The organism is Flavobacterium sp. 38 (assembly GCF_057799715.1).
The window spans coordinates 230687-288357 of the sequence record NZ_JBYNWZ010000006.1 but is presented as its reverse complement, the minus strand read 5'-3'; the positions used below and the strand labels follow the sequence as shown (position 1 = coordinate 288357).

Sequence of the window (57671 nt, the reverse complement as noted above, 5' to 3'; positions counted from 1 at the left end):
ATGACAGGCATTTGCAGACTTTTTACGCGGGAGTTACCTATGTGAATTACGGTACATTTGAAGGTTACGACGAAAACGGACAGGCAACTTCTAACTTTACTGGAAGTGAAGGCGCATTATCACTCGGGTATGCATATAATGTTCCTTATACTGATTTCTACATTGGGGCGAATGCTAAACTAATTACATCATCTTTAGAAACGTATAATTCTATAGGCGGCGCAGCAGATTTAGGTTTTCTGTATGTAGACGTAAGAAACGATCTCAATTTTGCTCTTGTTTTTAGAAACATGGGGACACAATTCACAACATATTCAGGAATTAAAGAAAATCTGCCATTTGAAATCGTTGCGGGTATTTCGCAAGAGTTAGAACACGTTCCCATTCGCTGGCATCTTACGCTTGAGAATCTGCAGCAGTGGAATATTTCTTTTTCGAATCCTGTTCGCGGAGAAACCAACATCGACGGATCTACAAGCGACGAGAAAGTGTCTTTTGTAAACAATGCTTTGCGACACGTGACTTTTGGCGTGGAACTTTTTCCTAAAAAAGCATTTAATTTTCGAATTGGATATAATTTTAGAAGAGGTGAGGAATTGAGGGTAGAAGAACAGCGTAATTTCTCTGGAGTTTCATTAGGTTTTGGTTTAAAAATGAATAAATTAAGATTTAACTATTCGTATTCTAGATATACTTTGGCGGCTAATACAAGTCTTTTTGGTTTAACATTAAATTTTCAATAACTGCATGAAACTGTTTTATTTGGTTTTGTTTATGACAGTAAGCTTTTTTACGGGATCTAAACTTTCTTTTAAAGAAGAAGAAGCTATTTCTACTGTAGAATTGGAAAGAATTAACAGCAGAATCACAAGCATCAAAAGTATGATTGGTACTGACCCTAAATACAATCAAAAAATTGCTTTTCTGATTGATATGAAAGTTCCTTCGGGAAAGAATCGCTTTTTTGTTTACGATTTGCAGAAAAATGAAGTAATCGATCAAGGACTTGTAGCGCACGGTTCTGGCTCAGAAACAGGAGTAAGGGGAGTATTAAAATTTAGTAATGCTCCAAATTCTAACTGCACTTCTCTAGGCAGATATGCTGTTGGAAAAACATATAAAGGTATTTTTGGAAAAGCGTATCGATTGGCTGGCTTAGAAGAAACGAATAATAATGCTTTGAAAAGAGCAATTGTACTGCATCATTATTCTGCAGTTCCTTATGAAGAGCAAGATTACTACATAAGTAACAGTCATGGATGTCCAATGATAAATGAACAGTTTTTTAAAAGAATAGAAAAGATTATAGATAATTCTAAATCTAATATTCTTATGGATATTTACTATTAATTAGTTTTTTTGAGTCTTAAACCAATGAAAAAAGTAATAATTGTATTTCTTTTTATTCTGGCGCTTTCTGCTGCATATTTATTGTTATATGATGTTAAAGAAATTGGTTCACTATCTTCTGATAATAAACGAATTGAATCTCAAATTAGAGCAGTAAAAAAACTGATAAATAAAAATCCTGGCTATAATAACCAAATCGCCTTCTTTGTCGACATGAAGATTCCTTCAGGAAAGAATAGATTTTTTGTCTATGATTTAAAAACAAATAAAATTATTGATAAAGGTTTGGTGGCTCATGGATCTGGTTCTGAAACTGGTGTTAAAGGGAAACTTCGTTTTAGCAATGTCCCAAATTCTTTAAGCACTTCATTAGGAAAATATTCTGTTGGGAAATCCTATTATGGCAAATTCGGAAAAGCTTATAGGTTGTATGGATTAGACGAAACCAATAATAATGCTTTTAAGCGCGATATCGTTTTTCATTACTATTATGATGTTCCATATAAGGAGAAAGATGGCTACATTTGCAATAGTTTTGGCTGCCCGATGGTAAATAAAAAATACTTTGATAGAATATCACGACTAATTGATAGTTCTGAATCGGATATTTTAATGAGTATTTATTACTAAAACAGTCTTTAAAAAGAATAAAAATTAAAAAATTAAAAATTAAAAATTGAAAAAAATTACCATTGCTATCGACGGATTTTCATCTACAGGAAAAAGTACTCTTGCTAAACAATTAGCAAAAGAGTTAGAATATGTATACGTAGATACTGGAGCGATGTATCGTGCTGTGGCTTATTTTGCGATGCAACATGATTTGATAAATGCGGAATTCTTTAAAAAAGAAGCTTTAATTGAAGCATTGGCAGATATAAAATTAGAGTTTAGATTTAATACTGATCTAGGTTTTGCTGAAATGTATTTAAATGGTGAGAATGTCGAAAAACAAATTAGAACTATTGAAGTTTCTAATTTTGTGAGCACAGTAGCTGCCGTTTCAGAGGTTCGTGCGAAGTTGGTAGAACAACAGCAGGAAATGGGAACGAATAAAGCTATTGTAATGGATGGAAGAGATATTGGAACCGTAGTTTTCCCTAACGCTGAATTGAAAATCTTCATGACGGCAAGTGCAGAAACCCGCGCACAACGACGTTTTGATGAATTGCAGCAAAAAGGCGATAAGGTGTCTTATGAAGAAGTTTTAAAAAATGTAGTTGATAGAGATTACATGGATACGCATCGTGAAGATTCTCCTCTAATAATCGCCGACGACGCAATTGAGATTGATAATTCTTACTTAAATAAAGAAGAACAATTTACAGCTGTTTTAGAATTAGTGAATGATGTTGTTAAAACGATATAATTTTTTGCAGATATTATTTTTAATGGTAGTTTTACCGCTTCATTTTACTTTAAAGACAATTTCATTATATGGGAATTAAAAACAGGTTAATTTTTATGAGCTTTCTTCAATTTTTTGTTTGGGGAGCTTGGCTTATCACAATTGGAAATTATTGGTTTGGAACCAAAAATTGGGAAGGAACACAATTTGGTTTAGTATTTGGAACCATGGGAATTGCTTCTTTATTTATGCCTACATTAACCGGAATTATTGCCGACAGATGGGTAAACGCTGAAAAATTATATGGAGTTCTTCATATTTTATATGCAGTAGTTTTATTTGGAATTGCACAAGTTACAACACCAGATACTTTTATCATTGTAATGCTTTTGGCAATGTGCTGTTATATGCCAACAATCGCTTTAAGTAATTCTATTTCTTATACTTCACTTAAATTAAACAATAAAAACATCGTAAAAGATTTCCCGCCTATTCGCGTTTGGGGAACAATCGGTTTTATTGTGGCTATGTGGATTACGAATTTAAGTGGAAGTAAAGCGACAGAGTACCAGTTTTATATTGCTGGAATTGGAGCTTTAATTCTTGGAGTTTATGCTTTTACTTTGCCAAAATGTGAACCGCAGCGTTTGATTAAAGAAAATGCTACTTGGATTGAAACTTTTGGTTTGGAGTCTTTCAAATTGTTTGCAAACTACAAAATGGCTTTGTTTTTTGTGTTTTCTATGTTTTTAGGAGGTGCATTGCAATTGACAAACGCGTACGGAGATGTGTTTTTGGATGAATTTAAACATTTTCCAAAATATGCAGATTCATTTGTAATTCAGTATTCAACTATTATTATGTCAATTTCTCAAGTTTCTGAGACATTGTTTATTTTGGCGATTCCGTTTTTCTTAAGACGTTTCGGAATCAAACAAGTGATGTTGATTAGTATGCTGGCTTGGGTTCTTCGTTTCGGATTATTTGCGTTTGGAGATCCTGTAAATGGTTTATGGATGATTATTTTATCTTGTATTGTATACGGAATGGCATTTGATTTCTTCAATATCTCTGGATCTTTATTCGTAGAAAGCAATACCGATTCTAAAATTCGTTCGTCTGCACAAGGATTATTTATGATGATGACCAATGGAGTAGGAGCAGTTTTAGGAAGTTTGACTTCTGGATGGGCAATTGACCGATTCTTTACAAAATCATTTACTACCACTACAGAATTAGCTGGATTTTTACAAACAGATGCTTCTAACGAAAAAATGGCAGAGTTTGTCAAAAGTCAAGGAAATACAATTACTGACGGAGTCTTTACAAATCCAGTTCTAATGAAAGACTGGCATACCATTTGGCTTTCATTTGCGATTTATGCTTTAGTAATTGCAATTGCTTTTGCTGTTTTGTTTAAACATAAACATGATCCGAAGGAGATTGAGAATTTGAGTCATTAATAGATTCTTTTAAAATATTTAATCCTATTTTCAAATTGAAAATAGGATTTTTTTATAGTTATTGTTGATAATTGGTTTTAGAGCACAGATGTTCTTTATTAAAAAAAAGGTTTATTTAGATATTTATGAATATTAATAAAATAGCATTTTTTATTCTTTTGTTCTTTATGCTCAGTTGCAATAAGAAAGAAGATTTTAAGCCAACAGTTAAACTTGATTTAATTTTAAAAAACGAGAAGTTAAAGAAAGATTATACTGAGTTTAGGAATGATAATGTTTATTTGTTGTCAGGGATAGAGAAAAAACAAAGTTTTATCAATTTTTCTAAAGAGATAAATATTGATGAACTTGTTTTGATGACAGAATGCGAAAAACCAATCGTAAGATGTTTTGCATTTAAAGTATTAGTAGAAAAAGATTATTCTAGAATTCGTGAGGTATTATTTAAACATCTAAATGATAATGAATATGTTGATATTTATCATCCTCCATGTATTAGAATGAATGAAATGGTTAAAGTTTATATGTTGCAGCAATTGGATCCATTTTCAAATAGTAAAATGAAATTTAGCAGGACTGAGTACGATCACATCTATGCTGAGTTATTTAAATAATTTAAACAAAGACTATTGGTATTATATAGTGTTGCAACCCGAAAGGTTTTTAGAACCCGGTTTGTTGTTTAAAACGTTATCCTGCAAGGTTTCCGAAACCTTGTAGGTATATCGAAAACCTAATTAGGTCTTTAAGTCTAACGGTTTTAAAAAGTTTTTACTAAACGGTGATAAATTACAATAAATACGAAAAATAAATACCTACAAGGTTTTGGAAACCTTACAGGAAATTCGAAATTCATGGATTAAGATTTAAACCCGACAGGTTTTAAAACCTGTCGGGTTTGTCGTCTGGTGTGCTTGTGTATTAAATAAAATAATAACTTAGTATCTCATTATTAATAACATAAAAAAATGCTAAAACTTAAGTTTTATATTTTGCTTTTGATCGGTACTTTTGGGTTTGCTCAAAACAAAGCTTTGTATGATAAAAGTATAGAAGCATATAAAAGTAAAGATTATGCTTTGTTTTTGCGGCTGGCAAAACAATTGGACAGTATTCGGCCAATGCATCCTTCTTTTACTTATAATTTAGCGTCGGCTTATGCTTTAAATGGTAAAAAGGAAGAAGCTTTATCTGTTTTGAAAAATATGGTGCAGGCAAATAATACTATTTCTTTTGAAGAGGATGCGGATTTTGCTTCTATCAAAAACGATAAGGCTTTTAAGGATTTGGAATCACTCAAAATTTTGCAGTCAAAAAAAGTTGAAAATTCAGTTGAAAAACTTCGTCTTTCTGAGAAAGAATTGCATCCAGAAGGATTGTTTTATCTGACTAAACAAAAGCTTTGGTTGTCGTCGAGCATTAGAGATAAAAAGATTGTTTCTTTTGATGCGTCTGGAAAATGTTCTGATTGGTTTACAGATTGTTTGTATTCGGTTTTTGCTTTAAAGGCAGATCGTGATGAAAAATATTTGTTTGTCGCTTGTTCTGCAATTCCTGAAATGAAAGGTTTTAAAAAAGAATTGGATGGAAAAAGTGAGATCTTAAAAATTGAAATTGCTTCGAAAAAAGTGGTGAAAAGATATTCTATTGAAGGAAATCATGTTTTTGGTGATCTTGTAATAAGTACATCTAACGAAGTTTATATTTCAGATAGTACTGAGCCAATAATTTATAAAATTGAAAAAGAGAATTTAGTTTTATGGAAAGATTTGAGAAATCAAGCTTTTAATTTACAAGGTATTACATTTAATGAAGACGAATCAAAATTGTTTGTTGCAGATTATTTAAAAGGAATTGCAGTAATCGATATAAAGAATAAAAAGGAATCTTGGTTGGTATTTCCCAATGATGCTTCCAGAAAAGGAATTGACGGATTGGTTTTTTATAAAAAATCATTGATTGCCATTCAGAATGGAGTAGTACCGATTAGGATTGCAGTGTTTAAACTGAATGTAACTGAAACAAAAATAGTTGACTTTAAGGTTTTGGATAATAATAGAGAAGCCTTTAATGAGCCAGCTTTGGCGACTTTGGTTAAAAATAAAATGTATTTTTTTGCCAATTCACCTTGGAAGTTTTATGATAAAAACTTTCAGCTCGACGAGAGTAAATTTGATAACCCAAAATTGTTTGAACTTGATTTGGAGAAATCTTTATCAAAGTTTTAAAATTGATATAGATAGTTACAAGTCGTAAACCCGACAGGTTCTCAAAAACTGTCGGGTTTCGTTTATTAAGTTGTTATGAAAACTAAATTTTCTAAACTAGCCCCGATAGAGCCGATATCCTTTTTCTGGCTTCTTTAGACAGAAAAAGATAAAGGCGATAGCGGGACTAAACGTCTTGAAAACCCGAATTCTCGTGCTTCTAATCAATCTACTGATAATCATATCGGTTTTGTTTTGTTAATTCAGAAAAATGTAGTAATTTTGCAGTCCTTTTGGCAGAGAAGAGTTTCCATTAGGAATCAACCATTTATGTAAAACAACTTCTGTATTTTCTATCGCATAGAGAAACTCGAGAAAAGCAGAATACAAATTTTTTTATCAGCATGTCTGAACAATTAAAATCACAAGAAGAGTTTTTAGCAAATTTTAACTGGCATAACTTCCAAGAAGGAATTGATGCAGTAGATGAGAAAAACTTACAAGAGTTTGAAGAACTAGTATCAAAAACTTTCATCGCTACAGATCAAGAAGAAGTAGTTGAAGGTGTTGTTGTTAGAATTACAGATAGAGACGTTATCGTTGATATCAATGCTAAATCTGAAGGTGTTATTTCTTTAAACGAATTCCGTTACAACCCTAACTTAAAAGTTGGTGACAAAGTAGAAGTATTAATCGACATCCGTGAGGACAAAACAGGTCAATTAGTATTATCTCACAGAAAAGCACGTACTATTAAGTCTTGGGATAGAGTTATTGCAGCTAATGAAACTGGAGAAATCGTTAACGGTTTTGTTAAATGTAGAACTAAAGGAGGTATGATCGTTGACGTATTCGGTATCGAGGCGTTCTTACCAGGATCTCAAATTGACGTTAAGCCAATTAGAGACTACGATGTATATGTAAACAAAATGATGGAATTCAAAGTGGTAAAAATCAACCACGAATTCAAAAACGTTGTTGTATCTCACAAAGCTCTTATCGAAGCTGACATTGAAGTACAGAAAAAAGAGATCATCGGTCAATTACAAAAAGGACAAGTATTAGAAGGTGTTGTTAAAAACATTACTTCTTATGGTGTGTTCATTGACTTAGGTGGTGTTGACGGATTAATTCACATTACTGACCTTTCTTGGAGTAGAATCAACCACCCAAGTGAAGTTCTTGAATTAGACCAAAAATTAAACGTTGTAATCCTTGATTTCGATGATGAGAAAACAAGAATTCAATTAGGATTGAAACAATTAAACGCTCACCCATGGGATGCTTTAGATGCTAACTTAACTGTTGGTGACAAAGTAAAAGGTAAAGTAGTTGTAATCGCTGATTACGGTGCATTTATCGAAGTTGCTGAAGGTGTTGAAGGTTTAATCCACGTTTCAGAAATGTCATGGTCAACTCACTTACGTTCTGCTCAAGATTTCGTAAAAGTTGGAGATGTTGTTGAGGCAGTTATCTTAACTCTTGACAGAGACGATCGTAAGATGTCATTAGGTATCAAACAATTGACTCAAGATCCATGGACTGACATTACTTCTAAATACCCAGTAGGTTCTAAACATACAGGTATCGTTAGAAACTTTACAAACTTTGGTATTTTCGTAGAATTAGAAGAAGGAATTGATGGATTAATCTACATCTCTGACTTATCTTGGACTAAGAAAATTAAACACCCATCTGAGTTTGTAAACGTTGGTGAAAAACTTGATGTTGTAGTATTAGAATTAGATGTTGAAGGACGTAAATTATCTTTAGGTCACAAACAAACTACTGCTAATCCTTGGGATCAGTACGAAGATTCTTTCGCTGTAGGAACTATCCACAACGGTGAGATTTCTGAAATCGTTGACAAAGGAGCTACTGTAGAATTCGGAGATGATATCGTTGCTTTCATTCCAACTCGTCACCTTGAAAAAGAAGACGGAAAGAAATTGAAAAAAGGCGATACGGCTGATTTCAAAGTAATTGAATTCAACAAAGAATTCAAAAGAGTAGTTGCTTCTCACACTGCTATCTTCAGAGAAGAAGAAGAGAAAAACGTGAAAGCTGCTGCTGAAAATACTTCATCTAACTCTACTACTAATGCACCAGCTGCAACTTTAGGAGATAACAATGATGTATTAGCTGCATTAAAAGCTAAAATGGAAAAAACTGAGAAAAAATAATTCTTAGCTTTTTTATAAATAGAAAGTCCCACAGAAATGTGGGACTTTTTTTTGTTATTGCCGCGAAGACACAAAGACGCGAATTTTTTATTTTAAAGCCAATAGTTTCATTTCCTCTGGAGTAAATTCTGGAACAATTGCATACGTATCTATCTTAGCAATTGCCATTTCATCTAAAATATCAACTAGATTTTTGAAGTTAGATTTTTTGCTTGGTTTTATAATTACAATTGCACCACGATTTGGTTTTCCATATTGAGCATATCTTTCGTGAATATTGGTGTTTTTTGAATATAATTCTCTACGAATACCATCTTTACTATAATCTACTTTTTTAGGTTCTTCTAAAGGGCGAAATAAAAGACCAAAATAGATAATTATTTCATTATTTTCATCTAATAAAACGGTTACAATTCGATCACTTATTCCTGCTCCGCAACTAATAACACCATCCCATTCATCCGATGGTCGATTTGGAAGGCTTAAATCAACAGCTTTTGGTTTAGACAATTCAATCGTAACCATAAAAAATATAATCAGCAGAAAAGAAACGCTGACCATGGCAGTTAAATCAACTCTTGAATTTAACTTTCTACTTCTAACTTTTTGAGGAAGATTTTTCATAAGATTAAGGTTTAATTGGAAGCTAATAATTTTTCTTCTTCTGGACTAAAATCATTTACAATAGCATATGTTCCAATTTGTGCGATTGCCATTTCATCTAAGATGTCAACTAGATTTTTGAAGTTAGATTTTTTACTTGGTTTTATAATAACAACTACACCTCGATTGTATTTTCCTAATTTAGCAGAATTCGCAAGAGCTATTTTGTTTTTTAATGATAGTTCTTTTCGAATACCATTTTTACCATAATCAATTATTTTAGGATTTTCTTCTGTAAAATACAGTAGTCCAGAATAAGTTATTATTTTATTGTTTTTATCTAATAAAATAGTAATTACGCGCTCTTCTAATCCAGATCCGCAATGTGTAACATTTTGCCATTTAGGATCGTAATAGGGCAGACTTAAATCCATAGCCTTGGATTTTCTCAATTCAATCGTAACCATAAAAAATATAATCAGCAAAAAAGAAACGCTGACCATTGCTGTTAAATCAACTCTCGAACTTAACTTTTTACTTCTAACTTTTTGAGGCAGGTTTTTCATATTGAATGAATTTTTACTAAAGTTAGTAATAAAATAGTAACGGAAATGAGTTCAATTTCTAAAAATAATAAAAATATTTTAGTGGTCTAAAGTCTTATGAACGAAGAGATTTGCATAATTTTTTAAAATTATATTTCAACTTTATAAAACCAAAGAGCGTTTTAAGGCGTAAATGAGCTTATAACTTAAAATCATTAAATATGAAAACTAGAAAATTTTTAGCTCTTGCAGTTTTAGCTTTAGGATTTGCATTTACATCAAATGCACAAAAATCGGTAATGGTTGGTGGCGCAGCGATGTATCCAAATAAAAATATTATAGAAAATGCTGTAAATTCAAAAGACCATACGACTTTGGTTGCAGCAGTAAAAGCGGCAGATTTGGTAGAAACTTTGAAAGGGAAAGGTCCTTTTACTGTTTTTGCTCCAACAAATGCTGCATTTGATAAATTGCCAAAAGGAACTGTAGAATCTCTTTTAAAACCAGAAAATAAAAAAATGCTTCAAACGATCTTGACCTATCATGTGGTTGCAGGTAAAATGAATTCGTCTGATATCGCAGCTGCAATTAAAGAAGGAAAAGGTAAAGCAACTTTGAAAACGGTTAGTGGCGGTTCATTAACTGCTTGGATGAAAGGGAAAGATTTATATATCAGTGATGAGAATGGAAACAAAGCAAAAGTGACTATCGCAGACGTTAATCAGTCAAATGGTGTGATTCATGTTGTAGACGCTGTTTTGCTTCCTAAAAGCAAATAAATTCCAAATAAAAAATTCCAAATTCCAAGCTTAAATTGGAATTTGGAATTTCAAATTTTGGAATTTTTTAAATTTTATTTTTTTGCTGTCAAAGTACTTCCTGCAGAAGCAATTACTACACAAATTACAGCCAAAATTTCATAAAAGCTTAAGTTTTCCTGAAGAAATATAAAAGCACAAATAGAGGCTGCTGCAGGTTCTAAACTCATCAAAATACTGAAAGTACGCGGCGGAAGTTTTCCTAAAGCTTTCATTTCTAATGTAAACGGAATTGCACTAGACAAAAGAGCAAGTGCAACACCCATTCCGAATAGTTTAGGCGTTAGATTGGTTAAACCGTTTTCTAGAAAACCAAAAGGCAAAACTAAAAGTGCAGCAAATAACATTCCTGTTGTTACCGCATAACCATCATTCATTATTTTAGAAATTTTTCCGCCTAAAACAATATAACCCGCCCAGAATCCTCCGGCCATAAGTGCAAATAGAATTCCCCACGGATCTAAGCGATCGTTTGTCCAAGGTGCAATTAATAAAATACCAATAGCGGCCAGTAAAACCCAGCAGTAATCAACCAAACGTTTTGAGCCTGCTATAGCCAATAATAATGGACCAACAAATTCTAAAGTTACAGCCAAACCTATCGGAATTCTTTCTATAGCAAAATAGAAAATCAAATTCATAGCTCCTAAAGACAAGCCGTACGGAATTACAATTTTCCATTGCTGTGCTGTTATAGCTTTAAAATTTGGTCTGTAAGCCAATAATAAAATTAATGCAGAAATACCAATGCGTATAGATGCCGTGCCCGCTGCGCCAATTGTTGGGAATAAAGTTTTTGCAATTGCCGCTCCGCATTGAACACTTATAATAGCTAATAATACGGCAGGAACAGGAGGGAGGCTAATTTCTCGGTTTTTCATTTAAGATTAGCTTTTTACTTTTAATATGGTTAATTCTTCTACTATCTGATCTTGATAAGTTTTTAGAGCCACGTAGTACCAATTTTCTTTTGTAAGATCAATAGTGAAAATGTCATTTTTATTATGTTTTTTAATTGCGGTTTCAAATTCTTTTACCATCATTCCTTCAGTGAACCATGAAAGGTCGCCATCTTTTGCAGAATCCATAGTATATTGATTTGCTAGGTCAGAAAATTTAGCACCATTTTTATATTGATTTACAATTTTCTTGCGAAGGTCATTTATAGCTTGCAAAGACATTTTATTTCCGTCTAAAAATATGTAGCTGACACGAAGAGCTACTGTTTTCTTAGAATCAATAATTTTATAAAGGTTAGTGCCATCTGAAAAGATATCGCCGATAGTTCTGTTTTTAAATATTCTGGAACTTTTGTTCTCGTCTATTTGTGGAGCTATTGTCCAAATTTGAGCATCAATATTTTCATTGACAAGAATAAATTGATTGGCTTCATCGATGGAATTGATTGACTTAATTTGATCTTCAATTTTTTGTCCAAAAGCATTCAAACTGCTAAGACATAACATTGATGCTAAAATAAATGCAATATTTTTAGTGGCGTTTTTAAAGAAAATCATTTAATTACCTAAAGCTTTTTTAGTAACATAAGCGCGATAGCCAATTATTGCCATTTGCCATTTTTTTGCTTTTGAAATATCTAAGCCTTGCTTGGTAAAACTCGGCAGAAGCATTTTGTTTAGTTTAGCTAATAATTTATACATGGTAGATTTGTTTTTTCAAAGATATAAAAAAAGACTTTGTGTTTGAAGCAAAGTCTTTTGAGCAGTAAAATGTAAAAGTATTTAAAACTTGAGAATCAGGTTTTCATCTCCTTCAGTTTGTCTATTTATGGCATTTCTAGGAGCTTCCATCCAGCCTGTTTTATTGATGACAAACTTAAAAAGATGAGTCGTGTCTTTTTCAAATTGAGATTTCGGAATGACCAATTCAAATGTGTTTTTGTTTTTCTGAATCATTTGAAAATTCTGGTCATTAGGATTCCATTTATCGAAAGAACCTGCAATGGATACGCTTTTAACTAAACTAGAATCTAAATTCTTGTCATGTTCGTAAACAAATAAAACATTGTCTCCAACGATTTTATAACCGTAAATGCCGGTTTGTTTTTTGTTTTCACTCAACAAATCATTCGAAAGTCTCACTATAGCTTCCCCAAGTGCATTTCCTGTAGTTTCATCGCTGATGTTTACAATAATAGAAATGCCTAATTGTCGTTCGGGATATATAACCAGCATATTTTGAGTTCCGAATGCACCGCCATGTTTCCAGCAGTTTTTTCCGTTTTCGTCAACTTGAATATAATCCCAGAAATAACCATTCCAAGTTGTTGGGCTATTTAGGAGATTTCGTTGCGATTCTTGAACAATTTTATTCTTTGTATTTAGTTCATAATTAATAAATTTAGTTAAGTCACCTAAAGTAGATTTTAATCTTCCAGCAGCTCCCCAAAGATTATCTGAAATAGTAGGCATTAAAACTTCTTTGAGATTATAACCGTTTGCAATAACAGTATTTGGACTTAAATTTATGCCACTAGATTTCATGTCGAGTTTTGAAAAAATATTTTCCTTCAAAAGGGTTTCATAACTTTTCTGATAGACATTTTCCAAAATATGAGCAGTAAGATTCAGACTTCCGTTGCTGTATTTGAATTTAGTTCCAGGCAAAGTATCCAATTTCATAGATTTAAGATCTTCAAAGAATTTTTCGCGAGTATACGATTCATCTATTTTTTTGAAAGCCAAATAACTGCTGTCATTTCTATTTTTCCGCAATTCATCAGTATCAGGCAAATCTTTAGCAAAACCAGTTCTAAAAGAAACCAAATCTTTAATCGTTATTGGCGTTCCGTTGTATTCTAAGTTCGGATAAGAACCCGTAATATATTTTCGAATATCGTCATCAAGATTTAATTTTCCTTCCAAAACGGCTTGTGCGGTGAGAAGTCCCGTAAATAATTTGGTTATGGAGGCAACTTCAAAAACAGTATTATTATTGGCAATATTTTCTTTTCCTTTATCTATTTCGCCATAATGTCGCGTATAGGTTTTACCATTTTTGACAACGCCAATAGAAATGGAATTTGCTTTTGACTTATTCAAAAGTAATGAAGCAGTTTTATCCATTGCTATAAAAATATCTTTTTCGGCTTTGTTCTGCTGAGCACAAACAGTAAATGGCAAAAATAGGAGTAAGAGATATTTTTTCATTTAGGTCAATATTTTAATTGATTTATATTTTTATTTGGCTAATAATTCATCAATTTTTTTGAGCATTTCTTTCGCGTTCGAATTTTCTGGTGTAAGCGCTAATGATTTTTTATAATTTTCTTTAGAAAGTTCCAGCTGATTATTTTTAAAATAACTTTCCGCTAAACTGTCATAAACATTTCCAGAATTTGGATGTTCAATTGCATTCAATTCAAAAATCTTAGTAGCCTCTTTTAAGCGATCGCTTCTCATCAAAGAATAACCAATTAAATTCAAACGCTGTTCAAAATTCCAATCTGGATGCTGCTTTTTTACAGCGAAATAATAGTCTTTTGCTTTAGTAAAATCTTGCTTTAAGAAATTAATGGTTATGTTTTCTTTCTCTTCCTCTTTCAAATTGATAAGCGAAGGATCAATTATACCGCCAATTCGATAAACAACATCATCAAAAGCAGGCAAATACATATATTTATTGCTGTTTGATAAAAAAATCACAGTCAGATTGTTGTCTGGAAATTTTCTAAATGCTGTCACATTTCCGCCGCTAAATCCGTACGATGAATGATTATTTACAGGCTGACATTCCCATCCATAAGCAAAAACATCTTTTTGGTTGGTAAATGGAAAAGGTGTCCACATAGCAGCTTTTGTTTCTTTTTTCAAGTACAAATCGTTATCTAAATTTTGATTCCACTTAATTAATTGTGAAAGTGTTATGTTTAAACCATTTGCCGAATGAGAGTCTGGACCGCTGTTAAAAGTAATTTGCTGGTATTTTTTGGTTTCAATATTATAAGTGTAACGAACGGCACTCGAAGTTAATTTTGCGAAATCCGAACAAAAGAAAACATCAGATCCGTGATCTGGAAACTGGTTCTGAAAAATATAATCTTCGAAAGTTTGCCCTGTTATTTTTTCAATTATTTTGGTCAACAATAAATAATTGGTTTGATTATAACTATACTGGTTTCCTTGTGTAAATTGTATTGGTTTTTGACCTAAAAAAGATATTCTTTCTGAATAAGGAGCTGTATATGGGAAATCTGTATATTTGAAATAATCTGGAAGCCCCGAAGAATGCGATAAAAGATTGCCTATTTGTACATTTTGCCATTCTTTTGGAAGATCGCTCAAGTATTTAGAAACTGGATCGTTCAAAGCAATTTTACCTTGTTCTATCAATTGAAAAATTCCGACAGCTGTAATTAATTTAGTGGTAGAAAAGACTTTAAAACTGGTCGTTTTATCAACTGGTATATTTTCTTCTAAAGAAGCTTTTCCGAAGTACTTTTCATAAATAACTTTGCCGTCTTTTATTACCGCGACAGCCGTACCAGGAATTTCATTTATCTCTATTATTTCTTTTAAATATTGATCAATTTTTTGTTCTGTCTCTTTATTGCTTTTATTTTGTCCAAATGAAAAATTTAGGAAAATAAAGACCATAGCAAAGCTGTAGATTGTGTTTTTCATCTATAAAATTTAATACGTTAATATTTTAGGGATAAAAAAACCAGTGAATAAAACACTGGTTTTTAAAGTAAAATGAAACTGGTTAGGCTTTTTTATTCTGTTTTTCCATTTCTTTCAAGTCTTTCTCATGCTGCTTCATATCCTTTTCATGTTGCTTCATGTCTTTAGCATGCTGTTTCATGTCTTTTGCGTGCTGCTTCATATCAAGCTCATACTGTTTCATGTCTTGTTCGTATTGCTTCATATCAATCTCGAGGTTCTTATTGTCAAAATTGAATTTAAAATCAAAATTGAATTTCTCCATATTGGCAGCAAATTTCTCCATGGCAATCTCATATTTAGCCATTTCTTTTTCATAGATTTCAGATCTTTGAGACATAATAGCTTCTACTTGTTTTTCGTAAGCTTCCATTTGCGGTTCAAATGCTTCCATCTGTTTTTCAAAAACTTCCATTTGTTTTTCAAAATTTGCCATAGCTACTTTATCTTTTGGATTTTTAGGAGCAACTGGTGGTTTTGGCATTTTTGACATGTCAATTGCAGGAGCAGCTGGTAGTGGCCCAGAAGGAAATGCTGGAGGTGTCGGAGGCACTGGGGCAGCAACATCAGCACCTTCGTGATTGCGAACAATAACTCTTTCGTTTCTAATTATCACTGGCATTTTAAAATTTCTATCCGTATTGATGTTGATAGATTTTGTACCTTTTTCGTCTGTTCCAATGGCTAATTCGCAGTCTTTTATCGCTTCGTCACCGTCAATTTTGATGGTTTGTTTTTTCCCAGAATCCGATTTTACTTTGATTTGAATTGCTGTTAATTCTTCTTTCGTATTTCTTTTTATATCCGAAATTTCAACATCAAGATTATGGTTTGTTTTTAACTTTCCAGGAAGTTCATTTAACTCTTTATCTGTTGTGTTTTTGGTAATCTTGATTGTTTCGTTAATGTCTTTAATAGTATCTTTTTGGATGATTGAAACTTCGTCTTGTTTCTTTTCTTGCGCAATAGTCTTTATTTGAAATAAAAGAATAAAGGCGCCAAGAGCAGGAATTACCGCCGAATATTTCCAGTAATTTCTTTTGTTTGATTGATTTTTGTTTAACATGACAATTCGTTTTTTGATTAATGATTGATAAAAATGATTGGTGATTGCAACGCAAGTTTCATGCGTTGTTATTTTTAAAAGCGTGTATTGATACGCTTTTTTGTCGGCAATTTTTTTAGAAGCCTCACTGTCTGCTATAAATTCAAGGTTTTGCAAAATAGCTTTTTTATAAAGCCATACAATTGGATTAAACCAAAATAAGATGCAGAAGATTCTCGAAATCAAAACATCAATAGTGTGTTTTTGATCGCTGTGCACTTTTTCGTGTTCCAAAATACTTTCTAATTCTGCAGAAGTATATAGTGATGAGTTATATACAATGTAATCGAAATAGGAGAAAGGAGCAATGTTTTCATTGACATCTATAAATTTAAAATCTTCTTGCTGTTGAACGCTTTTTCCTTTTAAAACAGAATTTAAACTGTAGAAATCAAGTCCAAATTTGATCATGAAAGCTAAAAAACCAATTCCGTATACAACAGTTAAAACTAAAGTCCAGTTTATTTCAAAATTTTCCTCTTCAACAACGGTTACCCTTGTAGGCGAGTATTTTGTTTGATAAGAAGTCGTATTATTGTTTGCAACTGGAATATTTTGAATATTTGTCGACGAAGTTGTAATTACAGGAGCTGGTTCAGGAGCAGGCGGCGCTTCGACCAAAATCACTTTTGTGTACACTACAAAAGGCAGTACTACAGAAGTAATTAATCCAGCAATTAGGAACCAACGACTGCTGTTGAAAAAAGTTTCTTTGCGAAGTAAAAAAATGTAAGCAAAATAAAACATTGCTAGTAACCCGCTTGATTTTAGGATAAAAATGAAAAGTGCTTCCATAACTATTTTGATTATTTACCTTCTTTTGGATTTTCGATCATGTCTAAGATTTCACGCAATTCATCAGCAGAAATCTTTTCTTCTTTAGCAAAAAAAGAAACCATGCTTTTGTATGAACTATTAAAATAATTGTCTATTGCAGTGCTCATAAAACCTTTTCTGTAGTCTTCGATGCTTACAGCTGGATAATACTGATGCGTATTTCCAAAAGCATTGTGCGCCACATAACCTTTCTCTTCCAGATTACGAACAATAGTAGACAAAGTGTTATAATGCGGTTGGTCTTCTAAAATCTCTGCTTGAATTTCTTTTACAAAAGCTTTTTTCAACTTCCATAAAATGTGCATGATTTCCTCTTCTTTATTGGTCAGTTTTTGCATTTCTGATTTATTTTTGGGTTTCAATGTTTGAATCACTTTCCGTTACAAATTGTTGTTTTTCGTTTGCAGTAACTTTAGTTACAAATAGCAGAAAAAAAGCGGCAAGTACTGTAATCAAAACATAATATTTCCACGAATTTCTCTTTTCTGATTGATTTTTGGTTAACATGATGATTTGTTTTTTGATTAAAATGATTGAGAAATAGCCTTTTATTAAAAAGAAATTATTTTCTGGTTTTAATTTCAACTACTCCATTTGCGCCTTTATCTCCAAACAAAGAAATAGCTTCAACTCCTTTGTGAACTTTCATTGATTGAACATTATTAACTCCTAGACTCTCAATATCAAAATCAGCAGGCATTTCGTTTCCATCTACAATTACAAGCGGAAAACCTGTTTTTTTTGCATTAATTTTTACTCCGTTTGAAACCGCAATAGAAGTGTTTTCATCAGTAGTAGTGATCACTTTGGTGTTTGTTTTATTGTCATTATCAATAATTACAATAGTGCTAGTATTTGTATTAGTATTACTGTCAGTTTTTGTACTAGTAATAGAATTAGTGTTAACATTGGATTCTGTATTAGTAGTTAAATTGTTGCTTGTTGCTGTTTTAGAAGTTTTGCTTGCATTATTATTTGCAGTTGCTTTTTTGCTGACAGCAGTTTTTTCTTCAAAAGTTTTAATACCAGCTTTTATTGTGCCGTCTTTGTTTACAATAACAGCAATTCCAAAATCTTTGATGGCCTGATCACCACTTTGTATTGATTGAGATTTTTGCTTGCCATTGACAACATCAACTTTAATAGCTGTTAAATAATTTTCTGAGTTTCTTTTGATGTCAGAAACTTCTAAATCAATGTTGTAATTTGATTTTAAGTTCTTCTTTAAATCCTGAAGTTCACTATCTGTCGTTTTTTTCGTGATTGTAAAGACGTTCATCGATTTAATTTCGTTAGAAACTGCTTCCACCTTTTGCTGCCTTTCTTTTGCAACTACTTCTATTTGAAATAACAGCACAAAAGCAGTCAAAGCCGGAATTACAGTATAATACTTCCAGGAATTCCTCTTTTTTGATTGATTTTTGTTTAACATGACGATTCGTTTTTTGATTAATGATTGATAAAAATGATTGGTGATTGCAACACAGCTTTCGTGTGTTGTTATTTTTAAAAGCGTGTATTGGTACGCTTTTTTGTCCGAAAGTTTCTTAGAAGCTTCACTATCAGCAATAAATTCTAAGTTTTGAATAATTGCTTTTTTATAAAGCCAAACAATTGGATTAAACCAAAAAATAATGCTAAATATTCTCGAAATCAAGACATCTAAAGTATGGTTTTGATCGCTGTGCACTTTTTCGTGTTCAATTATACTTTCTAATTCTGAAGGCGTGTAAAGTGATGAGTTGTACACGATATATTCAAAATAGGAGAAAGGCGCAATGTTTTCGTTGATATCTATAAATTTAAAATCGGCTTGCTGTTTGATTTTTTTTCCCCTAATAATAGAATTTAAGCTATAAAAATCAATTGCCAGTTTTATGATAAAGATTAAAAGACCAAGGCCATAAAGACCAAGAATAACGTAATTCCAATTAAATTCAGCCGATTCGTTTTGCGGACTGTTTATTATTGTCGTTGAAATACTTGCATCTACATAAGAAACTGTATCCGTCCATATCACCTTTGTATAAGTCAGTAATGGTAAAACTGCTGAGACAATCAAGCCAGATAATAGAAACCATCTGTTGCTATTGAAAAATGTTTCTTTGCGCAATAAAAAGTAATAAGCGCAATAAAACATCAGCATTAAACTGCTTGATTTGGCGATATAAATGAAAACTGCTTCCATAAACCGATTATTTTTCGTTTTTATTTTCGATCATCGATAAAATCTCACGCAATTCATCTGCTGAAATTTTTTCTTCTTTAGCAAAAAAGGAAACCATGCTTTTATAAGAACTATTAAAATAGTTGTCAATAGCAGTTTTCATAAATCCTTTTCTGTAGTCTTCAATGGCAACAACTGGAAAGTACTGATGGGTGTTTCCAAAAGCATTGTGTCCCACATATCCTTTTTCTTCCAGATTACGCACAATAGTCGACAATGTATTGTAATGTGGCTGATCTTCTGTGATTTCGGCTTGAATTTCTTTTACAAAAGCTTTTTTAAGCTTCCATAAAATCATCATAATTTCTTCTTCTTTGTTTGTTAACTTCTGCATCTTCTCTAATTTTAATTCAAACCTACAACTATTTTTTTAGTTACACAACTATAAAAATAGTTATTTAACTAAAAATTAAGTTTGATTTCGATTTCAAGCGCAGAAATGCTATTCAAATTTAATGGTAATAAATTGAATTATAGCGTTTTAAAAAGTTAAAAGTTTTTTATGAAATCTTCTCGTTGACTAAGGCATTCTTAATCCAAATACAGCATCCCGTCGCCACAACACCAATGCAAGCCATAAAGAGCCAGTTAATTTGATAGCCAAATCTGGTAATAATTTCGAACCCAAGTTTAGAACTGATAATATGAGCCAAACTAAAACTCATAGTATAAAGCGCCATATAGCGGCCTTCTTGCCCGCGTGGCGCACGGCTTAAAGCAAATGCATTAGAAAAAGGGAAAGTCAAAACTTCTCCTATAGAAATACAAACCATGCTTACCACCAGAATTCCTGCCCAGAAGTTGATGAGAAGTAAAAAGAAACTGGAAGCCATTACAAAAGATCCTATAATAATAATTCGGATTTTAGGAAACGCTTTTCGTTCTAAAAAGCCAACCGTTGGCATTTCGAGAGAAAAGATTAAAAGACCGTTGAGCGTCATTAAAAGACCTGTTTGGAATTCGCTTAAGCCAAATTTTTCATTATGATATAAAGGTAGAGTAGTAAACAGCTGGAAGAAAATCATCGCTGTAATGAAACTAACGAATAAGAAAACCCAGAAAATCTTATCATGAAAAACCGATTTTATTTCCGCAGCGCTTTCTGCTTTATCGTCGTGAATTGCTTTTTTCTTTTCTTTTACTAGTAAAGCAAAAATTGAAATCGAAATAATACACGAAGCACCGTCAACCCAGAAAAGCCCAGAATAACCCATTCCCATAATAATTAATCCGCCAAGAGCAGGGCCAGCAGCAAAACCTAAATTTACAGCAAGACGAACCAATGTTAGGGCGCGAGTTCTATTTTCGGGTTTTGCATACGCTCCAAGAGACACAAACATAGCCGGGCGAAACATATCTGCAATGGTCATAAGAACAAACATGGCAGCGCAAAGCGACCAGAAAGTGGTAATATATTGTACAAAGAAAAGGGAAACTCCGCTGGTGAATAAGCTAAAAATCATGATTTTATAAAACCCGATTTTATCTGATAATTTACCGCCAAGCCAAGAACCCAACATAGAGCCTAAACCAAACGCGACCATAATCCACCCGACTTGATTGTACGAAAAGTGAAGATCTTCTTTTAAATATTTGGATAAAAAAGGAAGAACCATTGTTCCAGCGCGGTTAATAAAAGTAATGATAGCAAGAATCCAAACTTCTCGGGTAAAACCTCTAAAGTTGTTAATGTAGTGGGTTACGGCGTTTTTAAGCATTTTGTGTGATAAATTATCGTCACAAAGTTAGGAAACTTTGTCTCGTTAAGTGGTTGTCGTTTTGTTACTTTTGAACTATTTTTGCATAAAATTTCTAAGATGAAAACTATAAACGCCCTAGCTTTATTGTTGGTTTTTAATTTTGGCTTCGCTCAAAAAAAGTTTAGCAAAGCGGATGCTCAAAAATTTCAAAAGAAAATCAACTCAGAATACGCTGATCCTAAGACAAGTCCGTTAATGGCTGAAGATTTGAAGACTTTTAAAAGCTTAGATTTTTTTCCTATTTCTGAAACTTATTTTGTGAATGCTACGCTCGTGAAAGCTAAAGGCGGAAAAGCTTTTGACATGAAAACTTCTGGAGCCCGTACGTCAAAGTACACTAAATACGGAACTTTAAACTTCAAAATAAACGGAAAATCATTTTCACTTGCCGTTTATCAAAGTCTAGAACTTTTGGTTCAGGAAAAATATAAGAATCATCTTTTCTTGCCTTTTTCAGATTTAACAAGCGGAAAACAAAGCTACATTGGCGGCCGATATATTGATTTAGAAGTTCCAAAAGGAAATACCATAGCGATTGATTTCAACCAAGCTTATAATCCGTATTGTGCTTACAACTATAAGTATTCTTGTCCGCTTGTGCCTCAGGAAAATGATTTAAAAATTGAAATCAAAGCAGGCGTAAAAGCTTTTCATTAATGGAATATTTTAATTTTCATACCCATCAATTTACCAATCAATCTAATGTTTTAGAACTGGTTAACCAGTATCCGAAAGATTTTGATGCCGAAATTCCATTTTATTCTATCGGAATCCATCCGTGGTATATTGAAGAAAATCGAATTGATGAAGATTTGAAAATTATAGAAGAAAAACTGCAAACGCAAAATTGTCTTGCAATAGGCGAGTGCGGTTTAGACAAAAGGATCGAAGTGCCGTTTGATCTGCAGATTTCCGTGTTTGAAAAGCAATTAGAATTGGCAGAAAAATTTAAGAAACCTGTTGTTATACATTGCGTTGCCTCATTCCAAGAAATCATGGCGATTAAGAAAAAAAATAATATAAAAGTTCCAATGATTATTCATGGTTTTGCAAAGAACAATCAGTTGGCACAACAATTAATTACTGCTGGATTTTATCTTTCGTTTGGAAAATATCTATTGAAGAATCCAGATTTAAAAACGGTTTTTCAGAATGTTCCAAATGATCGCTTTTTCTTAGAAACAGATACAATTGAAGAATCAATTGTACAGGTTTATGAATTGGCGGCTGAATATAAAGATTTAGATATAAAAGAATTACAAGAGATTATTTCAAGTAATTATAAAAGTGTATTTGGAGAGTGAAATATTTTCATTTAAGGTTTGTCACCCTGAGCGAAGTCGAAGGGCGCAAAGGGCTTCGACTCCGCTCAGCCTGACAAACGTGAAACAAGAAGCTTAAAACATGAAACTTGAAACATGAAACATGAAACAAAAAAATAACATGAAACAAAAAAATAACAATAAATAAAAAAACAACAAATAAGAATATATGGCAGAATGGACAGAAAGAGCTGAGCTTTTGTTTACTAAAGAAGGATTGGAAAATTTAAAAAAAGCTAACGTTTTGGTCGTTGGACTGGGTGGCGTTGGATCTTTTGCAGCAGAATTTTTAGCGAGAGCAGGAGTAGGGAACATGACAATTGTAGACGGAGACGTTGTAGATGTTACCAATATTAACCGTCAATTGCCAGCTTTGCATTCAACAGTTGGTCAGCCAAAAATTACGATTGTAGGCGATCGTTTAATGGATATTAATCCAGAACTAAATTTAACTCGTGTTCAGGAATTTCTATCTCCAGAGCGTGCTTTCGAAATTGTTTCTCCAGAATTTGATTATGTTTTAGATTGTATTGACAGCATTACGCCAAAATTAAATCTAATTATGGGTGCCAAGCGCAATAGAGTAAAAATCATCAGCAGTATGGGCGCTGGCGGAAAAATGCTAGCTTCAAAAGTAAAAGTGGCGGATATTTCTAAAACCATAAACTGTTATTTCTCTAAAACAATTCGCAAGCGTCTAAGAGAATTAAAAATCAATAAATTGAAAGTAGTTTTCTCTTCTGAAATTCAGGATGAAAAAAGCTTAAAATTAACAGACGGAAAAAACTTCAAAAAGTCTTTCTACGGAACAAACAGCTATATGCCAGGATTATTTGGTTTGCATGCTGCTGAAACAGTGATTCGTTATTTATTATCTAAATAGGAACAAAGATTCAAAGTGACAAAGAGACAAAGTAACCAAAATGTTATTCGTTTCAGTACTTCAAGCTTTGCCTCTTTGTCACTTTGCCTCTTAGCAACTTTAAAAAAATGATTAAAACAGTAATTTTTGATATGGACGGCGTAATTGTTGACACAGAGCCTGTTCATCGTTATGCTTATTATTTACAATTTTCAGAATTGAATATCGAAGTTCCAGAGGAAATGTACACCACATTTACAGGATTTTCGACTAGAAATACTTTTCAGACTTTAAAAAGCTATTTCCCAACTGTAGAGCAGGAAGTAGAAGATTTGATTCAGAGAAAAAGGACTATTTTTAATAATGCTTTTGATACTAAAGAAGATTTGTATCTTTTGGATGGTGTTGAAGATTTGATTAAGGATTTGTATAAGAACGGAATCCAATTAATTTTAGCTTCTTCGGCGTCTAAAGTAACAATCGATCGTGTTTTTACAAGATTCAATCTGCACCAGTATTTTACCCATATTGTGAGCGGAGAAGATTTTCCACAGTCAAAACCAAATCCGGCCATATTTATTCACGCGGCTTCCTTGTCTGTTGCGCCAAAAGAAGAATGCATCATCATTGAAGACAGTACAAATGGTATCAAAGCGGCAAAAGGAGCAGGGATTTATTGTGTAGGATATAAAAGCGAGCATTCGCATCATCAGGATTTATCAGAAGCTGACTTGGTTATCGATCATTTTAACGAATTAAATGCAGAAAAAATATCACAGTTAAAGGCTTGAATTATATAAAATTTAACATTTGTTAGCTGATTGAATTTGTAAATTTGATAAAAAATAAAACTTAAAATAATGAAGAAACTACTTATTGCTTTAGCCCTGATCCTAGCTCCGTTAGCATCAGAAGCACAAGTAAAAACACCGCAAGCAAGTCCAAAAGGATATATTAAACAAACTGTTGGTTTAACCGATGTTGAAGTTACGTATTCAAGACCGGGAGCAAGAGGAAGAGCTGTGTTCGGAAATTTGGTTCCGTTTGGGAAACTTTGGAGAACAGGAGCAAACGAAAATACAATCATCAACTTTAGCGACGATGTAATAATTGATGGTAAAACGCTAAAGAAAGGAAAATACGCAATTTATACAGTACCAAGAATCGAAAGCTGGGATATCATTTTCTATCTTTCTACAGACAACTGGGGATTGCCAGAAAACTGGAGCGATTCTTATGTAGCTTTAAAAACTACGGTAAAAGAAGAGGCGTTGCCAACTCCTGTTGAAACATTTACAATTGGTATTAACGGTTTAGATCCAAATTTTGGATATTTAGATATTGCTTGGGAAAACTCTCATGTGGCTTTAAAATTTGAAGTTCCAACTGCTAAAATCGCTACTGCAAGTATCGACAAAGCTTTGGCTGGTCCAACTTGGAATGATTATTTTGCAGCATCTCAATATTTATTCCAAGCAAACGGAAATATCGAAACTGCTAGAACTTACGTAGACAAAGCTTTAGATATGAGTACAGATAAACCATATTATGTATTAAGATTAAAATCTCAAATACAAGCAAAACAAGGTGACAAAAAAGGTGCAGTAGAAACGGCAAAAGCTTCTCTAGCATCTGCTGAAGCTGCAAACAACGCTGACTACGTGAAATTGAACAAAGACAGTATCGCAGAGTGGAGCAGATAATAATGCTGGCGCATTATTAAATTCCAATTTTAAAATATCAAATTCCAAAGCTTTCGGGTTTTGGATTTTTTTTTGCTTTTTTTAAACGCAAAGGGCGCAAGGTTTTTTTAATATAGAACGTAATAAAAACGCAAAGTTCGCAAAGCTTTGTGTTTTTTTAAAATAAAAATAGACAGACTTGTCTGTATGTTTTAAAAAGTGTTATATTTGCAGAGTAAATAATTTGATATGCAACCAAAAGAAAGAATTTTAGAAAAGACTTTTAACTTGTTTCATAAACAAGGTTATAACGCTACGGGGATAAATCAGATTATTGAAGAGGCCAAAGTAGCGAAGGCTAGTTTTTATCAGCATTTCAAATCAAAAGAAGATTTGTGTGTCGCTTTCTTAGAACAGCGCCATTCTTTTTGGTTTGATCAGCTACTAAAATTTACTGCAAATGCCAAAGATTCAAATGCAAAGATTGTGATGTCTTTTGACTTTTTGATTTTTATGAATAAAAAAGAAGATTTCAGAGGCTGCAGTTTTCTAAATATACTTTCAGAGATTCCGTCAGATAATGTAAAGATTCTTAGCGTTATCCAGAATCATAAAAGTGATTTACGGACTTATTTTAGAGATATTTTAAACGATGATTTGTTATCAGATCATGTTTATCTGCTATTTGAAAGCTGTATTATCGAAAGTCAGCTTTTTAAGTCAGATCAGTTAATAGAACAATCAAAAAAAATAATTCAAACTTTAATTTAAATAGTATGGAACAGAAATTACCATTGCCACCTTTCACTTTAGAAACGGCATTAGAAAAAATTCAATTGGCAGAAGATGCTTGGAACAGTCAAGATCCTGAAAGAGTTTCAAAAGCGTATACCATTGACAGCGAATGGAGAAACAGAGATAAATTTGTCAACGGAAGAGATGAAATCGTTCCTTTTTTGACTGAAAAGTGGAAAAAAGAGAAAAATTACAAGCTAAAAAAAGAATATTGGGCTCATACCGATAACAGAATTGCAGTAAGATTTGAGTATGAATACCAAGATAATGATGGAAAATGGTTTCGTGCTTACGGAAATGAAAATTGGGAATTTGATGTAAATGGCCTAATGCAGAAAAGATTTGCCAGCATCAATGATCTTCAAATTTTAGAAGAAGACAGAAAATTTAAATAATAGTTTTGAAGTAAAACTTGGAATTTAAAAATTTAAAATATTGGAATTTAATTCATACTAGGTGGTTCAGGAATCTTGATTGTTTTTTTAATTTTCTTAATCAGAAGATAAAAAGTGATTCCGCCTAAAATTATAAGTAGCGCAATTTGAAGCTGGCCAAGGACATTGTTTTTATTATACATGGCATTTGCCGCTTCAAGTTTCGCTTTTCCTTCTTTAATCTGAATTTGAGAAAGAGATTCCAATGTTTTTAAGGCTTCAGCACTAGAACTAGCTATTTTATCCCAGCTTTTGCTTTCAACCTGTTTATTGATTTCTTTGCAAGAACTCAAAAAAGCATCAAAATACTGTTTTTCTTTATTGGTTAAAACTGTTTTAGCGTACAAATCATCAATATTATGAATAATATCAAGCGTATGGATAATTTCATCTTTTTTAATATTGTCGCTTAAATTCAGTTTTTCAGCTTCAGATTTTATAAAATGAAGTTGCTTAGAATATTGAAAAATATAATGCGCCACAACCAATCGATCTTTATAAATCGCATTGATATTATCATTTACATTTTTAGAGTTCCGTAGCGTATTAAAATTGCCTATTAAAATAATCAGCATTACAACTAACAGAATAAAAGCAGCTTTGGTTTTATTGCTGTATTTTTTTTGATCTTTCATAACGCTGTTTTTTTAGGTGACTAAAACTTTAATCAATCATTTTATTTTCAATAAGTTCAATGTTTTTTATTGATGCTAGAGGAGTAATTTTTATCTTTTTGTTTCCTTTAACAAAATAGAAATAGTACAAACTGTTATTTCCAATAACATAAACATTTTTAGATTCTCCCTCATTAAAATCGATCTGATAGCTGTAATCTAATCTGTTTTCTTTTAACTTTTTTGTGGTAAAATAACCACCAGCAAATCCGTAACCTAGAAAAAAAGACAACAAGAAAAGTACAAGAGATTTTATAGCAATAGAACTATAATAACTTTTGGTTTCTGCAGGAGTTAATTCGTCAGTTGATTTTAACTCAAAAGATCTTTTTATATATGCCACATTTTTATACTTAGCTAAAAATGAAGGAAGGTAAAAATGAATCACAAAGAGTATGATTATCGCTCCCAGAATTATTGGATTTGAAGTAAATTCAGCGATCGGACTTATTAAAACATCCATTATAGTAGAATATCTTAATATATTAATTCCGAATTGATAATAATAAATGCTGTCTTTCAGTATTCCCATCATAATCAGAAAGAGATATCCAAATGGCAATAGTTTTTCTAAATCGTCTGAAATCTTCATTTCTTCAGTTTAAAATTAGTTTGGTTTTAGTGGTAGTAATATAGCACTAAAATAATCTTTTTTTACTTACAAAAATTAAAGAATTGTATTTGAAGGAAATAGTTTTATGAATTTTAAGGAGCTGTTTCCTGCTGTCCGCTATATCTTTTGTCTCGTTAAAGAAACGAGACAAAAGGATGCCGCTACCATCAGGGCTAGGGTATCGGTGTTATTTGAGAGATTTTTGTTTAATTAGAGATGAAGTTTGTTTATTAACGATATCTGCCGCTTTATGAAGAAAATTTGGAGATACACAATCTCCATAGCTAATGTAAACAATACGATTATCATCTTCCAAATTTTCATTTTTTTGCTGTTGAGTTAAGTAACTTTCCATGCCACTAAATAAGTATACAGGATTTCCTTCTTCAAATAATTGAGTAGCAATTCCAATTAATCTTTGTTCTGCTACCATTTGCAAATCAGTTTCTTTACAAGATAAAAGAAAAGAACAATTGATTAAAGAGCAAAATTTGGAACTTTTAAATCCGTAATTCATTAATATTTCATTTCCTTGATTTAAATTATCAAAGCATTTCGTGTACAATTGAGCAGAAATCGAAGTGTCTTCAGCTGTACTAGAATCATCAAGATTTTGACTTTCAGCCAAAAAAAATGAAAAGAATGACAGCAATAAGAACACTTTCTGATTCATTTTAATCTAAAATTATTTCATTTTCATCATCAGATTTTCCTCTGAAAAATAAGAACTGTAATATTTCAGACAATACAATCGTCAAGATAGCTCCAATAAAGTTCAGCCATAAATAACCCAGTTTTTCCTGGCTGTAAATCATGAAATAGTAAATTACAAAAATGGTCAACTGACTAATAATAGCGCTGATAAACATTGGTTTTGCTTTAACTCTTTTAGAATAAAAAGCAACAAGGAATATTCCTAAAACGGTTCCGTAGAAAATTGAGCCGATAATGTTTACAAGCTGAATAAGATTTTCGAATAAAGTTCCCACGCAAGCAAAAAGTATCGCTACAACTCCCCAGAATAGGGTGAAAAACTTAGTAACATTCAAATAATGCTTTTCTGATTTTTCTTCTTTCTGATTTCGTTTGTAAATGTCAATTGCTGTTGTAGAAGCCAATGCGGTTAATCCAGAAGCGGTAGAAGACATTGCAGCCGAAAGAATAACGGCCAATAACAATCCGATAAGACCTTTTGGAAGATAGTGCAGGATAAAATGGAAAAAGACATAATCTTTATCATTAGTTTCGGTATTGCTATCGGCTCTCGAAATAATGTCTTTGGCTTTATCGCGCAGATCTTTTTCTTTATTAGAAAGTGCAACCAATTCTTTACGCAAAATCGGATTGTCGTAATCTTGATTCAGCTGATCGATATACAATAAATTAATCACTTTTTTATCTTCTGAAAGTTTGACCAATTTTTGTTCTAAAGCATGATATTCTTCTTTAAAAGCCGATTTTTCAATTGCAATCTTGTTATTCGGATTGAAATTTAAAGGAACTGGATTGAATTGGAAAAAGACAAAAACCATAACTCCCGTCAAAAGAATAAAGAATTGCATTGGCACTTTTAAAAGTCCGTTCATGATTAATCCCATCTGACTTTCGCGAACTGATTTTCCAGATAAATAGCGTCCAACCTGAGATTGGTCTGTTCCAAAATAAGCAAGTGCCAAAAAGAAACCTCCCGTTATACCGCTCCAGAACGTATATTTTTCTTCAGGATTAAAAGAAAAATCAACAATATTCATTTTATCATTTGCGCCAGCAATGTGTAGCGCACTGGTAAAAGTCATATCGTTTGGAAGATAATGCAGAATCAGAAAAAAAGTGATAAACATTCCAGACATAATGACAAACATCTGCTGTTTTTGCGTCACGTTTACCGCTTTTGTTCCTCCTGAAAAAGTATAGATAATTACCATTACTCCAATAATGATATTCATTACAGTCAGATTCCATCCTAAAAGAGCAGATAAAATAATGGCTGGCGCGTAAATGGTTAATCCAGTTCCTAAACCTCTTTGCACTAAAAACAAAATAGCGGCAAGCGAACGTGTTTTAACATCAAATCTTTTTTCTAAAAATTCGTAAGCTGTAAAAACTTTGCTTTTATGATATAGCGGAATAAAAGTCACACAAATGACAATCATGGCAATTGGAAGTCCAAAATAGAATTGCACAAAACCCATTCCATCGTGATAGGCTTGTCCAGGCGTAGATAAAAAGGTAATCGCACTCGCTTGCGTGGCCATTACAGAAAGTCCGACAGTATACCAAGGCGTTTCATTATTTCCTAAAATGAAATCCTCTACGTTTTTACTGCCTCGGGTTTTCCAAGAGCCATATCCAACGATAAATAATAAGGTTACAATAAGTACGATCCAGTCAAATAGCTGCATAGGTTATGAGTATAATTGCATGATTAAAAAGAAAATAGCAATATAAATTGCATTGGCTACTAAAACATAAGTGTAGCTTTTTTTCCATTTTTTTGTTTTTTTAGCTTCCATATTTTATTGCTTTAGATCTTGTTTAGGAGCTTCAATGGGCTGTTTTAGAGAAATAATATTCGATAATAATCGATACGCTCCAGAAACACCTTCTGGCAATTCTCTAAAGAAACTCAAACCTGTATAAATGTAATATCCTTTTCCGTATGGCGCGACAAGCAGAGCTCCGTCCTTAGCAGATTCTCCTTTGTCATGCGACGAAATAATAGGAGTGAAGGCAGGATCGTATTCGTTTGGATAATACAAACCTTGTTCTTGCGTCCAGCCTTTAAAATCATTTTCTGAAATTTTATTTGGCGTATTTAAAACAGGATGATTTGGTGCTAGAAAAGTAATTTTAGCATTTTCTTCTGTTACGCGATCATTTGATAATTTTAACGGATACGGAGCAATTTTATCGGTTACCAATTTTCCGTTTGTATTGTACTGAACGATCATATTTTTACCGCTTTTTACAAAATTAAAAAGAATGTTTTGCTTGTTGGCCAAAGCATTTACGGTATTGTAAGCACGAATTCCAGTAATAACAGTGCTAAAAGAATCTAGTTTTTCCGGCGTAATTTCATCAGGTTTTATAACAGAAACTTTGTATCCCATTTGCGCTAAACTTTCTGGAACTTCGTCTCCTGCGCCCATGATATAAGCAATGGCATCGCCAGAAGTTCTTAAATCCATTCTAATAAATTTTGATTCAGCTGGCTTTAAAACCATTTGTTTGGTAATATGACTGAATTCTATAATAGTCTGATCTTTGTCAAAACGTTTATTGTCAACAATTGCAACGCTTTTTGCTGTAACTTCTTCTGGATTAACAGGCGGTGTCACTTCAAAGTAAAAGATTTGTTCAGTGCCTTTTTTGTCTAAAGCAAACGGAATTTCTTTTGGAGAAACACTCCAGCTTTTTGGCAATTCCAATTGCAAATTTCCTTTAATATTGTCTTTTCCTGCGCGCACTTTTACCGGAATCATTTTGCTTTTGGTATCTCTAAAAAGCAAAACTCTTTCTAAAATTGAAGTAGTAACTTCTGGAACTATATCTAGAAAATTATACATTTCGCCTTTTACGCCGTCGTTATATTTGTAAACAACCGTACGCTCAAACGGAATTTCGACATCATTGATTTTTACATTAAAAACCACTTTGGTATCTCTAATAATATCTGGAATTCCAATAATTTCTTGATTAGAAACGGTATACATTCCAACAGTAGCTTTTTCTTTTAACCAATAAGGCTGCGTATATTCCATATTGCTTGGAAGCTGTAGCGAGAGGTTGATTTTCTGATCGTTATTATTTTTTAAAACAATGTTTTGAGCTGTAGTCTGATTGTCTGGAAGTGTTGTTACGCTAACTAACTGCATTCCAACTGCAGATCTGTTAATCGCTTCAATACTTAATTTAATTGTGCTTCCTGGAGTTGCTTCTTGTTCATTGGCAACGGCTTCAAGGTATAAGCCCGAACAAGATGCAATAATATTTTTTATGGCTGCCGATTTAATATTTTTCCAGTGCGTATCGTTTAAAGCTTGAATCATAGAATAGGCTTTAACTAAATCTGGAATGCTGGCAGAAGGATTGCTGAAATCGTATTTTGAAATAATAGAAGCAATCAAATCACCTACTGGTTTTCCGTTTTTAACGCGGTTCCAGCTTGTATCAATTCCGTCAAATAAATTATCACGCTCTTTTGGGGTTTCACCATTAATTAGTTCTAGATATTCTGTTTCTTCACCGCGAACTCCAGTGCTTCCAAATCCTTGCGATTGGTGACGGCTTCGGCTTAAAGCAGCAATTTCTTGGTTTGATTTACCGATTCCAGTGTAGTAAACGCCGGTTTCAAGTTTTGTAAATTTAGATTTATTGGCAGCATCAAATTTTTCCTGACTTCCGTAAAACCACCAAGAAGGATTAAAAAATTGGCGTTTTACCTGCCAAGGCGTAACATATTTTAATTGTTCTTGATAAACTTTCGGATCGTTTGTCAATTTAAAACTTTCAACGCTCAACATAGCAGAAGAAGTGTGATGCCCGTGCGTGGTGCCCGGCGAACGATGATCAAATCTATTGATAATAATGTCTGGCTGAAATTTTCTGATCGTCCAAACTACATCGGCTAGGACTTTATCTTTGTCCCAAATATCTAAAGTTTCTGATGGATTTTTTGAAAAACCAAAATCATTCGCTCTCGAAAAAAATTGTTCTCCTCCGTCTATTTTTCGAGCTTCAATTAATTCCTGAGTTCTAATTACACCAAGCAATTCGCGCAATTGCGGACCAATTAAGTTTTGTCCGCCATCGCCGCGAGTAAGTGATAAATAACCCGTTCTGGCATTCATATCGTTAGCCAAATACGAAATCATTCTAGTATTTTCATCGTCAGGATGCGCTGCAACGTACAATACTGAACCCAAAAAGTTTAATTTTTTGATTTGATTGTAAATTTCAACTGAATTTGGTTTTTGTGGCTGCTGTGCAAATGAAATTTGAAAACATATAAAAAATAGAAGAATGATTTGAATCTGTATTTTTTGCATATTCTGGTTAATTGTTTTTTTGAAAGTGCTTCAAAAATACTAATTATTTTATGGAACAGTATTTAAATGAAATGTTAATGATCGTTATTTGACAGTTATTTAAAAATAAAAACAAAAAAAAGCTGCCAGTTTAATTCTGACAGCTTTTTGAAAATATATATTTGAGCCTTTGTCGCTTATTTCAATTTGTTCTCTGTATCAACGTAGTTTCCAGTAATGGTAACATTGCTTCCTTTGGTCACTTTTCCATAAATAGTAATTGTAGAAGTGTTGCCAATAAAGTTGATTTTAGCACCGCTATTCAATCTTAAATCTCCCCAAATTACAACAGATCCTTCAATATTTAATACTGAATTATTGTTTATAATTAATTCTGTTGGAGACGATTGCTGATATTTACCTTGAGATAAACTTCCTCTCATGTTAAATGTACCACCGCTGTTTAAAGTCAAATTGCTTAAAACGGCAATCGAACCGCAATGTGTTAAAGTTGCACCATTATTAATAATTGCTGAATTAATAGCCGTTGCTCCCTGGTACGATTTTACTTCATTAGAATTTAAAATCAAATCTCTTCCTTGATTATACAAACCATAAGTTAAACAGCTTGCAAAAGTAGTATTTGGTTTTTCCATTTTAATGATTTTCAAACCGCCTGTTCCGCTTGCTACATAAATATAGTTACCACTTGATTTTACGTAGTTTGAAGAACCTGCTATTCCTACAGAACCTAACAAATTAAGCTGTGTTGCAGATTGATACACATTAAGTCCTAAAGCTCCGTTTGCAACAAATGCATAACCGTCATTGTAAGAAACGGCATTGGTTACATTGTCTTCACCAGCAGTTGCAATTCCAATAGTCTGCAATTTAGACCCGCTGTTGATGTCGTAAACGCCAAGACCGTTTGGACCTTCAGAAACAAAAAGTTTTGTTCCGTCAACATCCATCGTTCTTTTTGCTCCGCTTACGTCTGTAGAAGTTGTAAAGCTTTTTTGCAAAGCAAGCGTCGACTGATTGTAAACGTTAACTCCTTTATTTCCGCTTAAAGTCACAACTTTATCACTTGTTAGAGCAATAGAACGCAAATCTGTCACAGCAGCTTTTCCTGCAATTACTTTTGTAGAACTGCTTATTTTATACAAACTTCCGTTGTCTCCTGTTACCGCAAAATAGTTAGAAGCATTAGCCGCGACATCTGTTGTCACTCTGCTTTCTAAATAATTTGTAGTTAAATTGCTAGTCAATAATCCTGAGCTTAATGGCATATTAAACACAATTGCCGGATTTCCCGCAAGCTGAGTGTCTTTATCAACATCTTTTGCAGCTCCGATAATTAAATTTGATCCTGAGAAAGTTAGAGAAGTAATATCAGTATTTGGAATTAGGGCAGAAGTAACCAATTTAGGTTTGTAAGGATCCGAAACATCAATGACGTCAATAGCTCCAGAATAAGCATCGCCTCTCATAATATAAGAAACATAAGCATAATTTCCGTTTACTGTTACGTGACTAGCTTGTAATGTTCTACCGCTTGCATCAACTGGCGGTTTAACTTCGGCAATTTGAACTAAAGGGAAAGTAGTAGTCGCTGTTTCAGCAGCTTTTCCTGTCAAAGAACCGTTTTCGATCGAGATTACCCCAGAATTAGTTAGGTCAAGCCTTTTGTTTAAAGTAGATTGATCTGAGGTAATAGTAATGTTATCTGACGATTGTCCACCGTTATTGTTGTCATTATTATCGTCACAACCTATTAATAGTGACATTGCTAAAAATGAAAACAAATAAACATTCTTTTTCATAAATTTCTTTTTTGGGTTTTAAAATTCGGCGCAAATATATAGTTTAAATGAATTGAACAAGGGTTTTAATAGAGAAACTTATTGTTATACAGTCATTTATATTAAATATACAACATTTTAACAAAACATCAGATTAAACAAATCATAAAAAAAAGAGAGTATCATTTTTTTGATACTCTCTTGTATTGATTACTAGTAATTTAGCATTATCTTCTTCCTCTTCCGTGATCATGGTCATGATCATGGTCGTCATGGTCATGTCTTCCGTGGTGTTTATCGTGTTTGTCGTAATGTTTGTAGTCTTTACGATCGTAATGACGACGCTCACTATAACCGTAAACCGGTCTTGGTTTGTAAGGTCTTTGCGGAGCTCCGTGGTATCCTCTATAGTATTTTACTTTATGACGGTCAAAGTAGGTGTACGGAGTTCTACCGTGATAATCTGTCAATACTACTTTGTAACCTCCATACAAATCATAGTTTCTATATTGTCTAGGCAAGTATCTTGCTCTTACCCATTTTCCTCCTCCAAAATAGATGAATTGAGAAGCACGAACATCATAGTAGGCTTCAACATCTGGAAGATAGTAATATTCCATTTCTGTATATCCTGCTGGTCCCCAAGCTGGTGGAGATCCAATGTTTACGTTTACCGATACTTGGGCTTGCGTGGCGTTTGCAACCATTAGAAATAATCCGGCGATTGCTAATTTTATCGTTTTCATCTTTTTTATTTTTTTAAATGTTATTCTTGAATAGGGATATTCACATACTGTGCCAAAAAATAAAAACAGATGTTTTTCGTCGAATAAAAATGCATTTTATCGAATTTAGAATAACCCGAAAAGATGTAATTGTTTGAATTTTAAAACTTTAATTATTCGAAGAAAAAAGTAAAAAAATTATCTGTAATCGACAATTCTAGGTTTTGCGAGTTCAAAATTTTGCAATTTGTAATCGGTGGTTTCAAAAGTATTGGTTTTGAAAACATTATCGCCTTGCTGCGGAATACTTGGATAATAGGAAAGAGATAGCTGGAACGAACTGAAAACCAAATAGTCATTGTTGATAAGCAGTCCTACGGTAATTTTTGAATAGGGTTTGCTTTTGGTCATAGCCACTTCTGGACTTCCTAATACGGCAACTGAATAATTAAAAAATGGGTTTAAACGAAAACCTAACAAAGAATGAGGCGAATAGGTTTGGGTTTGAAGCGATAAAACTGCTTTACTGGTTCCGTAAACTGCACTGTTGAATCCGGGAATGCCATTTATTTCATTTATATTTAACTCATCTGCAATAATATTATCTCTATTAATGCCAATAACAAATTTCGGATTAACGAATTGTCTCAATTTCCAATTTCCAATACTGTATAATTTGGTGAAATAATTCGATTCTAATAAAAATGCCGTCTGATAGGTTTTGGACTGATGAAAAAAGGTTCCTGCCTCAAAATTCATGCTTAAGAAACCGAGACGATAGTAATTTCCAAAAGAATATTGCGCGCCAATATAAGGCCTCCAGTAAGTGTTTTTGTACTGATAGCCAAAAGTAATTCCGTAGATTCTTCCTGTAGCGACGTCTTCGGTCTGTCCGTTTCTAAAAATATAACTATCCTGAATAAATTTTCGGGTGTTTAGACCTATTCCGCTTAAAATCAGCTTTTCGTCAGAAAAAAAATGATCAGGATCGTACTCTTCAGTTGGTGTTTCACTGAAATTTTTATTCATAAATCTTGCCGTCGCAATGAGATTGGTAATGGCTTTATGAGGATCTTCAAAAACTTTAAAAGCGCGTCCCGCCCAGAGATCTTGAGACGTATATTTTACAGGTTGGTAAGCATAAGTAAGATCGGGAGCTTGAAGGGTATCTTTACGAAAATATTCATCTACATATACACCGCCTGCCCATTTGGTCAGAGGAGAGTAGAAGTCTCGCTCAACATTTATACTTTTAATATAATTATTGTCTAAGTCCATATTATAATGGATAACAGTTCCAATATAAGTATTTTTAATATTCGGAACCGTATAAGTAGCTTCATTAGCAGTTCTTCCGTCATCAAAGCGATTTGTAAAACGGTATTCTAACTGCTGACCAGAGCCAAAAAAATCTTTTTCTTTAAAACCTACGGAAACTCGATTACTCGAAATAGAAAACCTCGGAATCGTACTCCAGGAATCCAAAACACGAATCGTAACATCAACCGAATCTGAAGCTTGTCCAACACTCTGATTCGAAATTCGAACTGCCGTAACATAACGCTGTGCACGAATCAAACGTTCAGACTCCAGAACTTTATAGGTATTATAAGGTGTATTTTTCTTAAAAAGCAACAAATTATAAATCGCTATTTTTTTTGTTTTTAAGTGAAGTCGGTTACCCATTCTTTCTCCCCAATTTTTAGGCATTTGAGTGGTATCGGCAACCGAATGTCCAAAAGGATCTAACGTAATAATATTGATTTTTCGAATAATTTTTCCTTCGTAATTGGTCGAATCAATCTTAACAAGCAATTCTTCTTTTTTCTTAGACTTTTTAGATCTGAAAAACAATTTATGCATGGTCTGCGTAAATTTATTTTTCTTAGAGTAATTTCTAATTTTGGTATAAATCTCCGTACTATCTTTTTTGTTTTTTGGCTCTTTTTTATTCTGATCTACTTGCGCATATCCGCTTTGTAAGCAAAAGCACAGCAAAATAAAAAACAGTATTTTTTGATGTAAAGACATGCGGTAATTTTCTTCTAATAAAGATTAAGTTTTATGAATATAAGGAATAAATAAATGCTATGCTAGCATAACGCTTTTTTAATTTTCTGCAGGAATTTTTCTTTTCCTCCAAGCAAATTTTCGGGGCACATGATTTCCCATGAGATAACCCCAGGCTGAAAGCGATTCAATTCGGTCAAAAATGATTTTTAAGATTGCCAAAAGCGGGATGGCTAAAAACATTCCGGCAATTCCGGCGGCCGCTCCTCCGACAATAATTCCCATAATGGAAACAAAAGCGTTTATTTCTACTTTAGAATTAATAATTAAAGGCACAAGCAGATTATTATCTATAAATTGGACAATAATATTTACAATAAGGATTCCGGTAATTACAGACATTTCTCCCGATCCTGTTAAAGATGCGAGGACAGTAATAATTCCTGCAATTGTAATTCCGATGTACGGAATAAGATTCAAAATTCCCGTAATTAGCCCGAGAAGGATGAAGTATTTAATGCCTATAATCCATAGCCCCAAACTGGTTAAGACCGAAACCACAATCATTTCGATAATTAAGCTTACGATATAATTGTTGATCGAAACTTTTATCTGTCCTAAAATATCCTGCAAAACATCATGATTTTCTTTTTTGATTAGTTTCGCAAAAAACAGTTTAAAGTGTTCTTTATAAATTAGAAATAGAAAAGTATAAATAATCATTATGGTGCTGTCTAAAAGGACATCACTAATAGAAATTATAAACGAACCCAATTTTGCCTGACCCGTTTTAACTGAGTCTTGAGTAACAGAATCCAAGTATTTTTTTTGTTCACCTATACTGACCTCAAAATTCTCTCGTATGAATTTATGAATTTCAAGGATAAAAGCATTGGCATTTTTCTTTATCGTATCAAAATCATTTGCCATGTAGGTGACTTGATAGGAAATAAAAACCAGAATTCCAGCTATTACCGATATAAAAATGATCATACAGATTAACGCTGCAAGATGCCTAGGGAACTTAAGTTTGGTATTTAAAAATGTAAAAATCGGAAGCAATAAAACGGCAAATAAAAATGCCATTAAAATGGGTGTAAGTATATTTTTTCCGAGACAAAAAATGAATGCAAAACAAATTAAAGTTACAAGAATAAAGGAAAGTTTTGCATAGAACGGTAAAGTTATGGGCCGAGTCATTTTATTTTTATTTAGCTGAATTTATAAAACAAATATTACACTTTATTTGTCTTTTTCTGTTCTAGCTTTTTTTCTGGCCGTTATAAAATTCCCATTAGATTTTAGTCAAAAAACTCACGCTCTTCATACTTTGCCGGAATAATTGAAATTCCTTTTTGCAACAGTAAATTGTTTGGAAAAACGATTTTTTCTCCTTCTTTCGTTTTTAAGCTTACGTGAAACGTATTGATATCTTCAATTTCAGCTTCTATAGGGAAATCTTTGTCGTGTATTTTAATCGTGTCTCCAATTCGGAAAGGGAAGGAGAAAAATAAAACCATTCCAGAAGTAATGTTGCTCAAAATAGACCATTGCGCAAACATGGCAACGCCAATTACCGTTGCAATCGATGAAATAGTGAGAAAAATATCTTCTGTCTGAACTCCCCATATCACAATTAGACTTGTTACAATGAGAATGTTCATCAGAATATTGATATACTTGATAACCAAATTGGTACGATGCTCAAATAACTGACTTGTAGAAGCAAAACGTCTTATTAATTTAGCAATTACCATTCGCAGCACAATCAAAATAGTAATAAGAACGATTGTGGCAATTATTTCTCGGCTATACTCTTTAAAAGAAAACATAAATAAATTTTTACACTAAAGTAGTCAAAAATTCGTAAACTTTGGCTGTCGGAAGTCCCATAACATTAGTATACGAGCCTTCTACTTTTGCAACTGCCATAAAACCAAACCATTCCTGAATCCCGTAAGCACCAGCTTTATCGTAAGGTTTGTAATTTTCGATATAATATTGAATCGCTTCGTCAGACAAATCGTTAAAAGTTACCTTTGTAACATCATTAATTAGAGTAGAAGAGGAGTTAGTTTTAAAGCAAACCGATGTAAAAACTTCGTGAGTAGTATTCGACATAGATTTAATCATGGCAAAAGCTTCTTCAGCATTTTTTGGTTTCCCTAAAGCTTTATTTTGATGCCAAACGATAGTGTCGCTTGTAACTAGAATTTCATTCTCATTTAATTCTCCTTCAAACGCATTTGCTTTTAATTCAGCAAGATAATCGGTGATTTCAGCCGCTTTTAATTCTGGAGGATAAATTTCTTCCACATCTTTTAAGCGAATTTCAAAATCAAGGTCTAAATCCTTAAAGAACTGTTGTCTGCGCGGAGATCCCGACGCCAAAATGATTTTATATTTTTTTAGTTTTTCTTTAAGCATTGTATTTGATATTTAAGGCAATAACCAAGATTGATAAAATTCCGAAGAACAAAATAAGTTTTAAAATACTGCTTAAATGATGAAAATCTTTCTGCGATTTGGCACTAAAAATTTTCACGATAAAATAAAGCAAAGGCGCTAAAACCGTTACAAAAGCATAAAATACGGCTATGTAAAGCTTATTTTGCATGAAATAAGTATTGCAGTAAAGTCCACACATAATAAATGCAACAATCGCAAAACCTAAAGCAATTTTTGCCGCTCTGTTCACCCCGATTGCCACTGGGAGTGTATTAAATCCCATATTGTAATCGCCATTTACATCTTCAATGTCTTTTACGACTTCGCGAATAAAATTGATCATAAAAGCAAACAAAGCATAATCGGTCAAAATAGAAAAAAGACTAGCCATTTGTGCTTGATTTTCGCCAGTTGTAGCAGGAAAAAGATCAAAAACACCAATAATTAATACGCTTGCCGCTAAAAGCAACGCAACTACAAAATTGCCTAAAATCATGATTTGTTTTAGCGTTGTCGCATAAAAATATAAAAGGGAAGCAATTAGAATAAAAAGCGACGCAAAAGTCGGCCTCATGATAATATTAGACAAAATAAAACCAAGCGCAACGCCAGAAATATTTAATCCGATATAAATATTGTAAGCCGCAGTTTCTGAGATTCCTTTTCCAACTACAACATCGTTTGGTTTGTTAATACTGTCGGTTCCTACATCGTAAATATTATTGATTACATAACCTGCTGCAGCGAGTAAAACAGTGCTTAAAATCAATAATCCATATTGCCAGTCAGCCAATGCCAGTGGTACTTCCTGCTGTTTTAAAAAGGCATAACGAAAAAGCAGCTGCATAAAAGCAAGCATTAGTAAATTTTTATATCGAATAAGATTTAGGAATTTCATTTTTCTAAGTTTCTGAGTTGCTAAGGGGCTAAGGTTCTGAGTTTTCTTTAATCTAAAATCAGAAATCTAAAATTGTTTAATCGTGTTTTCCGTTAAAGTAATCCATCCATTTTCCCTGCACTTTCATTACTTGTTCGATTACGTCTCTCACGGCGCCGCGTCCGCCTTTTACATGCGAAATATAACGGCAGATATTTTTAATTTCTGGACTTGCATCTTGCGGGCAAGTTGGAAGACCTACTAGTTTCATAACATGAAAATCTGGAATGTCATCTCCCATATACAATACATTTTCAGGTTTTACATTAATACTTTCACAGTAAGCCGTAAACGTTTTTACTTTATCAGGAGTTCCTAAGTAAACATCTTTAACCCCAAGATTATTAAGACGAATACGAACGCCTTCATTGCTTCCGCCAGAAATAATACAAACTTTGTAACCGCTTTCAATTGCTGCTTTTAGAGCGTAACCGTCGCGAATATTCATTGTTCTTAACATTTCGCCTTCATTGGTTACAAAAACTGAACTGTCTGTAAGTACGCCGTCTACATCAAAAACAAACGTTGTGATGTCATTCATTATTTCTTTATAACTTTTTGCCATTATGCTGTATAGATTGTGTTAAGATTTTATAGATATTTTTTTTGTTTTCGTCATGTAAAAAAGCCACATGCGCATCGGTAGTAATAGAATCGTGGCGGACGGCTGGACCAGTTTGTGCGTCGATTGGATCAAGCGTATTGATTTTATCTGCAGTTTCCTGAATTAAAGGTCTTAAAACAGCAAACGGAACTTGATTTTCTTCACAAATTTCCTGTCCCATTTGGTATAAATGATTCGTAAAATTGCTCACAAAAACTGCAGCGACATGAAGCGCTTTACGCTGTTCTGAACTTATAGGATAAACTGCTGTAGAAACACTTTTTGCTATGGTTTCTAAAAGTTTAAAATCGGCTGTGTTTTCTGCTTCGAGACAGAACGGAATTATAGAGTAATCTAATGTTTTATTCTTAGAAAATGTCTGGAGCGGATAAAAAACACCCCTACGATTTTTAGGATCTAAAAGTGCTATAGAAGATGTGCCCGAAGTATGCACAACCAACTGATTGTTGAAAGGAAGCTGTTCTGAAACTTCTGTAATAGCATTATCTGAAACCGAAATAATATGCAGATCAGCGGGTTCTAAATCCTCTAGATTATTCACAATCTTTTCAGAATCAATTAAATGAAGTAAACCTTCTCGCTTTCGCGAAAAAACCTGTTTAATTTCAACAATTTTGCTGGCAGAAAATGCCTTTATCAAATGCTGCGCAACGTTGCCGGAACCGATTATTGTTATCTGAATCATGAGAGCAAAATTAGTATTATTTTTTTTAATGCGAAGGGCTAATGAAATAGGGATAATGCTTTTTTCAAGTTTTTATTGCCTATTAAGTTTTGTTAGAATTCTAACACTTTCCTAGTAAAAGCAACTATTCAGAAAAAATGCATTTAATTTGTAAGTTAAAACTTTCTATATTATCAAATTGTTTGAAAAATAGTCTTTATTTTTGGTTTTTATTAACAAAAGCCGAAGCCTGCTAATCAACATTTTTAAGTACTTTTGTCGCACTTTTATACAATGTAATTCCTAAGAAATGGATAAAAAAATATTCTCTTTTTTGTTTTCTACACGATTAATGGCCGTTCTTTTTTTAACATTTGCAATTGCAATGGGTGTTGGAACTTTTATCGAAAGTAAATACAACACCGATACAGCCAGAATACTAATTTACAATACTTGGTGGTTTGAGGCAATTATGGCCATCTTTATGATCAATTTCTTCGGAAACATCAAAAAATACCAACTGCATAAAAAAGAAAAATGGGCAACACTTTTACTTCACCTTGCCTTTGTTTTTATCATCGTAGGAGCTTTCATTACACGTTATATCAGTTATGAAGGAATGATGCCAATTCGCGAAGGAGCGGCTGAAAACCAAGTTTATTCAGATAAAACCTTTCTAACCATTTTTGCTGATGGCGAATATAAAGGTCAGCCAAGAAGAAGAGTTTTTGAAAAAAGCCTTTTACTTTCTCCTGTTACCAATAATAATTTCAGCATTTCAGGAAAATTTGACCAGACTCCTTTTGAAGTTTCGTATTCTAATTACATCATGGGAGCGAAAGAAGTGGTTAAACCAGATCCAAATGGCGCTTTATACATTAAATTGGTTGAAGCTGGAGCAGGTGGAAGAGAAGAACACTACCTAAAAGAAGGCGAAGTTCAAAATATTCACAATGTTTTATTTGCTTTAAACAAGCAGACTGACGGAGCAATTAATATCAATACAACAGGTAAAGAATATACAATTCAGACTCCTTTTGAAGGGGAGTTTATGCGAATGGCAGATCAGTTTAAAGGGAAAGTTACAAAAGATAATGTACAGCCTTTAATGATGCGTTCTTTATACAGCATTGGAGATATCAGAATTGTATTTCCAGAGCCTCCAATGAAAGGAAAAGTAGATTATGAATCTAATAATGATTTTAAAGCAAAATCTCATTCTGATGCTTTAGTAGTAAAAGTAAAAGCTGAAGGACAAGAAAAAGAAGTAATGCTTATGGGCTCTAAAGGGCAGGTTGGAGAAGCTAAAACAGTAAAAATTGGCAATATCGAATATTCTTTATTCTACGGAAGTAAAGCTTATGTTTTACCATTTAAAATTCGTTTGAATGACTTTATTGCTGAAAAATACCCTGGTACAGAGAAAAGTTATTCTTCATATAAAAGTAAAGTAACAGTTCAAGATTCTACAGAAACTTTTGATGCTGATATTTTTATGAATCACGTTTTAGATTATCAAGGGTATCGTTTCTTCCAATCTTCATTTGACCCAGACGAAAAAGGAACTGTTTTATCAGTAAATCACGATTTCTGGGGAACGAATATCACTTATTTTGGTTACTTTCTATTATACATTGGTTTAATGGCAATTATGTTTACTAAACATTCTCGTTTTGGAGATTTGAAAAAGAAATTAGAAAACATTCAAAAGAAAAAAGAAAAACTAATAACCATCTTAGTTTTATTTATTGGTTTAAATGGTTTTGCTCAGGAAGCACCACACGTTCATACGCCGGGACATGTTCACGAACACGAACATAATCATAGTGCAGATCCAAACGATCATGCGAATCACGTTACAGCTCCACCAAGTAAAAAACAATTAGATTCGTTATTGAATATTTATAAAGCGCCAGAAGCACACGCAGCAAAATTTGGACGTTTAATTATTCAGGATGCTGGAGGAAGAATGAAGCCGATTAATACGTTTTCATCTGAACTGCTTCGTAAAGTAAGTCATAATGATAAGTACAACGGAATGAACTCTGATCAGGTATTTTTATCGATGACGCAATACGGTCAGGTTTGGATTCAAGTTCCAATAATTTATATAAAATCAGGAAACGACAGTATCCGTAAAATCATTGGAATTGATTCAAAAGATAAATATGCGCCATTTGTAAAATTCTTTGATGAACAAGGAAATTATAAACTGTCTCCTTATTTAGATGCAGCTTACAAAGCGGCAAATCCAAATCAGTTTGAGAAAGACTTTATTGAAACAGACAAAAAAGTAAATATAATGGAATCTGCATTGAGCGGAAGGATTTTGAAAATTTTCCCTATTCCAAATGATTCAAATAATAAATGGGCTTCTTATCTGGAACGTGATAATGCTGGTTTTAAAGGAATGGATTCTACTTATGTGAAACAAATTCTCCCTTTATATTTTAGCGCATTAAATAACGCTTCAATTTCTAAAAATTGGGATACAGCAGATCAATTAGTAGAAAGTATAAATGGATTCCAAAAGAAATTTGGAGCTAAAGTGCGTCCAAGCGAACGAAAAATTGATCTTGAGATTGCTTACAATACGTATGATGTTTTACCAAAGATGACTTATTGGTATTCTATGGCAGGAATTTTAATGCTGATTTTTACATTATTCAGTATTTTCTTTGATAAAAAGTTCTTACGCATAACTGTAAATGGTTTCCATATATTAATAGGAGTAATATTTGCATTGCATACCGTTGCTTTAATTGCACGTTGGTATATTTCTGGCCACGCACCATGGAGTAATGCTTATGAGTCTATAGTTTATGTAGCTTGGTCAACCATGTTCTTTGGCTTGGCTTTCCATAGAAAATCAAAATTAACGGTTGCTTCAGCTGCCTTTGTAACCTCTATGATTTTCTTTGCTTCAAATCTAAATTGGGTCGATCCAGAAATTGCAAACTTACAGCCTGTTTTGAATTCTTATTGGTTAATGATTCACGTAGCGGTAATCGTAGCAAGTTATGGTCCGACTGCTTTAGGAATGATTTTAGGTTTTGTTGCTTTAGTATTGATTTTCTTTACGAATGATAAAAACAAAGCTAAAATGGACTTGCATATCAAAGAAGTAAGTTACATTAACGAAATGGCAGTTACAATTGGTCTTATCATGCTTACTATTGGGAACTTCCTTGGAGGACAGTGGGCAAACGAAAGTTGGGGACGTTACTGGGGTTGGGATCCAAAAGAAACTTGGGCTTTAATTTCGATTATGGTTTATGCGTTTGTAATTCACGCTCGTTTTGTTCCTGCTTTAAGAGGAAAATGGTTCTTCAACTTAATGACTATGTATGCTTTTGTTTCTATCTTGTTTACTTATTATGGAGTAAATTTCCACTTAGTAGGTCTACACTCGTATGCAAGCGGAGAAGCGCATTCTTTAAACTGGATCTACTACTGTTTAGTTACTATTACGATAATTGGAGCTGTAACATATCCTAAATATAGAAAATACTATAAAACCAAAAAGGTTAAAAAATAGATAATCCAGAATTATCATAAACAAAAAGGGATTCAGTCTATTTTGAATCCCTTTTTTTATGCAAAAATTCTGCTTATTAAAAAAATAATAGATACAAGAATTACAAATGCGATTAAAAAGATCAGATGACTGACTATTGATAAAATAAAGGCTTTTGCTTTTGGCATTTTGTTGAAAAACTGAATATTAGTCCAAAATATAAGTACTAATCCAATTAAATAAGTGATGGTCTGAAACCAATTTGAGTGTCCTAATTTATATAAATAAAGCGCCACGGGAAATGTCAAAATCTGAACAAATAATCTTTGTGATGCTTTAAACGTATTCAATACAAAAAGTTCGACAAAATTATAGCCCTGGTTTTTAAAAGCAATATAAGTTCCTACAGTATAAAGAGGAATTGTGAGAACTGTTGTCCAAGAAAAATGAGTGAGAACCCAATCATTCATACTTTCATAATCAAAAGAATTATCAGAACTAGTGTTTAGATAATTAAGATGAAAGTAGTGAAATAAAAATCCATAAAGAGTCGCTAAAACAACAACTAGAGATAAAGGTTTGAAATGGCGGACTCTTTTTCCTTCAATAAATTCACGGATAGAATGCCCAGGTCTCGTAAACAGTTGCCTCAGAGAATAAGGTATTCCTTCATCAAAATGCAGCAAGCCATGTTGTATATCATGCCACAAAAAGTGAAAATTTATTTTGTGTGTATCTGCAGTCTGTCCGCAGTTGTTACAAAATTTGCCAGTAAAAGTAGTATTACAGTTTTTACAAATTGTTGCCATCAATCTTATGAATTTATTTTTTTAGAAAAACCAGAAGGATACATTATAGCCAAAAGAACGCAGATTAAAAGAAAATTGTATTCGCAGCCATTTCTTCCTCCGCCAACTACAAACCATCCTTCTTGAAAATGAACCATTACAATTCCCATTATCAAAATAAAAATCGTGACAAATCCCGCGAGTTTGACATATTTATTAAGCAATAAAAGAATAGCCGCAATTATATGTGAAATTTTAATTAGCCAAGCTATATAAAGTCCGAAAGGAGCGAATCCTACTTTATTGAGATAGAGATTTCCAAAATCATTTATTCCGTTATTGAAGATTCCGAAAACAGAATGCGTAAGCAGAATAATAGCTACAGCAATTCTTAGAAGTAAAGTTCCATTCATGATTATAGTTGGTTTTGGAAAATTAGTAACCCTAAAATAATAAAAAAACGCATATCGAATAAATTAACATGCGTTTTAAGAGTTTTAAATTATTGATTTTTAGACTTTCCCTAAAGTGTAAAGCTGTTCCATTGTTGGAGTAGGACTTCCGCCAGCTGGCTCTAAAGTAATTCCAAATGCTTCTGCTGAATCTGTTTGGCTAACAGCAAAGATTTTTTGTGAATTTCCTTCAAAATTATCCAATAAGCCAATACTTGTCGGCGTCAAAACCGGACTTAATTTTAAAGACCACACCTGATACACCATTCCTTTTGGAGGTGTAGGTAGACCAGCCGCGTCAATATAAGTTGTTTTGGTTTGCTGATTCCAATATACTTTTGCAAACGAAGTAGGAGAAACTGCCTGACCGCCAAGAGTTACACCCGTATTTTTGATGTCTCTTACAATTCCTAAGTTTTTCTCCGTTTCTTTATTCTGCTGGCTCAAATAAGCAAATTCTCGCTGGATTTTGTTTTTCTCATTTCCAACAGTAGAGATTTCTTCTTTGCTTTTTGTCAATTCTAAAGTTTGGTAGCCTAAACCTAAAAGTAAAAGCACTGCCGCTGCCCAGCCCACGTACTGAGACCAGTTTGAAGCTGGCTTCATTTCGACTACTTTTCCATGTTTCAGTTCCAGACGCGCTTTAATCTTCTCAAAATTTTCAACAGAGTGAAAAGGAGAGAAGCTAGAAGAAAGTGCAATTATGGCTTTTTCGATCGAAATAATTTCCTGATCTACTTCTGGCGCTTTTTTTGCCAGTTCAGCAATCTCCAGATTTTCTTTTTCACTTAATAGGCCATAAACGTACAGCTCTAAAATTCCTGATTCTATATATTCTTGTGCTTCCATTATATCTTCAAATAATTACGTAAATCGTTAATACAGTTTCTGTTTTGAGTTTTGATAGTCCCCAGTGGCATTGCCAATTCTTCTGAAGCTTCTTGCTGGGTATATCCTTTAAAGAATAACAAATTGATTATTTCGATACATTTTGGTTTCAGTTTTTTTACAAATTCCTGAATTCCTATTGCATCAAGTTTGTGGCTCAATTTATTGCTCTCGTCTAAGAGATTTACGAAATTATCTGATGAAAGGTTTTTTTGTGTGTTATTATAGTCTTTAGAACGAAGTTTATCGATAGAGGTGTTTCTAGCGATATTAAGGATCCAAGTGTAAAACCGTCCTTTACTCTCGTTATAAGAATCGATGTTTTTCCAGATTTTGACAAAAACATCCTGAAGCACATCTTCTGCCTCTTCGCGATTCTTGATTAGGACATGAATGACAGAAAATAAGCTCTTTGAGTACATATCGTACAAGTGCGTAAAAGCTTTTTCGTCCTTTTTGTAAATTAAAACTAGCAGTTCTTCTTGACTCATAGATTTGGATTTTTAAGTTTAAACATTAAAAGTTAAGCCGTTATATGCTAACCTGTTTATAAAGTTAATTTATTTTTCTTTGATTTTTGTATTTTTTTTAATAGTCCAAACCCTAAGAAAATAAGGGCTTCAGAAAAAAAACGCATTTTTTCTCACTTTTTTTAAAACCAAAAACAATCCGATTACGTAAATGTATTTAATAAGATGAGAAAGATCTTATATAAGTCAGTAAAAAAGCTGTTGTTATAATATTATTAAAGACGTATGGATAGCAAAATAATAGTCAGAATATTAATAGTTGGATTAACAACAGTTTTGACTTTGAGTGTTTGTGCTAAAAAAGATTTTGTAAAAAAGACTTTATTAGGCAGCGCAACTAGTGTAGCGGTTAAGAATTAGGATTTGATAAAATAAAAAGATATTGAATAGTTGATGTACTCGGACTTCCAAAACAGAAGATTTTTTTAATATGTTTCTCGAATAATTTTAGGATTTTAATTTACATCATACAAGCCATTTAAATATTTTTTGAACACGTTTAGCATATTGGGGGAAAGAAATTTTCGAAAATAACCGAGTCATCAACTATATTTTATAAAAGATAGCATAATAATTAATTCATGGTTTGATTTGTTTGTATGGGGGGAAGCCTAACGTCTGATTAACGTTAGGCTTCATTTTTTATTTAACTTTTGATTAGCAAAAATTAAATTTGTAGAAAATGATTTTTGCCTAATTTTATAAAAAATTACAAGATGAAAAAAATACTTTTTATACTATTTGGAGCCGCTTTATTAAGCACTCAGACTAATGCTCAAACGAGTACAACTAAATTATCTAAAACAGATAAAACCATGACAAAAGAAACCATTTATCAGTTTAAAGTTGAAGACCTATCAGGAGACACTTTTGATTTTGCTTCGCTAAAAGGGAAAAAAATTATGATTGTCAATACAGCATCAAAATGCGGATTGACGCCTCAATACAAAGATTTAGAAGCTGTTTATAAAGAATACAAAGACAAAGGATTTGTAATTGTAGGTTTTCCTGCCAATAATTTTGCTTCACAAGAACCTGGAACAGCTAAAGAAATCGAAACTTTTTGCCAGCAGAATTATGGCGTGACTTTTCCGATGATGAATAAAGTTTCAGTTAAAGGAAGCGATATGTGTGACGTTTATAAATTCTTAACAGAAAAATCAAGAAACGGATTGCAGGATTCTGAAGTAGAATGGAACTTTCAAAAATACCTAATCAACGAAAAAGGAGAATTGGTTAAAGTTATTAAACCAAAAACTTTAGTTACTGAACCAGAAGTAATCAACTGGATTAAAAGCTAAGAAAACATAAATTGATAAAAAATCCGTAAATCTAAAATTTTTAAGATTTACGGATTTTTTTATGTCAGGCTGAGCGGAGTCGAAGCCCCGCAAAGTGATTCAGCAAACGTGGCTTCGACTCCGCTCAGCCTGACAAAATTGTAATGTTTAATTATTATAGAATAAGCTGCATAAAAACCAAATCCAGCCAATGATCAAATTTGTAGCCAACTTCACGAATCCTTCCTGTAGCAACAAAACCGAATTTTTCATGAAAAGCAATGCTTCCAGCATTATCCGCGTCGATTGCACCAATCATAACGTGATAGCCTTGTTCTTTGGCTAAGCGAATTAATTCTGTTAAAAGTTTAGAACCAATTCCTTTACCTATAATGTTATCTACTACATATACAGAATGTTCTACCGTATATTGATAGCCTATTTTTTCTCTAAATTGCCCATAACTCCCAAAACCAACTACTTCGCCATCCAGATCGGCTACAATTACAGGAAGATTTTTAGCTCTTTTATCTTCAAACCATTTGGTCTGAACTTCTAAAGTTTGCGTTTCGTAACTGTAATTTGCAGTTGTATGTAAAATAGAATGGTTTACAATTTCTAGAATTTTTTGCAAATCGTTTGCTATTGCAGGTCTTAAAATAATGCTCATTGGTAATTATTACGGTTTATTTGGTATTTAGTTCGGCTAATAGAGTATCTGCTTCTTTAGAATTCCAGTCCATTTCTTTGGCTATGTCCTTGGCATTTTTGACATATTCCAAAGCTTTCTTTTTATTTTTTATTTTGTTATAAAGCTTGGCTTCCAACAGATTTCCATCATAAGAATCGCTTAATTCTAAAGAACGGTCTACCCAAGAAATAGCTTTTTTCAAGCTTTCGGTGTCTTTAATATGTTTAAAATAAGTGTTTCCGATATCTTTTAAGAAACTGGCATCATTCCAAACCAATTTTTCCGTGTCTTCAAGCGTTACTTTTTTATAAAAATTCCACTTTTCGGTTCTTTCGGCTAATGTCAGATCGTATTTAAAAACCAAAGAATCCGTTTTTTGCAATCGAATTGATTTGGCAACTTCTCTTTGTTTATAATAGTTTACCGTGTCTAAATTATCAACCAGAGGGCGAAGCAGTTCGTTTACAATGCTTTCAATTTTGCGGTCGACGCGGTTTTGAGAAGCAACAGCAGCAAATTCTTTCTGATGATTTAAAACATATTGAAATTCCCTAGATTTAATGTCAGTTACTCCATTCGCAATAACTCTCCAGTTTAATTCGCTAACCAATTGTTTGTCAGATTGCGTATTTAAATAAATATGTGTTGGTATCGATAATTCCGTTCTGTCTTTTCCTTTTTTTAAAGTATTCAGATAAACAAAGAATTTATCAGAATTGCTCGGATCTGCCAAAAATTGCTTTTCTAAATATGGCAACTGCATTTTCGGATTCAAAGCATTATTCAATTCATTTAAAAATTCAGCTTTTTTCATTTCACCTTTTAAAGCATAAATCAGCGTTTCATTATGGTCTATAAATAAAAAAGTCGGAAGCGATTTGGTATTGAATTTATCTTTTAAAGCAATTCCTTCTTCTTTTTCAATGTTTTTATAAGTGCAGACGAAATTTTTGTTCAGAAAATCAAGAACAGCAGCATCTTTTAAAACATCTGTTTTCATTAAATTACAATGCGGACACCAATCGGCATAAAGCATTACAAAAAGTGGTTTTCCTTCTTTTTTTGCATTTTCTAAAGCCGTTTTGTACGGAACATCAACAGGAACAAATTGATTCTGAGAAGTTATCGTTTGAAAAGTAACAGCTAAAAAAAGTAAAATAAAAAAACGCATATCAAGTCGGACTTTTAGTAATTATTCGATTTTACAAATATATTCCCTTTTTCGGTAAAGAGCCTTAATATATTCCTAATTATACTATAAATCAAGTGCGAAGTTTGTAACTTTGTAAGCAAGATAAAGAATAATCAGATAGAAGATTTTCTTTGAAAAAAGTAATACACGACCGTAATGATTTACCCCAAAATAGCGCTTGCACAAAGCATTATCGAAATTTTATCTGCCAAAGGCATTTTTAATATTATAATTTCTCCAGGATCTAGAAACGCACCGTTAACGATCGGATTTGCTCAAAACCCAAATTTTACCTGTTACAGTATTGCAGACGAGCGATGTGCCGCTTTTTTTGCTTTGGGAATTGCGCAACAGACCAAACAGCCAACTGCTATAGTCTGTACTTCTGGATCAGCCTTATTAAATTATTATCCCGCTTTAGCAGAAGCGTTCTACAGCCAAATTCCATTGATTGTGATTTCTGCAGATCGTCCGCAGAGTAAAATTGATATCGGTGATGGACAAACAATTCGTCAGGAAAATGTTTTTGCCAATCATTCTGTTTTTAATGCCAATTTAACCGAAGAGGCCTCAGAAGAAAACGATTTGAAGATTAACTTGGCTATCGAAACGGCAATTCTAAAAAAAGGACCAGTTCATATTAACGCTCCATTTGAAGAACCTCTTTATGAAACTACAGAAGAGCTTTCTGTAAAGCCAAAAATCACGGTTTTAAAACCTGAAAACAGTTCACAAAACATAGAAAACAGCGATGAAATTATCTCTGTTTGGAATACTGCAAAAAGAAAACTGATTTTAGTTGGAGTAAATGAAGCCAATACTATTGATAAAGAAATTATCGAAAATTTAGCTTCAGATCCGTCAGTTGTCGTACTTACAGAAACGACCTCAAACCTTCATCACGAAAGTTTTATTAATTCAATTGATACTTTAATTACTCCGTTTGATGATTCTGATTTTAAAGAATTTAATCCAGAAGTTTTAATAACTTTTGGCGGAATGGTGGTGTCAAAGAGAATAAAAGGTTTTCTACGAAAATACAAGCCAAAACACCATTGGCATATAGATACTTTACGCGCTTACGATACATTTGGAGCGCTGACAAAACATTTTGAAATGCAGCCAAATGATTTCTTCAAAGATTTGCTTTCAAAAACTACTTTTGTAAAAAGTAATTATTTCAAAAACATTGATTCGATTTATAAGACAAGACTAGAAAGAAGAAAAGAATATTTAAATAAAATAGAATTTTCAGATTTTAAAGTTTTCGAAAAAGTAATTGAATCGTTGCCAAAAAATAGCATGCTTCAAATTAGCAACAGTTCTGCCATTCGTTACGCACAATTAATTGACATAGACAATTCTATTGAAGTTTTCTGTAATCGAGGAACAAGCGGAATTGACGGAAGCACTTCTACAGCGATTGGAGCAGCGTTAGGAAGCGAAAAACAGACTATTTTTGTTACGGGAGACATTAGTTTTTTATACGACAGTAATGCTTTATGGAATTCGTACATTCCTAAAAACTTCAAAATTGTTTTGATTAATAATGGAGGAGGAGGAATCTTTAGAATTCTTCCAGGACATGAGGAGAAACCGGTTTTCAATACTTATTTCGAAACATCGCATCAACTGACAGCTGAACATTTGGCAAAAATGTACGGATTGAATTATTATACGGCACAAGACATTCAAACTTTAGAAAATGGCATAAAATCATTATATAATTCTAATGATGCACCATGTATTTTAGAAGTTTTTACGCCAACATTAGCCAATGATCTTATTCTAAAAAAGTATTTTAAACACTTAATTTAATTGAAAGAAAATATTTGTTAAAATTATTGTTTTAAAACTGCTTTACTCATAACTTTGGGGATTATTCACCAAATTAATTTTATAGTTATGAGCACAAGAGAAGATTTAATTAAAAAGTACACTGCCGATTTAAAAGAGAAATGCGGAATTACAGCTGATGCAGATTTATTAACTAAAGTTACAATTGCTTGCGGTCCTTCAATTTATAATGACGATGCCTCTACGGTAGCTTCTTCACAGCAATCGGAGTTAGATACAGTAAAAAACAACTTTTTGATCAAGAAGTTAGGCTTAACAAATGGTCCAGATTTAGACAAAGGAATTGATGCTGTTATGGAAAAATATGGAAAATCTAACAAGCACAAATATAGAGCAGTAGTATACTATTTACTTACGGTGCACTTTAAAAAAGAAAGCATTTTCAAATAATAAAATTCACTCAAAATCCCTTTATGGCGCTTATGCATAAAGGGATTTTCTAATTTATTAAGAATAAATGGCGTTTTGTTACAATTAATTTCTTTGTGCCACGCCAAACTTCGTACCTTTGCACCTTAAAAACTTAGCGGTTATACTGCTTAGAAAAATATTAAGATGCTAGAAATAGGAAAATACAATACTCTAATTATATTACGTGATACCAAAGTTGGTTTGTTTTTAGGAGATCCTGAAAATGATCCTGATGGAATTCACGATGTTTTACTTCCAAACAAATACGTTCCAAAAGTATTTGAAATTGGCGAAGAATTAATCGTTTTTGTTTACTTAGATCACGAACAACGACCAGTTGCAACCACTTTGGTTCCGTATATTTTATTGAATGAATTTGCTCTTTTACGAGTGAATTACATCAATAATGTGGGCGCTTTTATGGATTGGGGAATGGAAAAAGACATTTTGGTTCCGTTCAAAGAACAGGCGCGTCCGATGGAAAAAGGAAAACGTTACTTGGTTTATTTGTACTTAGATAAACAAACAAATCGTTTAGTGGCTTCAAGTAAAACCAATCAGTTTTTGAGCAACGATAATCTAACGGTTGAAAAAGGCGAAGAAGTGGATTTAATTGTTTCTCATATTACCGACATGGGAATTAATGTTATCATAAACGAGCAGCACAAAGGACTTTTATATAAAGATGAAGTTTATGACGATGCCATAAGAACTGGCGACAGAATGCGCGGTTACATTAAAACCATTCGTCCTGACAATAAAATTGATGTAGCACTTCAGGCTCAAGGTTTTGAAAGCATTGAACCAAATGCTGAGAAAATTTTAAGCGAATTAAGAGCCAGCAGAGGCTTCCTTCGTTTAAACGATGATTCTCATCCTGAGGATATTAAAACCGTTTTGAAAATGAGTAAAAAGTCATTCAAAAAAGCGATTGGCTCTTTATACAAAGAAAAACTAATCGAAATAAAAGAAGACGGAATTTATCTGGTAAAGGAATAAAATTCCAATAAAAAAATTCCAAATTCCAATTCTAAAAGTAACAATTGGAATTTGGATTTTAAAATTTGAAATTTATTTTGCGTTAGCAAAATCATTATAACACAAAAGGCTGCCCATTACGAGCAGCCTTTCGCTTTTTATTCAGTTTTAAAAAAAATTGTAATTAAAAAAAAACAGAAATAAAATAATTCGAATCCATCTCAGAACAATAGCTTTATAAATTTTAGAAATTATCCCATTGATGGTATGTCTTTTAAACAATTGATGCACCTATCTTAAAAGCAAAAAAATAATTTCACGGCTCATCCATTGGTTTATAAATAACTTTTAGAAAGTGTGAATTAGTACTTTTTCCTCTTTTTCGTTATCATTCCTATACTAATTATATAACAATTCTAACATTTAACCTTAGGTGTTACTTTTTTCTTTTTGAAGTTTCGACAAACACATAAATCATTTGTTCTTTTAATTGAGGTTTGTTACTTAAAACCCTAAAAAAATGAGCGACAAATTTTTTAAATTTTCTCAAAAAAATCATTTTTTAGGTTAATAAATCAGTGAAAGAAAATCAATCTGAAATCTTTGAAATGTTTTGTATCTCATTGATTTCTAGGGTGTAAAATTAAATATTATTTTTCTAAACTAATGTTAAAAAATGTTATTTTTTGTAAGTAAATACCAATTGTTAACATTGCAGGCCAAATTAGTAAAGACTTAAGGCAGATTAAGTAGGTAAAGTAGTAAAAATGCTTTATTTTTACCGTATAATTATTTTAAACAAAAAAATCAAAATGGATTGGATTACAGCCAGAGAATTTGAAGATATAACTTACAAAAAATGCAATGGAGTAGCGAGAATAGCTTTTAATAGACCAAATGTTAGAAATGCATTCCGTCCTAAAACTACTTCAGAATTATACCAAGCTTTTTACGATGCACAAGAAGACACTTCAATTGGAGTGGTTTTACTTTCTGCTGAAGGTCCTTCTACAAAAGACGGGGTTTATTCTTTCTGCAGCGGTGGAGATCAAAATGCACGCGGACATCAAGGATATGTTGGTGACGACGGACAGCACCGTTTGAATATTTTAGAAGTACAGCGTTTAATTCGTTTTATGCCTAAAGTGGTTATTGCAGTTGTTCCAGGCTGGGCTGTAGGTGGCGGACATAGTTTGCACGTAGTTTGCGATATGACGCTTGCCAGTAAAGAACACGCTATTTTTAAACAGACAGATGCAGACGTAACAAGCTTTGACGGTGGTTACGGTTCGGCATATTTGGCTAAAATGGTAGGACAGAAAAAAGCGCGTGAAATTTTCTTTTTAGGTAGAAATTATTCTGCACAAGAAGCTTTTGAAATGGGAATGGTAAATGCTGTAATTCCGCATGACGAATTAGAAGCTACTGCTTACGAGTGGGCACAGGAAATTCTTCAAAAATCGCCAACTTCTATAAAAATGCTGAAATTTGCCATGAATTTAACTGACGACGGAATGGTCGGACAGCAAGTTTTTGCAGGAGAAGCAACTCGTTTAGCTTATATGACCGAAGAAGCAAAAGAAGGAAGAAATGCTTTCTTAGAAAAAAGAAAACCAAACTTCGGTGAAAATAAGTGGCTTCCTTAAATATTTTAGAGTTCAGATTTAAGATTTTAGATTTTCCGAATCTAATCTTTAATCAGAAGAATCTAAAATTTAAATTCTAAAATCTAAAATAATAAACAAGAATGAAACATTGGATTGAAGCCGCAAGACTGCGCACCTTACCTTTATCAGTTTCCGGAATTATAGTTGGAAGTATTTATGCTTTGTCAAATCCAACAGAAACCATCAATACGCCGACTGAAGTATTTAGCTGGAAGGTTTTTGGTTTTGCCTTATTGACAACATTAGGATTACAGGTTTTATCCAATTTTGCAAACGATTATGGCGATGGAGTAAAAGGTACTGATAATGCAGATCGAGTGGGGCCGCAGCGCGCTATTCAAAGTGGAGTTATTACACCACAAGCAATGAAAAAAGCGATCATTATTACTTCATTATTGACTTTATTGTCTGCCATTATATTAATTTATTTTGCCTTCGGAAAAGACAATTTCGGGTATTCTATTTTTTTCTTATTGCTAGGAATTGCAGCTATTGTTTCAGCAATTCGTTACACCGTTGGTAATTCTGCTTACGGATATAGAGGCTTTGGAGATTTATTCGTCTTCGTTTTCTTCGGATTAGTAAGTACGTTGGGCGTTAACTTTTTATATGCAAAAGAAGTTGATCCGCTTTTAATTCTTCCAGCTGTTGCAATCGGATTATTGAGCGTTGGGGTTTTAAACCTAAACAATATGCGTGATCAGGAATCGGATAGAAAATCTGGAAAAAATACAATTGTAGTACAGATTGGAGCTCAAAAAGCTAAAAACTATCACTTTTTCCTAATTATTACAGCAATGGTTTCGGTAGTAGTATTTGCTATTTTAAGCGATTACAACTTTGACCAATACTTGTTTTTATTGGCTTATATTCCATTGACAAAACATTTAATCACAGTTTACCAAAATCAAGATCCTAAATTATTAGATCCAGAATTGAAAAAACTGGCATTAAGCACATTCTTGCTTTCTATATTGCTTACAGTATGTATGATTTCGCTAATTTCAGACATTATTGTAAACCTCTTTTTAGGAGGAAGATAAAAACAAACGTTTAACATAAAAGTTGACAAAATGAAAATTACATATTACGGACATGCTTCATTAGCTATTGAAGTAGGAGGAAAAAATATTATTGTAGATCCATTTATTACAGGAAATCCGCTAGCTGCAGCGATCAGCCTTGAAAGATTAAAAGCAGATTACATTTTATTAACGCATGCGCACGGTGACCACGTTTTGGATGTTGAAGCGATTGCTAAAAATACAAATGCAGTTATTGTTTCTAATGCTGAAATTGCGAGTTATTACGCGAAAAAAGGATTCAATTCTCACCCGATGAATCATGGCGGAAGCTGGAAATTTGATTTCGGAAATGTAAAATATGTAAACGCAATTCACTCAAGCAGTTTTCCTGATGGCTCGTACGGAGGAAACCCTGGAGGTTTTGTTATTGAGGGCGAGCATAAAAACATCTACATTGCCGGAGATACAGCATTGACGTTTGATATGAAGCTGATTCCACTTCGTACAAAATTAGATTTAGTAATTCTTCCAATCGGAAACAACTTCACAATGGATGTTGAAGATGCCATTATCGCTTCTGACTTTGTAGAATGCGACAAAGTGCTAGGATACCATTACGATACTTTCGGTTATATCGAGATTAATCA

At 32.9% G+C, this 57671-nt stretch carries 57 protein-coding genes (2 of these 57 running past the window's edge); 24 read left to right on the top strand and 33 right to left on the bottom strand.

All coding sequences use genetic code 11. The annotated features are described in order from the left end of the window. From porQ to rpsA, 8 genes are all read left to right on the top strand, one after another. A protein-coding gene (gene porQ / locus AC3E9W_RS16745; protein ID WP_488769225.1) for a type IX secretion system protein PorQ crosses the window boundary here: on the top strand, window positions 1-743 show its 3' portion. It extends 277 nt beyond the left edge of the window; 743 of the gene's 1020 nt are visible here — the last part of the coding sequence; its start codon lies off the left edge, out of view; it ends in the stop codon at window positions 741-743. Between the two features lie 4 nt (window positions 744-747). Then, window positions 748-1350 carry a murein L,D-transpeptidase catalytic domain-containing protein gene (locus AC3E9W_RS16740; protein WP_488769224.1) on the top strand — a complete coding sequence of 201 codons (603 nt, stop codon included), beginning with the start codon at window positions 748-750 and terminating at the stop codon, window positions 1348-1350. A gap of 24 nt (window positions 1351-1374) precedes the next feature. Continuing rightward, entirely contained in the window at window positions 1375-1980 is a 606-nt protein-coding gene (locus tag AC3E9W_RS16735; protein WP_488769222.1) for a murein L,D-transpeptidase catalytic domain-containing protein, read from the top strand. A gap of 46 nt (window positions 1981-2026) precedes the next feature. Then, window positions 2027-2719 (top strand): (d)CMP kinase, encoded by a 693-nt coding sequence (cmk, locus tag AC3E9W_RS16730; RefSeq protein ID WP_306154881.1) that lies wholly within the window; start codon window positions 2027-2029, stop codon window positions 2717-2719. A 68-nt stretch (window positions 2720-2787) separates the two neighbouring features. After that, window positions 2788-4161, top strand: coding sequence for a nucleoside permease (locus tag AC3E9W_RS16725; RefSeq protein WP_488769221.1), 1374 nt, complete (start codon window positions 2788-2790; stop codon window positions 4159-4161). 125 nt (window positions 4162-4286) lie between these two features. Beyond that, the gene (locus AC3E9W_RS16720) at window positions 4287-4775 is read left to right on the top strand and encodes a hypothetical protein (RefSeq protein ID WP_488769220.1); all 489 of its coding nucleotides are present in this window, start codon (window positions 4287-4289) and stop codon (window positions 4773-4775) included. Window positions 4776-5129: 354 nt separating this feature from the next. Further along, complete coding sequence (locus AC3E9W_RS16715; protein ID WP_488769219.1) at window positions 5130-6389, top strand: TPR end-of-group domain-containing protein; 1260 nt, start codon at window positions 5130-5132, stop codon at window positions 6387-6389. A 383-nt stretch (window positions 6390-6772) separates the two neighbouring features. Further along, window positions 6773-8551 carry a 30S ribosomal protein S1 gene (gene rpsA, locus AC3E9W_RS16710; RefSeq protein WP_456892649.1) on the top strand — a complete coding sequence of 593 codons (1779 nt, stop codon included), beginning with the start codon at window positions 6773-6775 and terminating at the stop codon, window positions 8549-8551. Window positions 8552-8638: 87 nt separating this feature from the next. On the opposite strand, the gene AC3E9W_RS16705 is transcribed toward rpsA, so the two are convergent. Next, window positions 8639-9175: an ExbD/TolR family protein gene (locus tag AC3E9W_RS16705; protein WP_488769218.1), complete on the bottom strand. Its 537-nt coding sequence runs from the start codon at window positions 9173-9175 to the stop codon at window positions 8639-8641. Between the two features lie 11 nt (window positions 9176-9186). Then, complete coding sequence (locus AC3E9W_RS16700; RefSeq protein ID WP_488769217.1) at window positions 9187-9720, bottom strand: ExbD/TolR family protein; 534 nt, start codon at window positions 9718-9720, stop codon at window positions 9187-9189. Between the two features lie 200 nt (window positions 9721-9920). Between AC3E9W_RS16700 and AC3E9W_RS16695 the strand changes: the two genes are divergently transcribed. After that, window positions 9921-10478: a fasciclin domain-containing protein gene (locus AC3E9W_RS16695; protein ID WP_456892656.1), complete on the top strand. Its 558-nt coding sequence runs from the start codon at window positions 9921-9923 to the stop codon at window positions 10476-10478. A gap of 74 nt (window positions 10479-10552) precedes the next feature. Here the strand turns inward: AC3E9W_RS16695 and AC3E9W_RS16690 are convergent, their stop codons facing one another. From AC3E9W_RS16690 to AC3E9W_RS16640, 11 genes are all read right to left on the bottom strand, one after another. Further along, complete coding sequence (locus AC3E9W_RS16690) at window positions 10553-11398, bottom strand: EamA family transporter (protein WP_488769216.1); 846 nt, start codon at window positions 11396-11398, stop codon at window positions 10553-10555. Window positions 11399-11404: 6 nt separating this feature from the next. Beyond that, window positions 11405-12034 carry a peptidylprolyl isomerase gene (locus AC3E9W_RS16685; protein ID WP_488769215.1) on the bottom strand — a complete coding sequence of 210 codons (630 nt, stop codon included), beginning with the start codon at window positions 12032-12034 and terminating at the stop codon, window positions 11405-11407. Then, window positions 12035-12178 (bottom strand): SsrA-binding protein, encoded by a 144-nt coding sequence (locus AC3E9W_RS16680; protein ID WP_306154892.1) that lies wholly within the window; start codon window positions 12176-12178, stop codon window positions 12035-12037. 81 nt (window positions 12179-12259) lie between these two features. Further along, entirely contained in the window at window positions 12260-13687 is a 1428-nt protein-coding gene (locus AC3E9W_RS16675; RefSeq protein WP_488769214.1) for a serine hydrolase, read from the bottom strand. A gap of 30 nt (window positions 13688-13717) precedes the next feature. Then, window positions 13718-15160 carry a serine hydrolase gene (locus AC3E9W_RS16670; protein ID WP_488769213.1) on the bottom strand — a complete coding sequence of 481 codons (1443 nt, stop codon included), beginning with the start codon at window positions 15158-15160 and terminating at the stop codon, window positions 13718-13720. Between the two features lie 82 nt (window positions 15161-15242). Further along, the gene (locus AC3E9W_RS16665) at window positions 15243-17099 is read right to left on the bottom strand and encodes a M56 family metallopeptidase (protein ID WP_488769212.1); all 1857 of its coding nucleotides are present in this window, start codon (window positions 17097-17099) and stop codon (window positions 15243-15245) included. Between the two features lie 11 nt (window positions 17100-17110). Beyond that, complete coding sequence (locus AC3E9W_RS16660; protein ID WP_008468912.1) at window positions 17111-17479, bottom strand: BlaI/MecI/CopY family transcriptional regulator; 369 nt, start codon at window positions 17477-17479, stop codon at window positions 17111-17113. A gap of 7 nt (window positions 17480-17486) precedes the next feature. Further along, a complete protein-coding gene (locus tag AC3E9W_RS16655; protein ID WP_488769211.1) occupies window positions 17487-17648 on the bottom strand; it encodes a hypothetical protein in 162 nt (53 codons plus the stop codon). 55 nt (window positions 17649-17703) lie between these two features. Beyond that, window positions 17704-19329 carry a M56 family metallopeptidase gene (locus AC3E9W_RS16650; protein ID WP_488769210.1) on the bottom strand — a complete coding sequence of 542 codons (1626 nt, stop codon included), beginning with the start codon at window positions 19327-19329 and terminating at the stop codon, window positions 17704-17706. A gap of 7 nt (window positions 19330-19336) precedes the next feature. Then, window positions 19337-19702 (bottom strand): BlaI/MecI/CopY family transcriptional regulator, encoded by a 366-nt coding sequence (locus AC3E9W_RS16645; RefSeq protein ID WP_125720928.1) that lies wholly within the window; start codon window positions 19700-19702, stop codon window positions 19337-19339. A 166-nt stretch (window positions 19703-19868) separates the two neighbouring features. Then, window positions 19869-21086 (bottom strand): MDR family MFS transporter, encoded by a 1218-nt coding sequence (locus AC3E9W_RS16640; protein ID WP_488769209.1) that lies wholly within the window; start codon window positions 21084-21086, stop codon window positions 19869-19871. Window positions 21087-21185: 99 nt separating this feature from the next. On the opposite strand from AC3E9W_RS16640, the gene AC3E9W_RS16635 reads away from it, so the two are divergent. From AC3E9W_RS16635 to AC3E9W_RS16605, 7 genes are all read left to right on the top strand, one after another. Then, window positions 21186-21785 carry a DUF1684 domain-containing protein gene (locus tag AC3E9W_RS16635; RefSeq protein WP_456892676.1) on the top strand — a complete coding sequence of 200 codons (600 nt, stop codon included), beginning with the start codon at window positions 21186-21188 and terminating at the stop codon, window positions 21783-21785. Next, window positions 21785-22432, top strand: a complete 648-nt coding sequence (locus tag AC3E9W_RS16630; protein ID WP_488769208.1) for a TatD family hydrolase — start codon at window positions 21785-21787, stop codon at window positions 22430-22432. Before AC3E9W_RS16635 ends, AC3E9W_RS16630 begins: the two co-directional genes overlap by 1 nt. A gap of 187 nt (window positions 22433-22619) precedes the next feature. Next, window positions 22620-23333 (top strand): tRNA threonylcarbamoyladenosine dehydratase, encoded by a 714-nt coding sequence (locus tag AC3E9W_RS16625; protein WP_488769207.1) that lies wholly within the window; start codon window positions 22620-22622, stop codon window positions 23331-23333. A 107-nt stretch (window positions 23334-23440) separates the two neighbouring features. Continuing rightward, a complete protein-coding gene (locus AC3E9W_RS16620) occupies window positions 23441-24103 on the top strand; it encodes an HAD family hydrolase (RefSeq protein ID WP_488769206.1) in 663 nt (220 codons plus the stop codon). Between the two features lie 69 nt (window positions 24104-24172). Next, window positions 24173-25015 (top strand): DUF2911 domain-containing protein, encoded by an 843-nt coding sequence (locus tag AC3E9W_RS16615; RefSeq protein WP_306154904.1) that lies wholly within the window; start codon window positions 24173-24175, stop codon window positions 25013-25015. Between the two features lie 228 nt (window positions 25016-25243). Beyond that, the gene (locus AC3E9W_RS16610; protein WP_488769205.1) at window positions 25244-25765 is read left to right on the top strand and encodes a TetR/AcrR family transcriptional regulator; all 522 of its coding nucleotides are present in this window, start codon (window positions 25244-25246) and stop codon (window positions 25763-25765) included. Window positions 25766-25770: 5 nt separating this feature from the next. Next, window positions 25771-26184 carry a DUF1348 family protein gene (locus AC3E9W_RS16605; protein WP_488769204.1) on the top strand — a complete coding sequence of 138 codons (414 nt, stop codon included), beginning with the start codon at window positions 25771-25773 and terminating at the stop codon, window positions 26182-26184. A gap of 47 nt (window positions 26185-26231) precedes the next feature. Here AC3E9W_RS16605 and AC3E9W_RS16600 read toward each other — a convergent pair whose 3' ends face one another. The 14 genes from AC3E9W_RS16600 to AC3E9W_RS16535 form a co-directional block, all read right to left on the bottom strand. Next, window positions 26232-26858: an MCP four helix bundle domain-containing protein gene (locus AC3E9W_RS16600; RefSeq protein WP_488769203.1), complete on the bottom strand. Its 627-nt coding sequence runs from the start codon at window positions 26856-26858 to the stop codon at window positions 26232-26234. A 28-nt stretch (window positions 26859-26886) separates the two neighbouring features. Beyond that, entirely contained in the window at window positions 26887-27489 is a 603-nt protein-coding gene (locus tag AC3E9W_RS16595; protein WP_488769202.1) for a hypothetical protein, read from the bottom strand. A 208-nt stretch (window positions 27490-27697) separates the two neighbouring features. Next, window positions 27698-28138 (bottom strand): hypothetical protein, encoded by a 441-nt coding sequence (locus tag AC3E9W_RS16590; RefSeq protein WP_488769201.1) that lies wholly within the window; start codon window positions 28136-28138, stop codon window positions 27698-27700. Window positions 28139-28184: 46 nt separating this feature from the next. Continuing rightward, window positions 28185-29912: a sodium:solute symporter family protein gene (locus tag AC3E9W_RS16585; RefSeq protein WP_488769200.1), complete on the bottom strand. Its 1728-nt coding sequence runs from the start codon at window positions 29910-29912 to the stop codon at window positions 28185-28187. Between the two features lie 114 nt (window positions 29913-30026). Further along, a complete protein-coding gene (locus tag AC3E9W_RS16580; protein ID WP_488769199.1) occupies window positions 30027-32558 on the bottom strand; it encodes a PIG-L family deacetylase in 2532 nt (843 codons plus the stop codon). A 176-nt stretch (window positions 32559-32734) separates the two neighbouring features. Continuing rightward, on the bottom strand, window positions 32735-34360 hold the full coding sequence (locus AC3E9W_RS16575) for an LVIVD repeat-containing protein (RefSeq protein ID WP_488769198.1): 1626 nt from the start codon (window positions 34358-34360) through the stop codon (window positions 32735-32737). A gap of 206 nt (window positions 34361-34566) precedes the next feature. Continuing rightward, complete coding sequence (locus AC3E9W_RS16570; protein WP_306154917.1) at window positions 34567-35085, bottom strand: hypothetical protein; 519 nt, start codon at window positions 35083-35085, stop codon at window positions 34567-34569. Window positions 35086-35262: 177 nt separating this feature from the next. Then, window positions 35263-37095: a hypothetical protein gene (locus AC3E9W_RS16565; protein WP_488769197.1), complete on the bottom strand. Its 1833-nt coding sequence runs from the start codon at window positions 37093-37095 to the stop codon at window positions 35263-35265. Window positions 37096-37173: 78 nt separating this feature from the next. Beyond that, window positions 37174-38274 carry an AI-2E family transporter gene (locus AC3E9W_RS16560; protein WP_306154921.1) on the bottom strand — a complete coding sequence of 367 codons (1101 nt, stop codon included), beginning with the start codon at window positions 38272-38274 and terminating at the stop codon, window positions 37174-37176. Between the two features lie 101 nt (window positions 38275-38375). After that, window positions 38376-38906: a mechanosensitive ion channel domain-containing protein gene (locus AC3E9W_RS16555; protein WP_306154923.1), complete on the bottom strand. Its 531-nt coding sequence runs from the start codon at window positions 38904-38906 to the stop codon at window positions 38376-38378. Between the two features lie 10 nt (window positions 38907-38916). After that, a complete protein-coding gene (locus AC3E9W_RS16550) occupies window positions 38917-39501 on the bottom strand; it encodes a Maf-like protein (RefSeq protein WP_306154925.1) in 585 nt (194 codons plus the stop codon). Beyond that, on the bottom strand, window positions 39494-40420 hold the full coding sequence (locus AC3E9W_RS16545) for a geranylgeranylglycerol-phosphate geranylgeranyltransferase (protein WP_488769196.1): 927 nt from the start codon (window positions 40418-40420) through the stop codon (window positions 39494-39496). The genes AC3E9W_RS16550 and AC3E9W_RS16545 overlap by 8 nt, the downstream gene beginning before the upstream one ends. A 76-nt stretch (window positions 40421-40496) precedes the next feature. Beyond that, window positions 40497-41024 carry a KdsC family phosphatase gene (locus AC3E9W_RS16540; protein ID WP_488769195.1) on the bottom strand — a complete coding sequence of 176 codons (528 nt, stop codon included), beginning with the start codon at window positions 41022-41024 and terminating at the stop codon, window positions 40497-40499. After that, window positions 41008-41769 carry a Rossmann-like and DUF2520 domain-containing protein gene (locus AC3E9W_RS16535; RefSeq protein WP_488769193.1) on the bottom strand — a complete coding sequence of 254 codons (762 nt, stop codon included), beginning with the start codon at window positions 41767-41769 and terminating at the stop codon, window positions 41008-41010. The genes AC3E9W_RS16540 and AC3E9W_RS16535 overlap by 17 nt, the downstream gene beginning before the upstream one ends. A 289-nt stretch (window positions 41770-42058) precedes the next feature. Between AC3E9W_RS16535 and AC3E9W_RS16530 the strand changes: the two genes are divergently transcribed. Continuing rightward, window positions 42059-45286 carry a cytochrome c biogenesis protein gene (locus tag AC3E9W_RS16530; RefSeq protein WP_488769191.1) on the top strand — a complete coding sequence of 1076 codons (3228 nt, stop codon included), beginning with the start codon at window positions 42059-42061 and terminating at the stop codon, window positions 45284-45286. A 56-nt stretch (window positions 45287-45342) separates the two neighbouring features. Here the strand turns inward: AC3E9W_RS16530 and AC3E9W_RS16525 are convergent, their stop codons facing one another. From AC3E9W_RS16525 to AC3E9W_RS16510, 4 genes are all read right to left on the bottom strand, one after another. Beyond that, window positions 45343-46074, bottom strand: a complete 732-nt coding sequence (locus AC3E9W_RS16525; protein ID WP_488769190.1) for a DUF3667 domain-containing protein — start codon at window positions 46072-46074, stop codon at window positions 45343-45345. Window positions 46075-46079: 5 nt separating this feature from the next. Further along, the gene (locus tag AC3E9W_RS16520; protein WP_488769189.1) at window positions 46080-46466 is read right to left on the bottom strand and encodes a DoxX family protein; all 387 of its coding nucleotides are present in this window, start codon (window positions 46464-46466) and stop codon (window positions 46080-46082) included. Window positions 46467-46565: 99 nt separating this feature from the next. Then, window positions 46566-47354, bottom strand: coding sequence for an anti-sigma factor (locus tag AC3E9W_RS16515; RefSeq protein WP_306154939.1), 789 nt, complete (start codon window positions 47352-47354; stop codon window positions 46566-46568). Beyond that, a complete protein-coding gene (locus AC3E9W_RS16510) occupies window positions 47354-47884 on the bottom strand; it encodes an RNA polymerase sigma factor (RefSeq protein ID WP_306154941.1) in 531 nt (176 codons plus the stop codon). The genes AC3E9W_RS16515 and AC3E9W_RS16510 overlap by 1 nt, the downstream gene beginning before the upstream one ends. A 755-nt stretch (window positions 47885-48639) precedes the next feature. On the opposite strand from AC3E9W_RS16510, the gene AC3E9W_RS16505 reads away from it, so the two are divergent. Continuing rightward, window positions 48640-49224: a glutathione peroxidase gene (locus AC3E9W_RS16505; RefSeq protein ID WP_306154942.1), complete on the top strand. Its 585-nt coding sequence runs from the start codon at window positions 48640-48642 to the stop codon at window positions 49222-49224. Window positions 49225-49378: 154 nt separating this feature from the next. On the opposite strand, the gene AC3E9W_RS16500 is transcribed toward AC3E9W_RS16505, so the two are convergent. Next, window positions 49379-49873 carry a GNAT family N-acetyltransferase gene (locus AC3E9W_RS16500; protein WP_488769188.1) on the bottom strand — a complete coding sequence of 165 codons (495 nt, stop codon included), beginning with the start codon at window positions 49871-49873 and terminating at the stop codon, window positions 49379-49381. A 16-nt stretch (window positions 49874-49889) separates the two neighbouring features. Then, window positions 49890-51065 carry a thioredoxin family protein gene (locus tag AC3E9W_RS16495; protein ID WP_488769187.1) on the bottom strand — a complete coding sequence of 392 codons (1176 nt, stop codon included), beginning with the start codon at window positions 51063-51065 and terminating at the stop codon, window positions 49890-49892. A gap of 177 nt (window positions 51066-51242) precedes the next feature. On the opposite strand from AC3E9W_RS16495, the gene menD reads away from it, so the two are divergent. The 6 genes from menD to AC3E9W_RS16465 form a co-directional block, all read left to right on the top strand. Then, window positions 51243-52904 carry a 2-succinyl-5-enolpyruvyl-6-hydroxy-3-cyclohexene-1-carboxylic-acid synthase gene (menD, locus tag AC3E9W_RS16490; RefSeq protein WP_488769186.1) on the top strand — a complete coding sequence of 554 codons (1662 nt, stop codon included), beginning with the start codon at window positions 51243-51245 and terminating at the stop codon, window positions 52902-52904. Between the two features lie 87 nt (window positions 52905-52991). Then, window positions 52992-53333 (top strand): DUF2853 family protein, encoded by a 342-nt coding sequence (locus tag AC3E9W_RS16485; RefSeq protein WP_456892736.1) that lies wholly within the window; start codon window positions 52992-52994, stop codon window positions 53331-53333. 165 nt (window positions 53334-53498) lie between these two features. Continuing rightward, window positions 53499-54353 (top strand): CvfB family protein, encoded by an 855-nt coding sequence (locus tag AC3E9W_RS16480; protein WP_488769185.1) that lies wholly within the window; start codon window positions 53499-53501, stop codon window positions 54351-54353. 791 nt (window positions 54354-55144) lie between these two features. Further along, window positions 55145-55978 carry a 1,4-dihydroxy-2-naphthoyl-CoA synthase gene (locus tag AC3E9W_RS16475; RefSeq protein ID WP_012024845.1) on the top strand — a complete coding sequence of 278 codons (834 nt, stop codon included), beginning with the start codon at window positions 55145-55147 and terminating at the stop codon, window positions 55976-55978. Between the two features lie 101 nt (window positions 55979-56079). Beyond that, complete coding sequence (menA, locus tag AC3E9W_RS16470; RefSeq protein ID WP_488769184.1) at window positions 56080-57042, top strand: 1,4-dihydroxy-2-naphthoate octaprenyltransferase; 963 nt, start codon at window positions 56080-56082, stop codon at window positions 57040-57042. Between the two features lie 30 nt (window positions 57043-57072). Further along, on the top strand, window positions 57073-57671 hold the 5' portion of the coding sequence (locus AC3E9W_RS16465; RefSeq protein ID WP_488769183.1) for a metal-dependent hydrolase. Its footprint extends 79 nt past the window's final position; 599 of the gene's 678 nt are visible here — the first part of the coding sequence; it begins with the start codon at window positions 57073-57075; its stop codon lies off the right edge, out of view.

Excerpts from the sequence above, each read along its gene's own strand:
- AC3E9W_RS16720 (WP_488769220.1), top strand. The coding sequence starts at position 4,287 with ATGAATATTAATAAAATAGCATTTTTTATTCTTTTGTTCTTTATGCTC.
- AC3E9W_RS16725 (WP_488769221.1), top strand. The coding sequence starts at position 2,788 with ATGGGAATTAAAAACAGGTTAATTTTTATGAGCTTTCTTCAATTTTTT.
- AC3E9W_RS16550 (WP_306154925.1), bottom strand. The coding sequence starts at position 39,501 with ATGCTTAAAGAAAAACTAAAAAAATATAAAATCATTTTGGCGTCGGGA.
- AC3E9W_RS16495 (WP_488769187.1), bottom strand. The coding sequence starts at position 51,065 with ATGCGTTTTTTTATTTTACTTTTTTTAGCTGTTACTTTTCAAACGATA.
- AC3E9W_RS16635 (WP_456892676.1), top strand. The coding sequence starts at position 21,186 with ATGAAAACTATAAACGCCCTAGCTTTATTGTTGGTTTTTAATTTTGGC.
- AC3E9W_RS16620 (WP_488769206.1), top strand. The coding sequence starts at position 23,441 with ATGATTAAAACAGTAATTTTTGATATGGACGGCGTAATTGTTGACACA.
- AC3E9W_RS16540 (WP_488769195.1), bottom strand. The coding sequence starts at position 41,024 with ATGGCAAAAAGTTATAAAGAAATAATGAATGACATCACAACGTTTGTT.
- AC3E9W_RS16700 (WP_488769217.1), bottom strand. The coding sequence starts at position 9,720 with ATGAAAAACCTGCCTCAAAAAGTTAGAAGTAAAAAGTTAAGTTCGAGA.
- AC3E9W_RS16560 (WP_306154921.1), bottom strand. The coding sequence starts at position 38,274 with ATGACTCGGCCCATAACTTTACCGTTCTATGCAAAACTTTCCTTTATT.
- menD (WP_488769186.1), top strand. The coding sequence starts at position 51,243 with ATGATTTACCCCAAAATAGCGCTTGCACAAAGCATTATCGAAATTTTA.
- AC3E9W_RS16530 (WP_488769191.1), top strand. The coding sequence starts at position 42,059 with ATGGATAAAAAAATATTCTCTTTTTTGTTTTCTACACGATTAATGGCC.
- AC3E9W_RS16585 (WP_488769200.1), bottom strand. The coding sequence starts at position 29,912 with ATGCAGCTATTTGACTGGATCGTACTTATTGTAACCTTATTATTTATC.
- AC3E9W_RS16525 (WP_488769190.1), bottom strand. The coding sequence starts at position 46,074 with ATGGCAACAATTTGTAAAAACTGTAATACTACTTTTACTGGCAAATTT.
- AC3E9W_RS16565 (WP_488769197.1), bottom strand. The coding sequence starts at position 37,095 with ATGTCTTTACATCAAAAAATACTGTTTTTTATTTTGCTGTGCTTTTGC.
- AC3E9W_RS16505 (WP_306154942.1), top strand. The coding sequence starts at position 48,640 with ATGAAAAAAATACTTTTTATACTATTTGGAGCCGCTTTATTAAGCACT.
- menA (WP_488769184.1), top strand. The coding sequence starts at position 56,080 with ATGAAACATTGGATTGAAGCCGCAAGACTGCGCACCTTACCTTTATCA.
- AC3E9W_RS16555 (WP_306154923.1), bottom strand. The coding sequence starts at position 38,906 with ATGTTTTCTTTTAAAGAGTATAGCCGAGAAATAATTGCCACAATCGTT.
- AC3E9W_RS16610 (WP_488769205.1), top strand. The coding sequence starts at position 25,244 with ATGCAACCAAAAGAAAGAATTTTAGAAAAGACTTTTAACTTGTTTCAT.
- AC3E9W_RS16630 (WP_488769208.1), top strand. The coding sequence starts at position 21,785 with ATGGAATATTTTAATTTTCATACCCATCAATTTACCAATCAATCTAAT.
- AC3E9W_RS16625 (WP_488769207.1), top strand. The coding sequence starts at position 22,620 with ATGGCAGAATGGACAGAAAGAGCTGAGCTTTTGTTTACTAAAGAAGGA.
- AC3E9W_RS16580 (WP_488769199.1), bottom strand. The coding sequence starts at position 32,558 with ATGCAAAAAATACAGATTCAAATCATTCTTCTATTTTTTATATGTTTT.
- AC3E9W_RS16655 (WP_488769211.1), bottom strand. The coding sequence starts at position 17,648 with ATGTTAACCAAAAATCAATCAGAAAAGAGAAATTCGTGGAAATATTAT.
- AC3E9W_RS16480 (WP_488769185.1), top strand. The coding sequence starts at position 53,499 with ATGCTAGAAATAGGAAAATACAATACTCTAATTATATTACGTGATACC.
- AC3E9W_RS16660 (WP_008468912.1), bottom strand. The coding sequence starts at position 17,479 with ATGCAAAAACTGACCAATAAAGAAGAGGAAATCATGCACATTTTATGG.
- AC3E9W_RS16665 (WP_488769212.1), bottom strand. The coding sequence starts at position 17,099 with ATGGAAGCACTTTTCATTTTTATCCTAAAATCAAGCGGGTTACTAGCA.
- AC3E9W_RS16650 (WP_488769210.1), bottom strand. The coding sequence starts at position 19,329 with ATGGAAGCAGTTTTCATTTATATCGCCAAATCAAGCAGTTTAATGCTG.
- AC3E9W_RS16485 (WP_456892736.1), top strand. The coding sequence starts at position 52,992 with ATGAGCACAAGAGAAGATTTAATTAAAAAGTACACTGCCGATTTAAAA.
- AC3E9W_RS16535 (WP_488769193.1), bottom strand. The coding sequence starts at position 41,769 with ATGATTCAGATAACAATAATCGGTTCCGGCAACGTTGCGCAGCATTTG.
- rpsA (WP_456892649.1), top strand. The coding sequence starts at position 6,773 with ATGTCTGAACAATTAAAATCACAAGAAGAGTTTTTAGCAAATTTTAAC.
- AC3E9W_RS16675 (WP_488769214.1), bottom strand. The coding sequence starts at position 13,687 with ATGAAAAAATATCTCTTACTCCTATTTTTGCCATTTACTGTTTGTGCT.
- AC3E9W_RS16715 (WP_488769219.1), top strand. The coding sequence starts at position 5,130 with ATGCTAAAACTTAAGTTTTATATTTTGCTTTTGATCGGTACTTTTGGG.
- AC3E9W_RS16500 (WP_488769188.1), bottom strand. The coding sequence starts at position 49,873 with ATGAGCATTATTTTAAGACCTGCAATAGCAAACGATTTGCAAAAAATT.
- AC3E9W_RS16595 (WP_488769202.1), bottom strand. The coding sequence starts at position 27,489 with ATGAAGATTTCAGACGATTTAGAAAAACTATTGCCATTTGGATATCTC.
- AC3E9W_RS16475 (WP_012024845.1), top strand. The coding sequence starts at position 55,145 with ATGGATTGGATTACAGCCAGAGAATTTGAAGATATAACTTACAAAAAA.
- AC3E9W_RS16605 (WP_488769204.1), top strand. The coding sequence starts at position 25,771 with ATGGAACAGAAATTACCATTGCCACCTTTCACTTTAGAAACGGCATTA.
- AC3E9W_RS16615 (WP_306154904.1), top strand. The coding sequence starts at position 24,173 with ATGAAGAAACTACTTATTGCTTTAGCCCTGATCCTAGCTCCGTTAGCA.
- AC3E9W_RS16520 (WP_488769189.1), bottom strand. The coding sequence starts at position 46,466 with ATGAATGGAACTTTACTTCTAAGAATTGCTGTAGCTATTATTCTGCTT.
- AC3E9W_RS16570 (WP_306154917.1), bottom strand. The coding sequence starts at position 35,085 with ATGAAAACGATAAAATTAGCAATCGCCGGATTATTTCTAATGGTTGCA.
- AC3E9W_RS16685 (WP_488769215.1), bottom strand. The coding sequence starts at position 12,034 with ATGATTTTCTTTAAAAACGCCACTAAAAATATTGCATTTATTTTAGCA.
- AC3E9W_RS16735 (WP_488769222.1), top strand. The coding sequence starts at position 1,375 with ATGAAAAAAGTAATAATTGTATTTCTTTTTATTCTGGCGCTTTCTGCT.
- AC3E9W_RS16690 (WP_488769216.1), bottom strand. The coding sequence starts at position 11,398 with ATGAAAAACCGAGAAATTAGCCTCCCTCCTGTTCCTGCCGTATTATTA.
- AC3E9W_RS16515 (WP_306154939.1), bottom strand. The coding sequence starts at position 47,354 with ATGGAAGCACAAGAATATATAGAATCAGGAATTTTAGAGCTGTACGTT.
- AC3E9W_RS16695 (WP_456892656.1), top strand. The coding sequence starts at position 9,921 with ATGAAAACTAGAAAATTTTTAGCTCTTGCAGTTTTAGCTTTAGGATTT.
- AC3E9W_RS16545 (WP_488769196.1), bottom strand. The coding sequence starts at position 40,420 with ATGAAATTCCTAAATCTTATTCGATATAAAAATTTACTAATGCTTGCT.
- AC3E9W_RS16600 (WP_488769203.1), bottom strand. The coding sequence starts at position 26,858 with ATGAAAGATCAAAAAAAATACAGCAATAAAACCAAAGCTGCTTTTATT.
- AC3E9W_RS16740 (WP_488769224.1), top strand. The coding sequence starts at position 748 with ATGAAACTGTTTTATTTGGTTTTGTTTATGACAGTAAGCTTTTTTACG.
- AC3E9W_RS16510 (WP_306154941.1), bottom strand. The coding sequence starts at position 47,884 with ATGAGTCAAGAAGAACTGCTAGTTTTAATTTACAAAAAGGACGAAAAA.
- AC3E9W_RS16670 (WP_488769213.1), bottom strand. The coding sequence starts at position 15,160 with ATGAAAAACACAATCTACAGCTTTGCTATGGTCTTTATTTTCCTAAAT.
- AC3E9W_RS16680 (WP_306154892.1), bottom strand. The coding sequence starts at position 12,178 with ATGTATAAATTATTAGCTAAACTAAACAAAATGCTTCTGCCGAGTTTT.
- AC3E9W_RS16705 (WP_488769218.1), bottom strand. The coding sequence starts at position 9,175 with ATGAAAAATCTTCCTCAAAAAGTTAGAAGTAGAAAGTTAAATTCAAGA.
- AC3E9W_RS16645 (WP_125720928.1), bottom strand. The coding sequence starts at position 19,702 with ATGCAGAAGTTAACAAACAAAGAAGAAGAAATTATGATGATTTTATGG.
- AC3E9W_RS16575 (WP_488769198.1), bottom strand. The coding sequence starts at position 34,360 with ATGAAAAAGAATGTTTATTTGTTTTCATTTTTAGCAATGTCACTATTA.
- AC3E9W_RS16640 (WP_488769209.1), bottom strand. The coding sequence starts at position 21,086 with ATGCTTAAAAACGCCGTAACCCACTACATTAACAACTTTAGAGGTTTT.